Consider the following 41,578-nt stretch of genomic DNA (forward strand, 5'->3'; position numbering starts at 1 on the left):
TACGCAATTGCTGTCGCAGCATGATGAGCACACAAGCCGCGACAAGCCACAGGGCTCCTGCGCTCGCCGCCCAATAAAGCCATGGCCCAGGGCTGTCCGCCCAGGGGCTGAATGGAGCCCGGGACGCAAGCAGTCCACCGCCCAGCCCGACGCCCCACAACAGGCTGGTGTAGAGCACGAGGGGCCCGATGGTCACGCGAAAGCACCGCAGCACAAATACGCAAACCGTTTGTACCGCATCGGCCAGGTGGTATAGCGCGACCCATGACAGTAGGGCGGCGGCCAAAGCTGCCACAGCGGCATTGTGGGTGTACACGCTGGCGAGGGTGGAAGCGCCGACCCAGGCCAGAGCGGCAAGGCCCAGCCCTGCCGCCGTCGCCAGGCGAAGCCCTGCACCCGCCGCGTCACGCGCTGCGACGCCGTTCCCAGCACCCAGCCAATAAGACACCCTGGCGCTCGTGGCGATCGCCAGTGACAGCGGAACCATGTACAACACAGCGGCCACATTGGCCGCAATCTGGTGGGCCGCTGAGGCTGTGGCGCCCATGTTCGCGATGAACAGCGCCATCCAGGTGAAGGAACTGACTTCGACCAGGACAGCCAGCGCAGCGGGCCCACCCAGTTGCATGAATCTGCGCTGCGCTTGCCAGTTCGGTAGCGCCATTTTTCGCCACAACGCGAGATTCGCATGCGCCTGGCTGTTGCGAAGTGTCCAGATCGCTGCAGCGAGCATCGCGTGGTTCACAACCAGTGTGGCCCATGCGCATCCAACCACCCCAAAAGCCGGAATGGAGGCCACACCGAATGTGAGCGCCGCAGACAGCGGAACCTTGAGTATGAGCCCCCCGATCTGCAGCGATGTCACCCACCTTGGCATCGCCAAGGCCTGGTTCAACGTGCCGTAGATGCGAAACAGCAAAGCCGAGGGGAGCGCGAGGGCCAGCACCCTCAGATAGTCTTTGACCGCCGGTTGCATGGCTTGTGGAACATCCGCGAGCCGCAGGGCCCAGTCTGGCCACCAGAGCAGTGCCATGCCGGGCACGGACAACCCGATTGCCAGCCATACCGCCTGGTGTACGGAGGGGCCGATCTCCGAGAACCGGTGTGCCCCGCGGAGTTCAGCCCACACGGGCAGCAGTGCCTGGAACAGCCCCATGAGTGCCACGTACACGGTGATGTAGATGGCCGACCCTACGGACAAGGCAGCGAGGCTTGCTTCTGAATGGCGACCTGCGACCACGGTATCCGTGATGCCGAACGCCATAACGGCCAGTTGACCGACAAGGACCGTACCGGCGTGCCGCAGGATGGTGTGGCGGTCCTGTGTCACCGTGGTGAGACCCGGCGCAGCACGACGATGTGGTCGGTTTTGTCTGTGGGGCGGGGCACCACGGCGATCTGGGACCAGTTTGCGGCGACCGGTGTTCGATCTGTTTGGAGCATCTGCTGCCAGAGATTGCGGTCGGCCAAGGCCCAGGGGCAATCGGCGTCTGGTGTCGGAGTCATCACCGTACGGTCAAGGTGGTACTCGATGGCCGCGATCTGACTGCGGCTGAGTCCGATGGGGTGTACGCAGCCCGATTGCGGTGCCAGCAGGGCTCCGATCGCCTGCATTTGAGGCTGGTAACTGCGTGCAAAGTCGAGCAAAGGTAACCACAGGGTGAGCAGGAGCAGCCAGCCCAGGGTGGCTCCGCTGGCCGGGAGCACCAGACTCTTCCACAGAACCGCGCGGTCCCGGGCGGCCCGCCACCACACGAGCGCGCACCATGCCATGGTTGCCGCCAGTGCCACACCCAAAGCCACACCGGAAAACTGCGGTTCAAAGCCTGGCGCCAACTTGGCGACGTTGGCCGCGGGCTTGGCGGGCACTCCAGTTTGCATGGCAACCCATATCACCCATATGGTAATGGCCGACACGCTGAAAAAGAGGAGCGTGAACCAATCGATCAACGCAGCCACGCTGCGCCGCAGTGTCGGGAGTGCGAAAGCAGCCAGCGCCGCCATCGATGGCAGGCCCAGCAGCAAGGCCCTGTCGGCTGGCAGGGTGGTGAGAGTAGCCCCCAGGCCCACCAAGGTGAACCACAAAGGCAGTGCGATGTGGGGATACTGCGCCGGTGCACCAAGTTGTGTGCGCCAGCGCCACAGCGTCCACAGCGCCAATGGCCAGGCCGGCCAGCCGAACCAGACGAGCAGGCGCAGCAGGCTTTCCCAATCCTTGCCCTCCGAGCCACCCGGCAGCACGGTACGCCAGGCAAACAGTTGCCCTGACCATCCAAGTGCGGCGCATGCGATCAGCAGGCCCAGCATGCACGACATGACCGTCCAGCGCCGCGGGGCCAATGCAGCCATCCATAGCGCGCCCAGTCCGACCAGAAGGCCTACCGTTGGGGCTCCGGACAAAACGATACCGGGCAGACCAGCGCTCAGCGCAATCAGGCCTCGCAGAGCGCTCTGAGGCAGGACAGCGGCCCCATAAAACGCCAAAGCCACGAACGCCAACTGGGACAGGTAGCTTGTGGTTTCGTGGGACAACTGCGCAAGGCCCAGGCATGCGATGAGCGCCAGCAGGGCGCTGTCGGCCATTGTGCGGGCATAGTCGGTGGGGGGCGCCTCTCCGCCAAACGCGAAAGCCACCGGTTGTGCGCTGGGCGCGCGCGCGAGGTGGTAAACGCCATACCAGGTGGCGCACAGCGTCAGGGCCAGCAGCCCTAAAAATGGCCACCGCACCACCCACTCGGCGGACCAGGATTCGGGTGCGATCCGCAGGGCCCAGGCGCCCAGCCAGTACGGTAAAAGGCCTTCTGTCTCTGGAGGAAGCCCTGCAAGCGTCGGGGCCCACCACGACGTGCGGTTCTCGGCGATTGCCTGCATGTACCCGAAAGCCGCGATGTCGGCACTCTTCCAGGGTGCACGTCCCCAGAACCCGGGCAGCATGTACGCCGCACAAAGCAGGATAAGAGCCCAGCGCGGCAAGGGGCGAACCGCATGCTGGGCAACGATGGCAGGGGTGGGCAACGACACGGAGGGGCAGGGCGCTGGGTCAGCGATCAAGAATACGCTTAAATCTGGGGGCGGGCGACCAGGGTTCGCGCCAATAAAAAAGGCAGCCAGGTTGCCCTGCTGCCTTCTCGCAAAAGAAGCTGCGGATTACTTCGCGGTCGTCTTGCCGAAACGGTTGCGGAAGCGCTCGACGCGACCCCCCATGTTGTCCACAGACTTCTGGGTGCCTGTGTAGAAGGGGTGCGATTCCGACGAGGTATCCAGCTTGAACAGCGGGTATTCCTTGCCTTCGAAAGTTTCGCTTTCCTTCGTGGGCACGCACGAGCGCGTCACGAACTTGAAGCCGTTGGACAGGTCCACGAACAGCACTTCGCGGTAGTTGGGGTGGATGCCTTCTTTCATGATCGATCCTTGTTGGTTCGTTGCGGGAGCCGCGGCGGGCCCGGTGCGGCCACCGCACCGTCGAAAACCTGTCGTACTTTCCGCAAAAGCCCTCTATTGTAGCGCGGGCAAGTGGTGGGCCTCAAGCAGACGCCGAAAGCGCAGCGATCAGCCGCCGCGGCGCATCATGTCGAAGAAGTCCACGTTGGTCTTCGTGGCCTTCATGTTCTTGATCATCAACTCCATGGACTCGATCTCATCCATGTTGTAGAGGAATTGCCGGAGGATTCGTGTCTTTTGCAGGATTTCGGGCGGCAGGAGCAACTCTTCGCGGCGCGTTCCGCTCTTGTTGAGCTCAATCGCAGGGAACACCCGCTTCTCGTACAGGCGGCGATTGAGGTGAATCTCACAGTTGCCGGTGCCCTTGAACTCTTCGAAGATCACTTCGTCCATGCGACTGCCGGTGTCCACCAGCGCGGTGGCAATGATGGTGAGGGAGCCGCCTTCCTCCACTTTGCGCGCCGCGCCGAAGAACCGCTTGGGGCGCTGCAGCGCGTTGGAGTCCACGCCGCCCGACAGCACCTTGCCCGACGAAGGCACCACATTGTTGTAGGCGCGCGCAAGGCGCGTGATCGAATCCAGCAGGATGACCACGTCCTTTTTCAGTTCGACCAGGCGTTTGGCGCGTTCGATCACCATTTCCGCGACGTGCACGTGGCGTGCAGCAGGCTCGTCGAAGGTCGATGCGATGATTTCGCCCTTGACCGTGCGCTGCATCTCGGTCACTTCTTCGGGGCGTTCATCCACTAGCAGCACCATCAAGTGCACATCAGGATTGTTGGCCGTAATCGCGTGGGCGATGTGCTGCATCATCACCGTCTTGCCGCTTTTGGGCGGGGCTACGATCAGCGCACGCTGCCCGCGTCCGATGGGCGCGATGATGTCGATGATGCGGCCTGTGATGTTTTCTTCGCCCTTGATGTCGCGCTCAAGCCGCATCTGTTCCTTGGGGAACAGCGGCGTGAGGTTTTCGAACATCACCTTGTGCTTGTTTTGCTCGGGAGGCCCGCCATTGACCTTGTCGAGCTTGGTCAGCGCGAAATAGCGCTCACCATCCTTGGGCGTGCGTACTTCGCCTTCGATCATGTCCCCGGTATGCAGGTTGAACCGGCGCACCTGGCTGGGCGAGATGTAGATGTCGTCGGTACTTGCCGTGTAGCTCGTATCCGGGCTGCGCAAGAAGCCGAAGCCATCCGGAAGGATTTCGAGCACGCCATCTGCGAACACCTGCTCACCGGCCTTGGCGCGTTTCTTGATGATCGCAAACATCAGCTCCTGCTTGCGCATGCGGCCGGTGTTTTCGATCTCCAGCTCTTCGGCTTGTTTCAGGACTTCAGACACGTGCAGTGCCTTGAGTTCGTTCAGGTGCATGGATGGACTCCTGCGCGGAGTAGGGGACAAGACAAAACGGGGGGGAGGGGCGAGGCCAGGACCGATGCTCGTGGCGGCCTGGAGAGCCGGGGAGACCCGCGTGATGCCCGCCGATGAATGCGGGGCTGGGGGTCTGCCGCGATTATGACAGGAAAAGCTTGGGCTTCCTGCGGGCCCTGAGGTCACCGCCGTTGGGGCGGTGACCTGTGCGCTGCTTCAGGCCAGTTGCTGATCGATGAACGCAGTGAGCTGGGCCTTGCCCATCGCGCCCACTTTGGTGGCAGCCAACTCGCCGTTCTTGAAAAGCATCAAGGTGGGGATACCGCGAATGCCGAACTTGGCCGGGATCTCGCGGTTTTCGTCTACGTTCATCTTGGCGATGGTCAGCTTGCCCTGATAGGCGGTAGCGACCTCGTCCAGAATCGGGGCGATCATCTTGCAGGGGCCGCACCACTCGGCCCAGTAGTCCACCAGCACCGGGGTGCCGGCTTGGAGCACGTCCGCTTCGAAGCTTGCGTCGGAGAGATGTTTGATGAGTTCGCTGGCCATGGCTGGTTCCTTGGGTCGGGGCGTTCAGGGTCCGCTGTACGGTTAAAGTCTCAGGATTGTGACAGAAACCCATTCCACGTTCACTGGTGTGCCCGGTGGTTGTGACGCTATGACTGTCATAGCGAAAGCCGATGCCTGTCCTGCTCTTTGGCAGTCCCTGCTGAACCACGTGATCGGCCATCTTCGCGATGTGGGGCAGCATCCCTCGCAGACGGTGGTGGTGCTGCCGTATGCGCAGTTGCTTCCGTTGGCACAGCGCTATTGGGGCCAGTGCGTGCCCCATGGCTTCGTTCCCCACTTTGAAACCACCCGCAGTTGGGCGGGGCGATTGCGCCCGGTTGTACAGGTCCCGGACGACTGGACGGGCGACAGTGCACGCGATCTGATGACGGCGCGCTCCTTGCTCGGGCAAGCTGGGCTGGGGCGCCATCTGCCGCTCCTGCTGCCGCTGGTGCTGGAGGCGGCTGCCCAGCTTGCGCCTGCAGCCGCGGCGCAGGCGCCATCGCTGCGGGCCGCGTGGCTCGCGCGTGGCCGCGCGCTGCTGGACACCGAAAACCACCACTGGCTTGAGCTGGAGTGGACCGCCTGCCGCCTGGCGCTGGAATGGGTGGCGGCCACGACCTTCGAGACCGACGTGCTGTGGGCCGATGCTGCACCGGCGGCCACCGCCGCGCTGGTGGTGGTACGCGGCGCGCGCCCGGACCCATTGGCCCAGGCCTTGCTGGCGCACTGGGGCCCCCTTGCGCTGGAGCTGCCGCTGCTGCCGCCTGCTGGCCCTGATCAGGCCGCTCCATTTGCGCTGCGCGGCCATGCGGCGCTGGATGCCGAAGACGAGGCCCTGCGGGCTGCCGCCTGCGTGCTGCAACATCTGCAGGACGGGCGCAGCCCGGTGGCGCTGGTGGACAACGACCGGGCCCTGACCCGGCGTGTGACAGCCTTGCTGGAGACCGCTGGTGTGGCCGTGTGCGATGAGACCGGCTGGACTTTGTCCACCACGCGCTCGGCGGCGGCGCTTGTGGCCTTTTTGCGGGCTGCGGAATGGGATGCGGGCGCTGATGCCGTGCTGGATTGGCTCAAACACTGCCCGGCGCTGCCGCCGGGTTGTGTGGATGCACTGGAACGCTGGCTGCGTCGCCGCGGCGGGGCGCGGTGGGTGCCCGCGTCTGCCAACGCGGCCGAGACGCCACCGGCCGTCAAGGACGTCGTCGCGCGCGCCGAGGCATGGCGCGCTGCGTTGCAGGCTTCACGGCCGTTGGCGCAGTGGCTGGCGTCGCTGCGCTCGCTGCTGCGCGACTGCGGGCTGTGGCCGGTGCTGCAGGCAGATGCCGCGGGCGCGGAACTGCTGCGGGTGTTGCGCCTGGAAGACGATGCAGACACCGAGGTGCAACAGTGGGCCGGTGCCGGTCGCGCCCTGGCATTGGCCGATTTCGTGGCATGGACGCGCGATGTGCTGGAAGCGCAGCGCTTCATTCCGGCCCACGACGCAACAGCATCGGTGGTGGTGCTACCCCTGGCGCAGACACTGGGACGGCCGTTTGCTGCAGCTGTGGTGCCAGGGTGCGATGAACGCCGCCTGCAGGCCGCTCCCGAGCCAGCCGGCCCCTGGACTGCGGCTCAGCGTGCCGCGCTTGGCCTGCCCACTCGTGAGAGTCTGGCGGCTGCCTTGCGTTTGGCCTGGGACAGCCTGCGCGCACTGCCGCAGGTGGATGTGTTGTGGCGCGAGGCAGACGATGGAGGTGAACCTCTGATGCCCAGTGCCTTGGTGCAGCAATGGCGGCTCAGGGGATGGCTTGCGCTCGCTCACGATCCTCTGGCCCAGCGCGAGGTGGCACCTACGCCGGTGCTGCGGCCAGCACCGACGGCGCCAGGGCTGCTGCCCGAGCGGATTTCGGCCAGTGCCTATGCGGATCTGCGGCATTGCCCGTACCGGTTTTTTGCCTTGCGCCAGTTGGGTTTGCAAGAGCCCGAAGAGCTTGAAGACACGGTGGAAAAGCGCGATTTCGGCAGTTGGCTGCATGCGGTGCTGCAGCACTTTCATGAGGGGCGGCAGGCGCAGCCGCTGCCCCGTGCGGCCGAGGTCGAACGGGCTGCGCTCGATGCGTCTGCGCAGGCCGTGACGGCGGCCCTCGGGCTCGACCGAGCCGGTTTTGTGCCTTTTGCGGCTGCGTGGCCGCAACTGCGTGAGGGCTATCTGCGATGGCTGCTCGACCATGAAAGCGCCTGCGGCGGCCGTTTCGTGGCAGCCGAACAAAAGCGCCAGGTGGCATGGCAGCAGTGGCAGCTCAGCGGCACCCTCGACCGCATGGACGAGGCCACGCGCGACGGGCGCACGGTCGGTCTGCTGATCGACTACAAGACCGAATCCCTGAAAGCGACCCGTGATCGCGTGCGGCCTGGATCGGAAGACCTGCAACTCGCCTTCTATGCCGCGCTGGTGCAGGGCGATCCTGCGTTTGCCGACCGGCCTGTGGCGGCGGCCTATCTCAACGTGGGCGAGCGCGGCGACACCGAGTGGGTGGAGCAGGAAGACGTGGTGGCCTCGCGCGACCAGTTGCTGGCCGGTCTCGCGCACGATCTGCAGCGCATTCAAGACGGCCACGCCTTGCCCGCGCTGGGGGAGGGCCCGGTGTGCGACCACTGCGCCGCCCGTGGCCTGTGCCGAAAGGATGCCTGGGCATGAACGCAGCGAATTCGCCCGTGGTCGATCTGGGCATGGCAGCGCCCGCAGAACCCGCTTACGAGCGCAACGGCGCGCCCGTGTCGCGCGCTGCGTTTTATGCGGTGGCCTGCGATCCCCGGCGCAGTGTGGCTGTCGAGGCCTGCGCGGGTGCGGGCAAGACCTGGATGCTGGTGTCGCGCATGCTGCGCGCACTGCTTGGCGGTGCCCAGCCGCATGAGATCCTGGCCATCACCTTCACCAAGAAGGCGGCGGGCGAGATGCGCGAGCGTCTGCTGCAGTGGCTGGCCATCTTTGCCAATCAGCCGCTGGACGTGTTGGCGGCAGAACTGCGTGCGCGCGGGCTGGACGAAGCCCAGGCGCAGCTACAGGCCCCCCGGTTGGCCGCCTTGTACGCGCAGGTGCTGGAGTCGGGCCGTCCGGTGCAGATCCGCACCTTCCACAGCTGGTTTGCAGCCCTTTTGGGTGCGGCCCCGGCGGTGTTGCTGCAAGAGCAGGGCTTGCCGGTGCGTTTTGAGCTGCTGGAGGACGATGCGCAGGCTGTGCAGGAGGTGTGGGCACCCTTCTGGGACCGTCTGACGCAGTCTCCCGCGCTGCATGCCGACTACATGGCGGCGGTCGCGCGGCATGGCCGCAGCCAGACCCACAAGGCCCTGGAAGCCGCGCTGGCCAAGCGGGTGGAATTTGCGCTGGCCGATGCCGAGGGGGTGGTCGATGCGTCGCTGCCGCCGTTTCAGGCGCTGGATCCCCGGTGGCGCACGCTCGAACAGCCCAGCGACGCCCTGGACGGCCAGGCCGCCCATGACCGCTGGCACACCTGGTCGCGTGCACTTGGGCATGAACCCAACAAGACACCGCAGAAGGCCGCCCAGGCCATCGTCGATGCCTGGCTGGAACCTCGGGTGGAGCGGCGCATGGACGCCCTTCGGCGTGCCCTGTTCGTGGCCAAGGAAGACCGCCTGAGCAAGCACCTGGAGAAATACGATGCCGCGCAGGAGGCTGAGGCCGAGCTGCAAGCCCTGTGCGAGGCCGAGCGCCACCACCAGGCCTGGCAACACCAGCAGCGCATGGCCCGGTTGACGCGCGCGCTGATCGAGGAATACGCGAGCCTCAAGCGACGCCGCGGTTGGATCGACATGAACGATGTGGAGCGCACTGCGCTCGTGATGCTGTCCGACCCGGTGCTCAGCGGCTGGGTGCAGGAGCGGCTGGATGCGCGCATCCGGCATCTGTTGATCGACGAGTTCCAGGACACCAACCCGCTGCAGTGGCAGGCGCTGCACGCTTGGCTGTCGTCGTATGCGGGCAGTGGGGGCGGTGCGCAAGCGCCCAGCGTCTTCATCGTCGGAGACCCCAAGCAGAGCATTTACCGCTTTCGCCGCGCCGAGCCCCAGGTCTTTGTTGCGGCCCAGGCCTTTGTGCGCCAGGGGCTGGGCGGTGACCTGCTCAGTTGCGACCACACGCGGCGCAATGCGCGCACCGTGATCGGCGCGGTGAACCAGGCCATGCTGCAGGCACTGGCCCAGGGGGAGGTGGCCGCCTACCGCGCCCACACCACCGAATCGCCACGGCCTGGGGTGCTGTGCAAGCTGCCGCTGCTGACTGCGGCGCCTGAGGGGCCTGCGGCCGACGCCCCTTGGACCGATGCCCCAGAGGCCGCTCAGGCCCAATCGACGCAGACGGCCCAGGACGCATGGCGCGACAGCCTCACGCAGCCCCGCCACGAAGCCGAGACCACGCTGCGCATGCGCGAATGCGAGCAGGCCGCACGCTGGGTGGCAGCCCAGTGCGCGGCGGGTGTGGCACCGGGTGACATCATGGTGCTGGCGCGCAAGCGCGACCGCCTGGTCTCCATGGAGGAGGCTCTGCGCGCCCTGCACATTCCCTGCGTGCAGCCCGAGAAAACCCGCCTGTACGACACGCCCGAGGTGCAGGATGTGGTGGCACTCCTCGATGTGCTGGTCTCGCCGCGGCACGACCTGTCGCTCGCGCGCGCGCTGCGGTCCCCGCTGTTCGGCTGCAGCGACGCAGACCTTGTGGACTTGGCCGAGCGCCGCCGTGCTGCAGGCAGTGGCGTAGATGGCTGGTGGGATTTGCTACAAAAAGAGGAGCTGCTCAGTGAGCATTGGAAAGCACGAGCAAGCATTTTGAGGCTGTATCAGCAATGGCTTGCGCAGTGGCCGCCCCACGATGCGCTGCATGCCATCTATGCGCACGGCGACGTGCTGGCGCGCTACGCAGCCACCACGCCCGCCGCCCGCCGCCCCACCGTGCTGGCGCATTTGCGCGCCCTGCTAGCCGCTGCGCTGGGGCACGAAGGCGGGCGCTATCTCACGCCCTATGCGTTCGTGCGGGCCATGAAGCAGGGCCGGGTGCGCGCGCCCGTCACCGCCTCGGCCCAGGCTGTGCAACTGCTCACCGTGCACGGGGCCAAGGGGCTGGAGGCCCACAGCGTGCTGCTGCTGGACACCGACGCCAAGGCGCAGCGGCCTGACACCATGGGCGTGCTGGTGGACTGGCCGGGCGAACGCGTCGCACCCGCGCACTTCCTCTTCCTGACCAGCGAATCGCAGCCGCCGCGCCATGTGGCAGGGCTGGTCGCAGCCGAGCAGCTCGCACGCCAGCGCGAAGAGCTGCACATGCTCTACGTGGCCATGACCCGGGCGCGTGAATGCCTGGCCGTGTCGGCCACTGAAGGAGCGAGTGCCGCTGGCGCAGTGAGCTGGTGGACGCGCCTGTCACCGTGGATGGCTGACGCCGTGCCGGATGCGGCAGACGCGCCTTCGCTGGTGCTGTCCGCCGATGCGCTCGCGCCTGCCGCCTGGTTGCCGCAACTGCCGGTGTTGCCCGACTCCCTGCGCCGGGCCCCGACCGACTTGCGCCCCGAGCCAGCCGACGACCGCCAGGCCCGCATTGGCGAAGCCATGCACGAGTTGCTGGAGCAGACGCCCCTTAGCACCGGCGGGCCTGCCGGCGCTGAATGGCCTGCCGCGCGGCTGCAGCGCCTGGCGCGCGACCATCGCCTAAGCCTGGCTGAGTCGCGCGCTGCAGCCAGCCTGGCTACGGCCGTGCTGAACGGGGAGGGCGGCTGGGCCTGGGATGCGGCGCAGATCGCGCAGGCCTTCAACGAAGTGCCTCTGCGCCACCAGGGGCAAAGCCTGCGCATCGACCGGCTGGTGCAGCGCACCCACCCGGCCGCGCTGGCGGGCTGGTGGGTGCTGGACTACAAGAGCGCCGCCGAGCCCATGCGCCAGCCTGACCTGGTGGCCCAGCTGGAGCGCTACCGCAGCGCGGTGCAGGCGCTGATGCCGTCGGCTGCCGTACACGCCGCTTTTCTGACCGGCGACGGGCGTCTGCAGACGCTGCCTGCGCAGGGCATCCCGGCCGCAGCCTCGCTGCAAGGCGGCGCTGCGCTCGGGCATACTCCGGCCCCCGCTGCGCCGCTTGCGACCGATGCACCGAAGCCGCCGCCGCAAGGCGCGGCCGCCGCAGTACCCCCGGTGCAGTCCTCGTTGTTTTGAGGCAGGCACGCTCCCTGCCCGCATCCTTCCTGTGTGAGCCTTGATGTCTTCTCCCTTGCCTGCTGAAACCACCCCGTTGCACGTGGACGCCGCCATCGTCGGGGCCGGGCCTGCAGGCTTGATGGCGGCCGAATCCCTGCTGCGCCATCGGCCTGGCACCCGCGTGGCGGTGTTCGACGCCATGCCGTCGGCGGGGCGCAAGTTCCTGCTCGCAGGCAAGGGCGGGCTCAACCTCACGCATTCCGAGCCACACGCCACGTTCGTGCAGCGCTACGGCACGCGCAGCGCGACTTTGCAGCCTTTGCTCGATGCATTCGGAAGCCAGGCCGTGCGCGACTGGGCGGCGCAGCGGGGTGTCGAGACGTTTGTAGGCACTTCGGGGCGAGTATTCCCGACCGACATGAAGGCCGCGCCGCTGCTGCGCGCATGGCTGCACGATCTGCGCGGCCAGGGTGTGCAGTTCTGCATGCGCCACCGCTGGCTGGGCGCGCTGGATCCGGCGCAGCTGGCGTTTGCCACACCGGCCGGCCAGCGGCAAGTGTGCGCCCGGGCGCTCGTGCTGGCCTTGGGCGGGGGCAGTTGGGCGCGCCTGGGCTCAGACGGTGCTTGGGTGGCGCCGCTGGCAGCGCGGGGCGTGCCCATCGCACCGCTGCGGCCAGCCAACTGCGGCTTCGATGTGCGCAGCCCGCGCGCAGCGCAAAGCGGCTGGTCGCCCCATTTTGCCGAGCGCTTTGCAGGCCAGCCCTTCAAGTCGGTGGCCATCCGCTTTGCGCCCGGGGGCGCGGCACCGTTTGCCCGGCGTGGAGAGTTCGTGGCCACGGCCACGGGGGTGGAGGGCAGCCTTGTGTACGCCATGTCCGACCGCCTGCGCGACACCATTGAACGCGAGGGGCGGGCCACATTCGAGCTTGATCTGCTGCCCGACTGGACGGCCGAGCGCGTCCGCGAAGCGGTGCAGCATCCGCGTGGTGCGCGCTCCTTGAGCAGCCACCTCAAGAGCCGGTTGGGCATCGACGGTATCAAGATGGCGCTGCTGCACGAACAATTGCCTGCAGAGGCGCTGAGCCGCCCCGAGGCGTTGTCGGCCGCTCTCAAATCGCTGCCGATCACCGTGGTAGCCCCGCGTCCACTCGACGAGGCCATCAGCACCGCAGGGGGCGTGCAGTGGGAGGCGCTGGACGAACGCTTGATGCTCACCAGCCATCCGGGCGCTTTTGTCGCCGGCGAGATGCTGGACTGGGAGGCGCCCACTGGCGGCTACCTGCTCACGGCCTGCCTGGCGACCGGCGCACAGGCAGGCGCTGGCGCGGCCCACCGGCTGGGTACCGCCGACGCGTCGTAGCCGACCCTGGCGCCGCAAGAAAAAAGCCGCAGGGCCCGAAGGCCTGCGGCTTTTGCGTATGGGGTTGACGAGCCTTACCCCCGGCACTGACTCCACAGTTAGGGCTGCTTGGTTCCCCACCTGACCCGGTTGGCCGCTTCACCATGCGAGGAGGCCCGTCAGCGCGCATTCTAACCTCCGAGGCGCCCGGCTTTTCCTCTTGCGTGCAAAGGCAGGGCCTTGCGCAGGGGGCGTGCGGTTGGCAAGCCGTTGCCGGCCCACCTCGGCTGGCCGATCGGGTTCGGGGTACGGACCGTGGGCCCTAGAATCCCCCTCCTATGTCCTACCTCGTGCTCGCCCGCAAATACCGCCCCCGGAACTTCACCGAAATGGTGGGGCAGGAGCATGTGGTGCAGGCCCTGGGCAACGCGCTGACGCAGCAGCGCCTGCACCATGCCTACCTGTTCACGGGCACGCGGGGCGTGGGCAAGACCACGGTGTCGCGCATTCTGGCCAAGTCGCTCAACTGCCAGGGGCCCGACGGCCAGGGCGGCATCACTGCCGAGCCCTGTGGCGTGTGCCAGGCCTGCCGCGACATCGACAGCGGCCGCTTTGTCGACTACACCGAGCTAGACGCCGCATCCAACCGCGGGGTGGACGAGGTGCAGGGCCTGCTGGAGCAGGCGGTGTACAAGCCGGTGCAAGGGCGCTTCAAGGTCTTCATGATCGACGAAGTGCACATGCTGACGAACACCGCGTTCAACGCGATGCTCAAGACGCTGGAAGAGCCGCCCGAGTACATCAAGTTCGTGCTGGCCACCACCGATCCGCAGAAGGTGCCTGTGACCGTGCTCAGCCGCTGCCTGCAGTTCAACCTGCGGCCCATGGCCCCGGCCACGGTGCTGGAGCATCTCACCCGCGTGCTGGCCGCCGAGCAGATCGAGGCCGAACCCTCGGCGCTGCGCTGGCTGTCGCGGGCCGCGCGGGGCTCGATGCGCGATGCGCTGTCCCTGACCGACCAGGCGATTGCCTTTGGGGGCGGCACGCTGCGCGAAGACGCCGTGCGCCAGATGCTGGGCGCGGTGGACCGCAGCTATGTGTTCCAGCTGATCGACGCCCTGGCCGCGGCCGATGGCCGCCGGGTGGTCGAGACCTGCGAGGCCCTGCGGGTGCATGGTCTGTCGGCTGCGTCCACGCTGGAGGACATGGCGGCTGTGTTGCAGCGCATGGCGGTACTGCAGGCGGTGCCGTCCATGGCCGCCGAGCCCGATGCGGCCGACGCTGAGGCGGCCGAGACCACGCGCCTGGCGGCTGCATTGCCGCCCGACGAAACCCAGTTGCTCTACAGCCTGTGCCTGCATGGCCGTACCGAGCTGGGCCTGGCCCCCGACGAGTACGCGGGGCTGACCATGGTCCTGCTGCGCCTGCTGGCCTTCAAGCCTGCTGCGGGCGCCGCAGAAAAAAAAACTCCAGCGCTGAGCGCTGAAGCGTCCCACCCGGCGCGATCGGCGGCCCCGGTGCAGGGCACCGCCGTGCAGGCCGCGCCGGCGCTGGCGGCATCTGCGCCAGGGGTTCCGCCGTCGCAGCCTGCTGCGGTACCGCCACCAGCGGCCGAACCAGCACCTCCACCGATGGCCGTCCCATCCCCGGCCGAGCCGTCTGCCCCGGGGCGTGCGCCAGCGGTCGCCACCGCCGAGCAGAACCCGCCGCAACGGCCAGACCGTTCATCTGCATCCACACCCGCGCTGGCAACGCCTGCTGTGCGGCCGCAGGCGGCGCCTGCTGCCATGCCCGAGCCGCCGCCCTGGGAGGACATTCCGGACAACGCTGTGGCAGCCGATGCGGGCCCGCAGGGCGGTGCCGAGGCGGCATGGTCCGCTGCGCCGGTGCAGCCCGTGGTCAGCCTGCCGGTGCGCGTGGCCTCCGAACCCAGCGCCCGCATGCAGCCGCGTCCGCATTCAACGCCTGCTTCTCCTGACGATCCGGTGCGCCTGGTGCCCACGGAAGAGGGTGATCACTGGCATTCGGTGGTTCAGCAACTGGTGGCAACTGAGGCGGTGACAGCGCTGGTGCGTGAGTTGGCGTTGCAATCGCAGTTGGTGGCGCGTGACGACGGGCACTGGCTGCTGCGCGTCGAGCGCGAATCGCTGAATCAGCCCACTGCGCGCGAGCGCCTGCGTGCGGCACTCGAAGCCGCGGGCCAGGCCCGCGAGCTGAGTGTGGAGATGGGCCCGGTGACCGACTGCCCAGCGCGGCGCAATGCGGCCGCGGCCCAGGCCCGCCAGAAGCGCGCGCAGGAGGTCGTCATGAACGACGCCTATGTCCAGACCCTGATGCGCGAGCACGGCGCGCGCATCGTTCCCGGCAGTATTCAACCGCTGTAGGCTTGCAGTTTTCACTCTCCGCCGCACCGCTGTGCGGCATCTCCCCAACCATCAAGGATTAGCCCATGTTCAACAAAGGACAGCTCGCCGGCCTCATGAAACAGGCACAGGCCATGCAAGACAACCTCAAGAAGGCCCAGGACGAGCTTGCGTTCATCGAAGTCGAGGCCGAGTCGGGTGCGGGCCTCGTCAAAGTGGTGATGACCTGCAAGCACGAAGTCAAGCGCGTGACCATCGACCCGAGCCTGCTGGCCGACGACAAGGACATGCTCGAAGACCTGGTGGCTGCGGCCTTCAACGCGGCTGTGCGCAAGGCCGAAGAGACGTCGGCCGAAAAGATGTCCAAGCTCACGGCTGGTATGCCGGGCCTTCCGCCTGGCATGAAGTTCCCGTTCTGAGCGGATCGAGCGTCATGCGGTTGGCGTGGGTCGCGTCGTGGGCCGGGGTGCTGGATACGCCGGCGCAAGGGGTTGCGGCATGAGCGCGCCGCGCTCGCTGGAGGCTCTCATCGACGCGCTGCGCAAGCTGCCCGGTGTGGGCACGCGTTCGGCCTCGCGCATGGCGATGCACCTGCTGCAGCATGATCGTTCGGGTGCGGAAGTCCTCGCGCGGGCCTTGCAGCAGGCGGCGGCGTCGGTGCGGCACTGCAGCCGCTGCTACACCTTCACCGAGCAAGAGGTGTGCGACACCTGTCTCGATACCACTCGGGACGCGACCCGGCTGTGCGTGGTCGAGACACCGGCCGACCAGTTGGCCATGGAGCGCACCGGTGCGTTCCAGGGCCTGTATTTCGTGCTCATGGGGCGGCTGAGCCCGCTCGACGGCATCGGCCCGCGCGAAATCGGGCTGCACAAGCTCATGGACCGCGCGTGCGACGGCATTGTCCAGGAAGTCATTCTGGCCACGAGCTTCACGGCCGAAGGGGAGGCCACAGCCCATGTGCTCAGTGAGGCGCTGAAGACCCGCGGCCTGCGCGTGACCCGGCTGGCGCGGGGTGTTCCCGTGGGCAGCGAAATCGAATACGTGGACCTGGGCACCATCGCCCATGCGCTGGCCGACCGGCGCTGAGTCTGCGGGCAAGGCAAACGGCGCTCAGCCGTCGCACGCGGCACACCCGCCCGCCTTCAAGGCCGCTTAAAATACTATCTTTTTCATAGCTGCTCGTGCTTGATTTCGCTGGGCTGAACAGCAGAAAGGCTTTCAATGAACTCCATGCACGTGGCACGCTTCACCGTGGCGTACTGGTGCGTGCTGATGGCGGTGCTGTTGCCCATCGGCTGCGCCTGGCTGGCCAAGAGCGGCAGTTTCGGCAAACCGCGTCGGGACGGCGGTTTTGACAACCACAACCCCCGGGAGTGGCTGGCCCGCCAGAGCGACTGGCGCGCACGGGCCAATGCGGCCCAGGCCAATAGCTTTGAAGCGCTGCCGTTCTTCATCGGCGCAGTGATCATTGCCCACAGCCTCGGGGCGGGGCAGACCCGGCTGGACCTTCTGGCGATGCTGTGGGTCTTTCTGCGGCTGTTCTACATCCTCATGTACGTGGGCGACATGCCCCGCGCCCGCAGCGCCGTCTGGTCCGCGGCCTTTCTCGTGAACATTGCGATCCTGCTGATCGGCTACCGCTGAATCGGTGGGAACCCGTTCCGCCTTGGAGCATCCAAAGCGGGGTGTCGCAAGAGCCGTTGTGCCTGTACTGCGATGCTGTTCGCGGTCGCTCTGCTGTTGACCGGCCTTTCTTACGTAGTCTTCCTCAGGGTTCGACCCTGATGCCGCCGCCTTCTGTGCGCGGCACGATTGTTGCGGTGCAGCATTGCGGGCACCATTTCCATGTCTTTTATGTTGTTCTCCCGTCGTCGCGTGCTGCTTAGCGGTCTGGTTGCGGGCGCTGCCGGCACGTGGCCTCGGGCGCGCGCGGTGGAGCCCGATGCAGGCTTGCCGGCGGTCCGGATTGCGGCTGGGGGTCTGGGCATGCTGCAGCATTTGCCGCTGGTGCTGGCAGATGCCTTGGGCTACTTCCGGGCCGAAGGGGTACAGGTCATGTTGCAGGAGCACGCGGCCGATACCGAAGCCCTTGCGGCGGTGTACCAGGGGCAAGCCGATCTGTGCAGCGCGCCGTTCGAGGCCCTTTTGCGCCAGCAGGCCCGTGGCCGCGCCCTGCGGGCGTTTGTGTTGCAGACTCGCTCGCCGCAGGTTGCGCTGGCTGTTGCGGTGCGACAGTTTCCGTCCTACCGCGATCTGGTTGATCTCAAGGGGCGGCGCATTGGTGTGCCAGCGCTCGATTCTGGTGCACAGTGGCTGGCAGCCATGCTGATCGCGCGCGTCGGGTTGGCCGAACGCGACGTGCAGTTCGTACCCGTGGGCAGCGGGGCCGACGCCTTGCAGGCCTTTCGTTCTGGCCGTGTGCACGCCCTGTGCCACGGTGAGCCCGTGATGTCCCAACTGGAGGCGCGCAACGATGCGCGGGTTGTGGCCGATCTGAGAGGCCTCAAGGCCATGGGCGATCTGCTGGGCAGCGCGCTGCCCGACGCCTGCCTGATGGCTCCGCCAGCCTTCCTGCAACGCCAGCCGGCGGTCGCGCAGTCGATCACGCACGCGATGGTGCACGCGCTAAAGTGGCTGCAGACAGCTGCACCGGCCGATCTGGTGCGGGTGCTACCTGCGGCCTATCTGCTGGGAGATCGCAGCAGCTATCTCGCTGCACTCGGACGCGTGCGTGACACCTTTTCGCCCAACGGCTTGCTGCCCGAAGACGGCCCACAGGCCGCCCTCAAGCTGCTGCAGCGTGTGCAGCCAGCCGCTTGGACCGACACCCGGGTGGATCTTTCGCGCACCTACACCAACGAGTGGGTGCGCAAGGCGCGCCAGAAGTTCAATGCCTGAGCGCCAGAGGGTGCTGGCGTAGAGCGCTGCAGGCCCGAAGTCGGCCGGGGGGGCGTGTGGCCCGCCGAACGGAATCAGACCTGCGGGCGCTCTCTTGGGGCGGCCGTGTCGAAAACCTGACCGTAGGTCTCAGCGCTTGGCTGTTTTGGATGGAGTCCCGCCGCGCTTTGACGGCGCTGGTGCCGCCTTGCGGTTGCTTGCGGCAGGGGCACTGGCGCGGGTGCTGCGCGCACGGCCCGCATTGGCATTGCGCACCGGCAGGTACACGGTCACCATCTGCCCGGGCTTGAAGCTTGCGCCGAGCTTCACGTCGTTCCAGTCGGCCAGTTGTGCGGCCGATACGCGCAGGCGCCGGGCCATGCTGGCCACAGTGTCGCCCTTGCCGGCGCGCACCTGCGTGCGGCGTGTCACGACCTCGGGGGTCAGCGCAATCTGCGCATGATCGGCCACATGCGAGGGCACATTGCCCTGCATCGAGTCGGAGCGCGGCACCATCAGCGCAGAGCCCGCCCGGATGAGCATGCGTGGCGGAATGTTGTTCGCGCTGCGCAGCTCGGCCTCGCTCATGCCGGTGCGCCGCGCGGCCTCGGCCACGCTCATGGTGCTGGGGGCGGTCCATACGGTCCAGCTGGCGAACTGGCCCTGCTTCTGCGCTTCCAGGTTGCGCTCGAACACCTTGGCGTTGTCCCAGGGCAGCAGGATCTGAGGGGTTCCTTCGGCCAGGATCACCGGGCGGTTGAACGACGGGTTGAGCGCCCGGAAATCGGCTTCGCGGATGCCCGCCAGTTGCGCCACCAGCGCCACGTCGATGTCGTGCGTGATGTCCACCGTCTGGAAGTAGGGGTGGTTCTCGATCAGCGGCAGCTCGGTGCGGAACGCCTCGGGGTTGGCCACGATGTTCTTCACTGCCTGCAGCTTGGGCACATACATGCGCGTTTCGGCGGGCATGGTCAGCTCGGTGTAGCTGGTGCCCAGGCCCGCACGCTGGTTGCGGGCAATGGCGCGGCCCACGCTGCCTTCGCCCCAGTTGTAGGCCGCGAGCGCCAGGTGCCAGTCGCCGAACATGCCGTAGAGCTTTTGCAGGTAGTCCAGCGCCGCGCGGGTCGAGGCCAGCACGTCCCGTCGGTCGTCACGAAATGCGTTTTGCTTCAGGTCGAAATACGTGCCCGTGGCAGGCATGAATTGCCACATGCCGGCGGCCTTGGCGCTCGACACCGCCTGTGGGTTGAACGAGCTTTCGATGTAGGGGAGCAGCGCCAGCTCGGTCGGCATGCCGCGGCGCTCCAATTCCTCGACGATGTGGAACAGGTACTTGCGCGAGCGCTCGCTCATGCGCTGCATGTATTCGGGGCGTGCGGCATACCACTGCTCGCGGTCGCGCACCAGATCATGCTCCAGATCGGGCATGGCGAAGCCACGGCGGATGCGCTCCCAGAGGTCTGCGGGGGGTGCCAGGGGCGCCACCTCAGGTGCAGCGACCTGCGCTGCCGTAATGGGCTGCAGCGGGCCTTTGGGAATGACGGGGATATGGGCCGCCGGGCGCGCGGGTGGGCTCTCGGCAGACGCCGGTGCCTGACCAGACGCCTCGTTGGGGCTCTGTGTGGTGGCGCAGCCCGTCAGCCACAAAGAGGCCGCGAGAAGAGCGCAGTGCAGCAGTTTCATCGAAATCCGTTCTTCCATTCGCGCAATGCGGCCAGCACGGCCACCGGGTCGTCAGGCGATGTGCCCGGTGCATGGCCGGCCGCAGCGGCGGCCACAGCCGGCACCTGCACGCGCAGAAAAGGGTTGATCAGGCGTTCCTGCCCGATGGTGGAGGGCAGGGTGGGGCGCGCTTGGGCCCGCAAGGCCGTGCACGCCTGGTGGTAGTCGATCAACGCCGTGTTGCCGGGTTCCACGGCCAGCGCAAAACGCAGGTTCGACAGGGTGTACTCGTGGGCACAGCACACGCGGGTATCGGCCGGCAGTGCGGCCAGCGCCTGCAGCGATGCCAGCATTTGTGCGGGCGTGCCTTCAAACAGCCGACCGCAGCCTCCCGAAAACAGGGTGTCGCCGCACAGCAGGATGCCGGGGCTGCCCAGCGGGCTCAGCCAGTAGGCAATGTGGCCCGCCGTGTGCCCGGGCACGTCGATCACCGTGCAGGGGGTGTCAAGCAGTGTCAGCCGGTCTCCGCCCTGGCAGCGCTGCCAGGGCTGCCCTGGCAGCTCGCGTGCCGGTGCGTACACCTGGGCGCCGGTGGCCGCCTGCAGCGCCCCTACGCCGCCCACGTGATCTCCGTGGTGGTGGGTGACTAGAATGGTCCGCAGCGTGAGGCGCAGGGCCTCAAGCGCCTGCAGGACCGGGGTGTCTTCCCCCGGGTCCACCACCACCGCCTCGCTGGCGTTGTGCAGCAACCAGATGTAGTTGTCCGACAGGGCAGGCAGCGGCAGCAAGTTCATGAGCAGCGAAATTATAGGTTTGGCCCAGTGGCTGGACTCCCCTCCGGGGCGTTACCTGCTGGGGTGGGAGCAAGCCTGCGTGGACGAGGCCGTGGCCGACCTGTTTGGCTACCACGCCCTGCAACTGGGGCTGCCGCAGCTGCAGGGGCTGCGAGCCAACCGCATGCCCCACCGCTGGCTGGCGCTGGGTGCCGACGAATCCGCGGACTGGACGGCTGGCCAGGCAGCCGAGGGTGCATTGGCCGCGGCCTGGATGCCCGCCCACCTGCTGGCCGAACCGGCAGCCCTGCCGTTTGCGCAAGGCAGCCTGGACCTGGTGGTGCTGCCCCACACGCTGGAATTGAGTCCCGATCCGCACACCACCCTGCGGGAGGTGGAGCGCGTGCTCGTACCCGAGGGGCGTCTGGTGATTGCCGGGCTGAACCCCGCCAGCCTTTGGGGCCTGCGCCAGCAACGCGCACGCCTGAGCCGGCGCTGGGGCGGCGGATCGCTGTTTCTGCCCGAAGGCGGCGATTTCATTGGCTACTGGCGGCTGCGCGACTGGCTGCGGCTGCTGAGCTTCGAGGTGGAGTCTGCGCAGTTCGGCTGCTATCGACCCGCCGTGCGCAGCCAGCGCTGGCTTGAACGCTTCGGCTTCATGGACAGCTGGGGCGAGCGCTGGTGGCCCATTCTGGGTGCGGCGTATTTCATCGTGGCGGTCAAGCGGGTGCCGGGCATGCGCCTGCTGGAGCCAGCCTGGCGCACCTCGCGCAAGACGGCCGCCACCTCGGTGCCGGTGGCCCGCCACGGTGCGCGGTCGCACGCCGGTCCTGATGCTGGCACCATACGCCCCTTTGCCAACGAACAGGATTGCGTTTGAACCAAATCGAGATGTACACCGACGGGGCCTGCAAGGGCAACCCGGGCCCTGGCGGATGGGGCGTGCTGCTGCGGGCCGGCACGCTGGAAAAGGAGTTGTGCGGCGGTGAACTGGGCACCACCAACAACCGCATGGAACTGCGCGCCGTGATTGAGGGCCTGTCGGCCCTCAAGCGCCCGTGTGCCGTGGCGCTGTACCTGGACAGCGAGTACGTGCGCAAAGGCATCACCGAATGGATCCACGGCTGGAAAGCCAAGGGCTGGGTCACCGCCTCGCGCCAGCCGGTCAAGAACGTGGAGCTTTGGCAACAGTTGGATGCGCTGGTGTCGCAAGGCGGACACCGCATCGAATGGCATTGGGTGCGCGGGCACTCGGGGCATCCGGGCAACGAGCGCGCCGATGCGCTGGCCAACCGTGGCGTGCAAATGGCACTGGGCAGGGCCTGAGGGCACTGGGGTGGGCCTGAGCCCGGCGGCCCACGCGCCAGCGGGTTTGTGTAAAGCGGCGGTAAAGCCCGGGTAAACCGCGCGTGAAACAGCAGGGCGCCGCAGGCGGGTTTTGCAGCCCCCGGGGTGTTGGCGCAAACAGGGCTGATACATTGCATCGGCTGGCCGCATCCCCGGCCAGTCTGTTTTTTGGCGACTGTTTTTTCCACGCTCCATGGCCACCCGCAAGACCACCCTCGCCATCGCCCTGTCCGGGCTCGCCGTTGCCGCCCTGCTGGGCTGGTGGTGGCAGCGCCCCAAGTCCAACCCCGCACCGGCCGATGCCGCTGCGGCTGCCACGGCGGCGCGGCCCGGGGCCAGCGTGCCGGGCGGCGCGGGTGGACGCCCGGGCGGCCCGGCAGGCAACCGGCCCGCATCGGTCGAAGTGGCGGCGGTGCGCACCATGGCGCTGCGCGACGAGGCCGAGGCCGTGGGCAGCCTGCGTTCGCGCCAGAGCGTGGTGGTGCGGCCCGAGGTCAGCGGCCGTGTCACGCAGCTCAACTTCCGCGATGGCGAGCGCGTGCGCAAGGGGCAGACGCTGCTGCAGCTGGACGACCAGTTGCCCCGTGCCCAGGTGCAGCAGGCGCAAGCCGAGCTGTCGATTGCCCAGGCCAACCACAAGCGCAACCAGGAACTGGTGGCTCAGGGCTTCATCAGCCAGCGCTCGGTCGATGAAAGCGCAGCCAACCTCGAAGTCGCCCAGGCCAAGCTGGCGCTTGCGCAGGCCACGGCCGCGCGGCTGCGCATCGTCGCGCCCTTCGATGGCGTGGCAGGCATTCGCAACATCAACGTGGGCGACTACCTCAAGGACGGCACCGACATCGTCAACATTGAGGACATCGAGGCCATGTACGTGGACTTTCGCCTGCCCGAGCGCCTCCAGACCCGGGTGGCGCGCGGGCAGACGGCGCGTGTGACTTTCGATGCCCTGCCTGGAGCCCGCTACGAGGCCACGGTGCTGGCCATCAACCCGCAGATCGACGCCGACGGCCGCTCGGTGGCGGTGCGCGCCTGCATCGACAACCGCCGGGCGGAACTGCGCCCGGGGATGTTTGCCCGTGTCACCGCGGTGTTTGGGGAGCGCAACAACGCCCTGGTGGTGCCTGAGGAAGCCGTGGTGCCCGATGCCAAACAGCCCTTTGTGTGGCGCGTGGTGGAAGGGAACGAGCCTGGCAGCCGTGTGGCCCGCAAGGTGCCCGTGGTGCTGGGCGCGCGCGTGCCGGGTTCGGTGGAGGTGTTGCAAGGCCTGGAAGCGGGCCAGCAGGTGGTCACCGCCGGGCAGCAGCGCCTGAGTCGCGACGGTGCGCCGGTGCGGGTGGTGGAACTGGGCCAGAGCCCGGGTGGGGCCGGCATGGAGGCCGCACCGGGCAAGCGCCTGGCAGGTCCGGCCGCTGCACCGGCAGCCCCAGCCCCTGCGGCCTCGGCCCCGCGCGCTGAAGCCGGCGGCACGCAGCCGCCTGCGCCCGCAGCCCAGGCGCCCGCGGCTCCGGCCCCCTTGCGGGTGGCCGACAGTGGCCGTGCAGTGGCCGCGCCGCTGGGGACACATCCGTGCCGCCTGCCGGTGTCGGCCGCGCGCAGCGCGCTCTGAACGGAGGTTTGCCATGCAACTGGCCGAAGTCTCCATCCGCCGCCCGGTGTTTGCCACCGTGCTCTCGCTGCTGGTGCTGCTCATCGGTGCGGTGAGCTTCACGCGCCTGACGGTGCGCGAATATCCCAAGATCGACGAGCCGGTGGTCACCGTGAGCGTACGTTACGCAGGTGCCTCGGCCGAGGTGATCGAATCGCAGGTCACCAAGCCGCTCGAAGACTCCATTGCCGGCATCGACGCGGTAGACGTGATCACCTCCATCAGCCGCGCAGAGCAGAGCCAGATCACGGTGCGATTCCGCCTCGAAAAAGACGCCGACAACGCCGCGGCCGAGGTGCGCGACCGCACGGCCCGGGTGCGCAACCGCCTGCCCGATGCGGTGGACGAGCCCGTGATCGCCAAGGTCGAGGCCGATGCGTCGCCCGTGCTGTGGCTCGCGTTCAGCAGTGAAACGCGCTCGCCGCTCGAGATCAACGAACTGCTCAACCGTGTGGTCAAACCGCGCCTGCAGACGGTGACCGGCGTGGCCGATGTGCCGATCTTCGGCGAGCGCAAGTACGCCATGCGCATCTGGCTCGACACCGAGCGCCTGGCCGCCTACCGGCTCACCACACAGGACGTGGAAGACGCGATCCGGCGCAACAACCTTGAACTGCCTGCGGGCCGCATCGAGTCGCAGCAGCGCGAATTCAGCGTGACCTCGCAGACCAGCCTGGCGTCGGCGGCGCAGTTTTCCGACATCGTGATCCGCACCGTCAACGGCTTTCCGGTCAAGCTGCGCGATGTGGCCCGCGTCGAAGAAGCCGCGGCCAGCGACCGCAGCCGCGTGCGGCTCAATGGCCGCGACGCGATCTCGATGGGCGTGATCCGCCAGGCCACGGCCAACCCGCTGGAGCTGTCGGCCGGGGTGCGCGCCGTGCTGCCCCAGCTGAGGGCCGACCTGCCGCCCGACGTGGCGGTGGACATTGCCAACGACAACTCGCTGTTCATCGACCGCTCGGTCAAGAGCGTGTACCAGACCATCCTGGAAGCCGTGGTGCTGGTGGCGTTGGTCATATTCGTGTTCCTGCGCACGCTGCGCGCGTCCATCATCCCCATCGTCACCATTCCGGTGAGCCTGATCGGCAGTTTTGCGCTGATGGCGTTGGCGGGTTTCTCCATCAACACGCTCACGCTGCTGGCGCTGGTGCTCGCGATTGGCCTGGTGGTGGACGACGCCATCGTGATGCTAGAGAACATCTACCGCCACATCGAGGAAGGGCTTGATCCGTTCTCGGCGGCCATCAAGGGTGCGCGCGAGATCGGCTTTGCCGTGGTGGCCATGACGCTCACGCTCGTGGCCGTGTATGCGCCGCTGGCCTTCACGCCGGGGCGCACGGGCCGGCTGTTCATGGAGTTTGCGCTGGCCCTGGCCGGTGCGGTGCTGGTTTCGGGCTTCGTGGCGCTCACGCTGTCGCCCATGATGTGTTCGCTGCTGCTCAAGCACAACCCCAAGCCCAACCGCTTTGACCGCACCATGGAGCGCTGGCTCACGGCGCTGTCCGACGGCTATGGCCGGCTGATCCGCTGGGTGATCACGGCGCGGGCGGGCACTGGCTGGGGCGGGGCGCTGCTGCAGGCGCGCTGGATCGTCGTCGGCGTGATGCTGGCCAGCGGCGCGGCGATTGCGCTGGTGTACCCGTCGATGCGGCAGGAGCTGTCGCCGCTGGAAGACCGCGGCACCATCATCACCAACATCACCGCGCCCGACGGTTCCACGCTCGACTACACCGACCGCTATGCCCAGGAGCTTGAGCGCATCGGCCGCGCCTTCCCCGAGTTCGACCGCGTCTTTGCCAACATCGGCAACCCCACGGTGGGGCAGGGCAGCGTGATCTACCGCACCGTGGACTGGGAACAGCGCGAGCGCACCACGCTCGACCTCGCGCGTGAACTGCAGCCGCGGCTGGCCGCGCTGCCGGGCGTGAATGCCTTCCCGATCACGCCACCCTCGCTGGGCCAGGGCTTTCGCTCGCGGCCGCTGACCTACGTGATCCAGACCTCGGACAGCTACGAGAACCTCAACACCGTGGTCAACCAGTTCCTGGCCGAAATGGCGCGCAACCCGGGCATCGTCGCGCCCGACGTGGACCTGCGCCTGAACAAGCCCGAGCTGCGCGTGGAGGTGAACCGCGCGCGTGCGGCCGATCTGGGCGTGAACGTGGACGTGGTGGCCCGCGCCATCGAAACCCTGCTGGGGGGCCGCACCGTGACGCGCTACAAGCGCGACGCCGAGCAGTACGACGTGATCGTGCAACTGCAGCCCAGTGGCCGCACCACCCCCGAGAACATCGACACCATCTACGTGCGCGGCCGGGGCGACGCGATGATCCCGTTGACCAGCCTGGTCACGGTGACCGAAAGCGTGAGCCCGCGCGAGCTGAACCACTTTGGCCAGCGCCGTTCGGCCACCATCACGGCCAACCTCACGCCCGAATACTCGCTGGGCGAGGCGCTGGCCTTCATGGACCAGACGGCCGCCAAGGTGCTCAAGCCGGGTTACACCACCGACCTCAACGGCATCTCGCGCGAGTTCAAGAGCTCGCAGGGCGCGTTGGGCGTGGTGTTCGTGCTGGCGCTGGTGTTCATCTTCCTGGTGCTGGCCGCACAGTTTGAAAGCTTCATCGACCCGCTGGTGATCATGCTGTCGGTGCCGCTGTCCATGATCGGTGCGCTGCTGGCGCTCAAGTGGAGCGGCGGCTCGCTCAACGTGTATTCGCAGATCGGGCTCATCACGCTGGTCGGCCTGATCACCAAGCACGGCATCCTGATCGTGGAGTTCACCAACCAGTTGCGCGAGCGCGGCATGTCCATGGTCGATGCGCTGGTGCAGGCATCGTCGCAGCGCTTGCGGCCGATTTTGATGACCACCGGCGCCATGGTGCTGGGGGCGGTGCCGCTGGCGCTGGCCACCGGGGCTGGGGCGGAAACCCGCAGCCAGATCGGCTGGGTGATTGTGGGTGGCATGTCGCTGGGCACGCTGCTCACCATCTTCGTGGTGCCGGTGATGTATTCGCTGTTTGCACGCACCAAGGTGCCGGGTGCCAACCATGCGGTGGCCAACGAGTCGCCGCTGGCGGGCGCAGCGGGCGGGCACGAGGTGGTGGCCAAGTAGGGCGTTGCGCGGCCCAGCCATCCCAAGGGGCCCGGGGGCCCCTTTTTTGTGGCGGCGGTCCCGCCGCGCGGGGCTCAGCCTGCTGCGGGCGCGCTGTCCAGCGCCTGCATGGCGGGCGCAAAAGCCGCGGCGTCGGCAGGCCGCACCAGGCGCGTCACCTCGCGGCCCTGGCGCAGAAACACCAGCGTGGGCCAGAGCTTCACGCCAAAGCTTCGGCCCAGGGGGCGGCCCGGGCCGTCTTCGACCTTGATGTGGGCCACGTCGCCGCGGGGCCCGAGCGCTTGCTCGATCAGCGGCTGCGCGCGCTGGCAGTGGCCGCACCAGCCGGTGCCGAACTCCAGCACGGCCAGGCCGTCCAGGGCGTCGATCTGTTCGCGCGTGGGCGCTTCGCTGCGGTGGGTGGCGGTGTAGGGCATGGGGCGATTGTGGCGCAGCTGCGTGGCGGGCGGCGTGCGCGGGCGTCAGATCACGCCGTCGAACATCATCACGTCCACCACGTCGCCCGGGGCCACGTTGCCTTGCGCGTGGTGCAGCACGATCAGCCCATTGGCCTGCACCATGGAGCTGAGCACGCCCGAGCCCTGGTTGCCCGTGGTGCAGACCTGCACCGTGCCGTCGGCCGCGGTGGTGACCAGGCCGCGCTGGTACTCGGTGCGGCCGGGTTTCTTGCGCAAGGCCTCGGTGCAGGTGGCGCGCAGCAGGGGCGGTGTGTTGGCGCTGGCGCCCATCATGCGCAGCAGCGCCGGGCGCACAAAGGCCAGAAAGGTCACCATCACCGCCACCGGGTTGCCCGGCAGGCCGAACAGCACCGCACCTCCGGGTTGCAAGGTGCTATTGATTTGATAGCTTGTCGTGCTTGACTTTGCTGGTTCAGAGGCCGATTGGGCTTGAAGCCCCGTTTGGGCCGCGGCGGCCATTGCAGACGCCGCGATGCGCCCCACGGCCATGGGACGGCCGGGCCGCATGGCAATGCGCCAGAACGCCACGTCGCCGAGCGCACGCATCATGGTGCGGGTGTGGTCGGCCTCGCCCACGCTCACACCGCCGCTGGTGATGATGGCGTCGGCCTGCGCCGCCGCTTGGCGGAACGCGGCTTCAAGTTGCGCGGGTTCGTCGCGCACCACGCCCAGGTCGATCACCTGCACGCCCAGGCGCGTGAGCAGGCCGAACACCGTGTAGCGGTTGCTGTCGTACACCGCGCCTTCGCGCGGCGGCTCGCCCAGGCTCAGGATTTCGTCGCCGGTCGAGAAGTAGGCCACCCGCAGCCGCCGCCACACGCGCACCTGCGCCAGCCCCAGGCTGGCCAGCAGGCCCAGCGCGGCCGGGCCCAGTAGCGTGCCGCGGGCCAGGGCCACACTGCCTTGCATCAGGTCTTCGCCGCACAGGCGGCGGTTGTCGCCTGCGCGCAGCACATCGGCCGGGATGTGCACCTGCGTGTGCCCGTCCACGGTGTCGGTACGCGTGAACTCCTGCGGCACCACGGTGTCGAGCCCCGCGGGCATGATCGCGCCCGTCATGATCTTCACGCAGTCGCCCGGGCCCACCGTGCCCTGCCAGGCGCGGCCCGCGTAGGCCGTGCCCACAAGGCGCAGCACGAGCGGCTGGCCGGGCTGCAGCGCTGCACCGTCGAACGCAAAGCCGTCCATGGCCGAGTTGTCGTGCGGCGGCACCGAGAGCGGCGAGACCACGTCTTCGGCCAGCACGCGGCCCAGCGCGTCGAAGATGCCCACCGTTTCGGATTCGGTCACGGGCTCGACCAGGTGATGCAGGAACTCGCCCACCTGCGCGGCGCTCAGGGCCTGCGGGTCGTAGCCCTGCAGGCGGGCGGCGATATCGGCAATGCTCAGGCTCATGCGCGCTGCTCCAGCGTCTGCAACTCGGCCAGGGTGTTGGCGTTGAAGAAGGCCTGCGGGTCGTCGCCCGGACGGTCAAAGGCTTCGAGGGCGCAGCGGTGCTGGGCCGTCCAGGTGTCGATCTTGCGGCCGCCGCCTTGTGTGAAGCGGACCAGGCTTTCCATCAGTTCCACCCGCAGCAGGCAGAACACCGGCTGCGGGCGCACCTGCACGCGGCCCTCGGCGTCGGCCTCGGGCGCGGCGGCCATGGCCATGTCGGCGTTCTCGCGCACGGCCGCCTGCACCAGCCGTGCGGCCAGATCGTCCGGAAAGCGCGGCGTGTCGCAGGGCACCGTCAGCAGCCAGGGCGTTTCGCAGTGCTCCAGCCCTGTGAGAAATCCCGCGAGCGGCCCGGCGTAGTCGGGCAGGCTGTCGGGCCACACGGGCACGCCGAACGACTCATACGCCGCGAGGTTGCGGTTGGCGTTGATCATGGTGTGGCCCACCTGCCACTGCAGGCGCAGCAGCGTGTGCAGCGCCAGCGGCGAGCCGCGGTAGTTCTGCAGGCCCTTGTCGGCCCCGCCCATGCGGGAGCCGCGGCCGCCGGCCAGTACGAGGCCGGTGATGTCTTGGGTATCGATCATGGCAATGTAAGGGGTGTACGCAGCCCGGTGCGCAAGGCAGCGGGCGTGGCATGGAGGGCGACGGGGCCGCGCACAGCGTGGGCAGGCGGGCTCATCCGCCGATGTAGCTCATCTCCACGCGGCGCGCGCCCATGCCCGAGGTGTCGGCGGGCAGCGCGCTGCGCAGTTCGGAATAGCGGTCGCTGCGCCCCTGCCAGATGCTGGCGATGGACGCGGCGATCTGGGTGTCGTCGGCACCGCCGCGCAGCAGGTGGCGCAGGTCCCAGCCCTGGTGGGCAAACAGGCACAAAAACACCTGGCCTTCGGTCGACAGGCGTGCGCGGTTGCAGTCGCGGCAAAAGGCCTGCGTCACGCTGCTGATCACGCCGACTTCGCCCAGCGCCGGGTTGTGGCGGCCGCTGGCATCGGCATAGCCCCAGCGCTCGGCGGTCTCGCCCGGGGCGCTGGCGGCCAGCGGCACCAGGGGCAGCTCGGCCTGCAGGCGCGCGATCAGCTCAGCCGAGGGCAGCACCTCGTCCATGCGCCAGCCGTTGGTGGCACCCACGTCCATGTATTCAATGAAACGCAGCGTCACGCCCGTGCCGCGAAAGTGCCGCGCCATGGGCAGGATCTCGTGGTCGTTGGTGCCGCGCTTGACCACCATGTTGACCTTGAGGTTCTCAAAGCCGGCTTGCTGCGCTGCTGCGATGCCCTCCAGCACGTCGGCCACCGGAAAGTCCACGTCGTTCATGCGGCGAAAGATCGTGTCGTCCAGCGCATCCAGGCTCACCGTCACGCGCTGCAGCCCGGCGTCGCGCAGCGCACGGGCCTTGCGCGCAAGCAGCGAGCCGTTGGTGGTGAGCGTGAGGTCGGGCGGCGTGCCGTCCACGGTGCGCAGCGCGGCGAGTTGCGCCACCAGCAATTCGAGGTTCTTGCGCAGCAGCGGTTCGCCGCCGGTCAGGCGGATCTTGCGCACGCCGTGCGCCAGAAACAGCCGCGCCAGGCGCGTGATTTCTTCAAAGGTGAGCAGCGACTGCTGCGGCAGGTAGGCGTAGTCCTTGTCGAAGACTTCCTTGGGCATGCAGTACGCGCAGCGGAAGTTGCAGCGGTCCGTCACGCTGATGCGCAGATCGCGCAGCGGGCGCTGCAGCCGGTCGGTCAGCAGGCCGCTCGGGGCGGGGGTGTCGGCCGCGGGCTGCGCGCGCAGCGCACCCACGCGCTGGTCGACAAGGGGAATCACGCGTTCAGCCATGTGCGGATTGTGCCGCAAGGGGCTGCAGCGCGCGGGGCCGAACCCCTGAGGCCGTGCGGGGTGCGCGGGACTGGCCGGAGGCCGGTGTCAGACGCAGCGCGCGCCGTCCACTTCGATGCACACGCCGCTGATGAACGCGGCCTCGTCGCTGGCCAGGTAGAGCGCTGCGTTGGCCACGTCGAGCGCGGTGGAAAAGCGCCCGAGCGGAATGGTGGCCAGGAACTTCGCGCGCCGCGCGTCGTCGATGGGCCCGCCCGCAAACTCGGCCGCCAGCCCGGTGTCGGGGTTGAACACCGGGTTGATGCAGTTCACGCGGATGTTGTCCGGGCCCAGCTCGGCCGCCATCGACTTGCTGGTGGTAATGACCGCGCCCTTGGAGCCGTTGTACCAAGTGAGGCCCGGGCGGGGCCGCACCCCGGCCGTGGAGGCGATGTTGATGAAGCTGCCACCCCCGCCCGCGCGCATGGCGGGTACGCCGTGGATGGCCGTGAGGTAGATGCTCTTGACGTTGATCGCGTACACGCGGTCGAACTCTTCTTCGCTCACTTCGAGCATGGGGCGGTTGCGGTGTGTCCAGCCCGCGTTGTTCACGACCACGTCGAGCCGTCCATGGCGATCAAGTGCCGCCTGCACCAGCGCCTGCACCTGGTCGGAGCGCGTCACGTCGGCCTGAAAGAAGGTCGCCTGACCGCCCGCAGCCGTGATCTCGGCCACCACGCGTTCGCCCGCGCTGGCCTGGATGTCGTTGACGATGACGCGCGCGCCCTCGGCCGCAAGGCGCTTGGCAATGCCTTCGCCGATGCCGCCGCCGGCGCCGGTCACGATGATGGATTTGTGCTGGACTCGCATGGGTTTCCTTGAATGTGCAGGCCGCACGGGCATCCAGCGCCCTGCGGCATCGGAACGGGCTCAGCCGTGGCGCACGGCCACGGTCTTGAGGGTGGTGAAGCCGTAGAGCGCTTCCATGCCCTTTTCACGGCCATAGCCGGACGATTTCACGCCGCCAAAGGGCAGCTCCACGCCGCCGGCCGCGCCGTAGTTGTTGATGAACACCTGGCCGCACTGCAGGCGGCGGGCCATGCGGAACTGGCGCGCGCCGTCGCGCGTCCAGACGCCGGCCACCAAGCCGAACTGCGTGGCGTTGGCCAGTTCGATGGCGTGGTCTTCGTCGTCGAACGACATGGCAGCGAGCACCGGGCCGAAGACTTCTTCCTGCGCCAGCCGGTGCTGTACGGGCACGTCGCGCAGCAGGGTGGGGGCCTGGTAGTAACCGGTGTCGGGGGCTTCGTCCACCACGCTGCCCTGGGCCACCAGCGGGATGCCCGCCACCTGCGCGTCGGACAAAAAGTCCCACACGCGCTGCTGCTGGGTCTGGCGGATCAGCGGGCCCAGGTCCAGGTCCATCGCCGCCGGGCCCACGCGCAGGGCGCTGAAGGCCTGGCCGAGGCGTTCGAGCAGGGGTTCGTAGATCAGCGAATCGATGAGCACACGCGAGCCGGCCGAGCAGGTCTGGCCAGCGTTTTGCACGATGGCGTTGATCAGCACCGGCACGGCCGCGTCCAGGTCGGCGTCGGCAAACACGATCTGCGGGCTTTTGCCCCCCAGCTCCAGCGTCACGGGGCAGTGCCGCTCGGCCGCGGCCTGCTGAATGAGCGTGCCCACGCGCGGGCTGCCGGTGAAGCTGATGTGGTCGATGCCCGGGTGGCGCGCAAGCGCGTCGCCCACTTCGTGGCCATAGCCGGTGACGATATTGAGCGCACCGGCCGGAAAGCCGACCTCGGCCGCAAGCTGGGCCACGCGGATCAGGCTCAGGCAGGCGTCTTCGGCCGGCTTGACGACGCACACGTTGCCCGCCGCCAGCGCCCCGCCCACGCTGCGGCCAAAAATCTGCATGGGGTAGTTCCAGGGGATCACATGGCCCGTGACGCCATGCGGTTCGCGCCAGGTGAAGACGCTGTAGCCGTCGAGGTACGGAATGGTCTCGCCGTGCAGCTTGTCGCAGGCCCCGGCGTAGAACTCGAAGTAGCGCGCCAGCGCCAGCGCGTCGGCCCGGGCCTGTTTGGTGGGCTTGCCGCAGTCGCGCTGCTCCAGCGCAGTGAGTTCGTCGGCGTGCTCCAGCACCTTGTGCGACAGGCGCATGAGCAGGCGGCCACGGTCGGCCGCGCTGGTCTTGTGCCACACCGCCCGCCAGCATTGGCGGGCCGCATGCACCGCGGCGTCGATGTCTTCGGCGGTGCCGCGCGGGATCTCGTCGAAGGGCTGGCCGTCCGACGGATCGATCACCGCAATCGTGCGGCCGGAGGTGGACGGAACCGAGGCGTTGGCGATGAAGTGGTGTTGCATGGCCCCATTGTGCTCCAAAAGCAACGTGTTCTTACTATTTGCTGAAATATGCTGCTCGTGCTTGTTTAACAAGCACGAGCAGCTATCAAAACAATAGCGTTACCCAGCGCTGCAGGCGCGCAGGCCCGGCAGGTCGAGGATTTCGATCACGCCGCGCTGCACGCGCAGCAGGCCGCGCGCTTCCAGGTCTTTGAGGATCTGGTTCGTGGTCTGGCGCGAAATGGCCAGCATCAGCGCCAGTTGCTCCTGCGACAGCGAGAGTTGCCGCCGCGAGAGCCCGGCGTCGTTCCATTGGCCGTAGCCCTCGGCCATCCACACCAGGCGGCGGGCCAGGCGCTGCGGGGCGGGCAGCAGGGCGAGTTCTTCCATGGCCACAAAGGCGGTGCGCAGCTTGTCGGTGAGCAGCAGCGCCAGCGCATGCCAGTGCTCGGGGTGTGCGGCCAGCCAGTCGCGCAGGCGGTCTTGCGGCACGTGCAGCAGCGTGGTGGGCTCATCGGCGTGGGCGTCGTGCGTGCGGGCTGCGTGGTCGAACACGGCAATTTCGCCAAACCAGCTCGGCGGCTCCAGCCGGATCAGCAGCGACGAGCGCGCCTGCTCGGCCGTGCCGCCCGTGCCCGAGATGCGCACGCCGCCGCGCAGCACCGCGTACAGGCCGCAAGGCGCATCGCCCCGCAGAAACAGCACCTCGCCCGCGGCCAGCGTGCGCACGCGCGCCATGCCCATCAGCGCCTGCGCCAGCGCATCGGGCAGGCCAGCAAACCAGCGCCCGGTGCGCAGCAGGGCCAGGGTGGAGGGGAGGGTGTCGTCAGAAAGCATGCGGTGCAAGCGTAACGGCCCGCGCTGGCTGAGGTGCGCGTGTGCGGGGCTGCGGTCTCAGGGCTTCTACCAAGGTGCCGGGTCTGTGTCGTGCAGCCGACAGACCCGCAAGCGGTGTGGGCACGAGCATCCATGCTCAAGACAACACCGCCCCGGAGACATCGATGAAAACCCTGATCGACCACCTCTCGCAGTACGCCGACTACCACCGCGATCCGCGCAACATCCTCACGCATTTCTTCGGGGTGCCCATGATCATGTTGGCCGTGGTCGTGCTGCTGTCGCGTCCGGGGTTTGACATAGGCGGTCTGCTGGTCAGCCCTGCGCTGGCGGGGGCGCTGGCGGCCTGTGTGTTCTATGCACGGCTCGATGCGCGCTATGGCCTCACCATGGCGCTGTTGCTGGCCGCTATGCTGGCAGGCGGCCAGTGGCTGGCCGCACAGGGCACGGCGCTGTGGCTGGGCGCTGGCGTGGGCCTGTTCGTGGTGGGCTGGGTGATTCAGTTCGTCGGCCACCACTACGAGGGCCGTAAGCCCGCGTTTGTGGACGACCTGGTGGGCCTGATCGTGGGGCCGCTGTTCGTGGTGGCCGAATGGGGCTTTGCGCTGGGCCTGCGCAAAGAGGTGCAGGCTGCCATTGAGCAGCGCAGCGGCCCGGTGCGCCTGCGCACGGAACGCGCCACCGCCTGATCCTGCCGCTGCCAGACGGCGTGCGCCGCTCTGGCGCCATCCCCGGGCCCCTCGGGCCGGGCGACTCTTCACCTGCCTTTTGTTCCACCCGCGCCGTACAGCGCGGCCGTCAGGCCGCGTGTCCATCCCATGAGCTTTGCTTCTTTGCTGCCCACCCTGCTGTTCATCGCACTCGGCCTGGTCATGTTCGGCCTGGGCCTTTCGCTGACGGTGGCCGACTTCACACGTCTGCTGCGCCACCCGCGTGCCGTGGTGCTGGCGCTGGTGTTGCAGGTGGGGGTGCTTCCGGCGGCCTGCTACGCCCTCATCGTGCTGCTGGGGGTGGCGCCGCTGTATGCGGTGGGCCTGATGCTGCTGGCGGCCTCCCCCGGAGGCGTGTCGGCCAATCTGTTCAGCCACCTGTTCGGGGGCAACGTGGCCATGAACATTTCGCTCACGGCGATCAACACGGTGCTGTCCATTGTGTCGCTGCCGCTCATCACCAACTGGGCCATCCGCACCTTTGCCGACACCGGGCAGGTGGTCCCGCTGCAGTTTGGCAAGGTGGTCGAGGTGATCGCCATCGTGCTGGTGCCGGTGGTGCTGGGGATGGCCGTGCACCGGCGCTGGCCCGGCTTCAGCGCGCGCACAGAGCGCCCCATGAAAGCCTTCAGCGCCCTGGTGCTGGCGGCGTTTGCGCTGATCGCCATCGTCAAGGAGTGGTCGGCGCTGGTGGAGTCGTTCGGCGGCATTGGCCCGGCGGTGCTGCTCTTCAACGCCCTGAGCCTGGGGGCTGGCTATTACCTGTCACGGGCCGCAGGGCTCGACACGTCGATGGCCACGGCCATCAGCTTCGAGATCGGCATCCACAACTCCACGCTGGCGATCTTCATTGCGCTGTCCGTGCTTGAGAACTTCCAGCTTGCGCTGCCTGCAGCCATCTACTCGGTGAGCATGTACCTCATGGCGACGCTGTTTGGCTGGCTGGTGCTTCGGTGGCCTGCGGCAAGGGCAGCAGCCCGGGGTTGACCTGGCCGGGCACGCCGCATGGCCAAGGGGGCGTGACGCCCGATCAGTGCCCGCCCACCGGCTGGTACTGGTCTCGGTTAGCAGCCAGCCACTGGTCCGAGCGGTCGCTAGGTTGCTGGCTCGGATGGAAGTCGCGCCGCAGATAGTCGCGCCACGGCCGCCAGCTCTCGCGCACCAGGCCGCCGCGGCCCAGCAGGGTGCGGGCGGCGCTCTTCCAGGTGGCCCAGCGCCACAGCGTGCCGTCGCGCCGCAGGTTGAGGACGGTCTGGCGCAGAACATCGGCCACAAACAGCACGGAAATGCGGCGGAACCATGTGATGCGCCACGCATGGTTGCCGCCGAGCGCCTGGTACAGGTCGAGGGCGGTGGATTTGTGCTCGGCCTCTTCGGCGCAATGCCACTGCCACATCATGGCCAAGCGGGCTTCCGCGCCTGCCAGCACCTCGGGATGCCCCAGCACCCATTCGGCCAGCAAGGCCGTGAAATGCTCGTTGGCCGCCGTCACGGCCAGCGCGTGGCGCGGGTCGGTGCCTTCAAACAGCCGCACACGCGCCGCCGCCCGGGGCCCCCAGTCATTGACCAGGCCCTGGCGCTCCAGCTGGTGGTTGAACAGGCTGTGGATGCGGCGGTGCGTGGCTTCCTGCCCCACAAAGCCTTTGACTTCGTCGGCAAAGCGGGCCTGTGCTTCGGGCGGCAGCGCCTGGTAGCCGTTGCGCACCGCGTCCATGAAAAACTGTTCTCCGACCGGAAAGCTCATGGACAATGCATTGAACAGTGCGGTGCGGAAGGCGTCGTTTCCGCACCAGTGGCGGTCAAACGGTGCTTCCAGGTCGATCAGCAGGCGGCGAACGGTCAGGTGGGTCATGGTGCTTGTCTCGGGCGGGTCGGTACTTTTGCGTACCGCTTTGGTGTCTGCGCATGATCGGGCTTGGCAGCCATCTGTCAAGTGCTCGGTGTGCAGGGCGCTGTCAGCAGGGGGTACGGTACAAGCGGCGGCCCTGGGCGCACCACGGCACAATGCGCAGCATTGCCATGAACCCGACCGACACCGCCACCCCGCCCACCGACATGCTGGTGCCCGAGCACCGCAGGCGCCTGCTCGAAGGCATGGCCCGCGCGGTGGCGGCCCACGGCTACCCGGACACCACCATTGCCGACATCGTGCGCGAGGCGGGGGTGTCGCGCCGCACGTTCTACGAGCATTTCGGCAGCAAGGCCGATTGCCTGATTGCGCTGTACGAAGCCGCCAGCCGCAACGCGCTGCAGGAGCTGCGCGCCGTGATCGAGCCGCAACTGGACTGGCAAACCCAGGTGGAGCGCGCGATGCGCACCTACTTTGCCGTGCTCTCGCGCAACCCGGTGCTGCTGCGCACGCTGTTCATCGAGATCCTGGGCCTGGGTCCCCACGGGTTGTCGGTGCGCCGCCGGGTCAACCAGCAACTGGCCGACTTGCTGCTGGAGGCCGTGAACGAGCGGCCCGGCCCGCGTCTGCGCAAGTCGCCGCTGATGCCGACCATGGCCACGGCCGTGGTGGGCGGCATCAACGAACTGGTGCTGCAGGCCATCGAGCAGGACCGCGTGGACGCCCTGCACACCCTGGTGGAGCCTGCCTCGGCCCTGTTGCGCGCGGCCATTGCGGCCGACTTCTGAGCCACATCCCTGGCCGTGCGGCCAGGGCAGGGCGGCGTCAGCCTGCGTGGAAGCGCACCACCAGCGGCACGATCAGCAGGGCGACGATGTTGATGATCTTGATCAGCGGATTGATGGCGGGGCCTGCCGTGTCCTTGTAAGGGTCGCCCACGGTGTCGCCCGTCACGGCGGCCTTGTGGGCGTCCGACCCCTTGCCGCCATGGTGGCCGTCTTCGATGTACTTTTTGGCGTTGTCCCACGCACCGCCGCCGGTGCACATGCTGATGGCCACGAACAGCCCGGTGACGATGGTGCCCATGAGCAGCCCGCCCAGCGCCTTGGGGCCCAACAGCAGGCCCACCACGATGGGCACAGCCACGGGCAGCAGGCTGGGGATGATCATCTCCTTGATGGCGGCCGTGGTCAGCATGTCCACGGCCTTGCCGTACTCGGGCTGGGCCGTGCCGTCCATGATGCCGCGGATGGTCTGGAACTGGCGGCGCACCTCCACCACCACGGCACCGGCCGCGCGGCCCACGGCCTCCATGGCCATCGCGCCAAACAGGTAGGGGATCAGCCCGCCGATGAACAGGCCAATGATGACCATGGGGTCCGACAGATCAAAGCGCACGGCCAGGCCGTAGCTTTCGAGCTTGTGCGTGTAGTCGGCAAACAGCACCAGCGCGGCCAGCCCGGCCGAGCCGATGGCGTAGCCCTTGGTCACGGCCTTGGTGGTGTTGCCCACGGCGTCCAGCGGGTCGGTGATGTCGCGCACGCTGCTGGGCATCTCGCTCATCTCGGCAATGCCGCCCGCGTTGTCGGTGATCGGGCCGTAGGCGTCGAGCGCCACCACGATACCCGCCATGCTGAGCATGGCCATGGCCGCCACTGCCACACCGTACAGGCCAGCCAGGCCATAGGCCACCAAAATGGCGATGCACACGAACACCACCGGCCAAGCGGTGGAGCGCATCGACACCCCCAGCCCCGCAATGATGTTGGTGCCATGCCCGGTGGTAGAAGCCTGGGCGATGTGGCGCACCGGGCTGTACTGCGTGCCGGTGTAGAACTCGGTGATCCACACCAGCGCGGCCGTGAGCAGCAGCCCGGTGGTGCAGGCGCCCATCAGCCGCCACTGGCTGCCGCTGGCCGTGATGGCGTTGTCCGGCACGATCCACAACGTCACGCCCCAGAACAGCACCAGCGACAGCACACCGGCGATGGCCAGCCCCTTGTAGAGCGCGGGCATCACGTTCTTCATGCCCGGCGTGGCCTTGACAAAAAAGCAGCCGATGATGGACGCGAGGATGGACACCCCGCCCAAGGCCAGCGGGTACGCCACGGCCGCCATGGGCGCAGCCGACACCAGCAGCGCGCCCAGCACCATGGTGGCAATCAGCGTGACGGCGTAGGTCTCGAACAGGTCGGCCGCCATGCCCGCGCAGTCGCCCACGTTGTCGCCCACGTTGTCGGCAATCACGGCCGGGTTGCGGGGGTCGTCTTCGGGAATGCCCGCCTCGACCTTGCCCACCAGATCGGCGCCCACGTCGGCCCCTTTGGTGAAGATGCCGCCGCCCAGGCGCGCAAAGATCGAGATCAGCGACGAGCCAAACGCAAAACCGATCAGCGGATTGAGCAGCGTGGCCAGCGAGCGGTCGGGCGTGAGCTGCCCGTTGCCCAGCAGAAACCAGGCAAATCCGGCGACGCCCAGCAGCCCCAGGCCCACCACCAGCATCCCGGTGATGGCCCCACCGCGAAACGCCACCTGCAGGGCCGCCTCGATGCCCTCGGTGGCCGCCTGTGCGGTGCGCACGTTGGCCCGCACCGACACGTTCATGCCGATGAAGCCGCAGGCGCCGGACAGCACCGCCCCCACCACAAAGCCCACGGCGGTGGTCGTGTCCAGGAATACGCCGATCAGCAGCGCGAGCACCACGCCCACGATGGCAATTGTTTTGTATTGGCGGGCCAGATAGGCTGCGGCCCCGGCCTGGATGGCCGCCGCAATGGCCTGCATGCGCGGGTTGCCCGCGTCGCGGGCCAAGATCCAGCTGCGGGCCCAGAGCCCGTAGGCCACGGCGGCGAAGGCACACACCACGGCCAGCAGGAGGGGAGTTGTCAGCGCTGACGTTCCAGTCATTCGATTCTCCTCGTATCGTTCTGCACGGAAGGAAACACGCGCATCTGAGAACCCACACCACACGTGTTCCCGCGGCGTTGCTTCCTCGTGCCCGACCAGGGGACGCGATTGGCCAACGCCCCCAATTTACTGCAAACCGGCGGTCTGCAAGCCCCCCGCAAGGGCCGTGCGCCTAAAATCGCCCGCGTTCCGGCACCACGCGTGGTGCGCAGGGCCTCTTTGACAACACTGAAACCGACCGTTATGTCCCTCAACTCCGTCACCCCCGGCAAGAACATTCCCGACCAATTCAACGTCGTCATCGAGATCCCGATGAACGCCGATCCGATCAAGTACGAAGTGGACAAGGAATCGGGCGCGATCTTCGTGGACCGCTTCATGACCACGGCCATGCACTACCCCACCAACTACGGCTATGTGCCCCAGACGCTGTCGGGCGACGGCGATCCGGTGGATGTGCTGGTCATCACGCCGTACCCGCTGTTCCCCGGCGTGGTCGTGCCCTGCCGCCCGCTCGGCATCCTGATGATGGAAGACGAGGCCGGTGTGGACGGCAAGGTGATTGCCGTGCCCACCAGCAAGATCCTGCCGATGTACGACCACTGGAAGGACATCGAAGACGTGAACGCCATGCGCCGCAACGCCATCGCCCATTTCTTCGAGCACTACAAGGACCTCGAGAAGGGCAAGTGGGTGAAGGTTGTGGGCTGGGAAGGCATTGAGTCCGCCAAGAAGGAAGTGCTGGACGGCGTGCAGAACTACCAGAAGTCGCAAGCCGCTTGAGCCCTGCCTCGACCTGACGGCACCCCAGATGGATTTGCCTGAAAATCGATGGTTGTGCTTGTCGGGTAATGTTCTATAGCTATTAAATTGATAGCATTTATGAAGGCGCCGATGCTTGTCATCGGCGTCTTTTTTTGTTCTGGATACGCGGCTCCTCAAAAGACAGCGCATCCCTGCGCTGATACAGTGTGCAGGTACTTGTTCAATTGGTTACATACAGTGCTGCGGCGGTTTCGATGCCACTCTGCGAGCTGTTGAACTGGAGGCGACTTTCTTATGTATCTGTCCAATCTGCGTATTGGTGCCAAGTTGGGATTCGGGTTTCTGGCCGTGGTGCTGCTGACGTTCGTCGTCGGTATCGCCGCTTTGCTGCAGATGGATCGCATGCAAGGCGAAAGCGAGAACATCACGCAGAACCTGCTGCCAAGTGTGGGTTTGACAGCCGAGCTCCGGATTGATGCCAACCGCATCCGGCGTGCCGAGGCGGGCCTGATCGCAGCCCGCAGCAAGCCAGAGGTCAAGGCCTTTGCAGAGCAGATTGCTGCGCGGGTCAAGGATCTGGAGAAGGTGGAGGCTGCCTATGCCCCGTTGGTGAATGAAGGCGATGAGCGAAAGGCCTTCGAGCTGTACCAAAAAAGAAAGGCCGACTACCTCAAGGTCCAGGCCAATCTGCTGGAGGTGGCGAACAACGTGGACTTCACCACCACAGAAACGATGGAGCTGACAGGCAGCGCACTGACCACGATGTATGCGGGCGAGTCTGAAAGCGCTTTCAACCAGGTGGTCGATTCCCTCACAGAGCTGATGCGCATCAACTCCGAGGAGTCGAAGGTTGCCAAGGTGCGTACCGACAACATCTTTGGACAGGCCCGTCTGGTGGTCATTGCGGCCCTGTTGCTGAGTGCGGCGCTTGCCGCAGCCCTGGGGGTGGCGATCACGCGTGCCGTGACCAAGCCTGCTGCGCACGCGGTTCAGGCCGCCCGTGGCATCGCACAGGGTGACCTGACCGTCACGATTCCCACGGGTGGCAAGGATGAAATGGGCGAGCTGTTGAACGCCCTGTCCGACATGCGCGACAACCTGGCCCGCGTGGTGGCTGGCGTGCGCGGCAACGCCGAAGGTGTGGCCATGGCCAGCGCCGAAATTGCCTCGGGCAACCAGGATCTCTCGGCCCGCACCGAAAGCCAGGCCAGTGCGCTGGAAGAAACCGCCGCCTCCATGGAAGAGCTGGGCTCCACCGTGCGCCAGAACGCCGACAACGCCCGCACGGCCAACCAGCTGGCCATGAGCGCCTCCACCGTCGCCCAGCAAGGCGGCGACGTGGTGGCCGAAGTCGTCGAAACCATGAAGGGCATCAACGCCAGCAGCACCAAGATTGCCGACATCATCAGCGTGATCGACGGCATTGCCTTCCAGACCAACATCCTGGCGCTGAACGCCGCGGTGGAAGCCGCGCGGGCCGGCGAGCAGGGCCGCGGCTTTGCCGTGGTGGCCGGCGAGGTGCGCAGCCTCGCGCAGCGCAGCGCCGAGGCGGCCAAGGAAATCAAGAGCCTGATCACCGCCAGTGTGGAGCGCGTGGAGCAAGGCACGCTGCTGGTGGACAAGGCGGGCAGCACCATGACGGAAGTGGTCACGGCGATCCGGCGCGTGACGGACATCATGGGCGAGATCAGCGCGGCCAGCAGCGAGCAAAGCTCAGGCGTGGCGCAGGTGGGCGAGGCCGTGACGCAGATGGACCAGGCCACGCAGCAGAACGCGGCGCTGGTCGAGGAGATGGCAGCGGCCGCGGCCAGCCTCA

33 protein-coding genes and 1 other RNA gene are annotated in these 41,578 nt (G+C 67.6%); 17 read left to right on the forward strand and 17 right to left on the reverse strand.

The features are described 5' to 3' along the window. The 5 genes from ABD866_RS04160 to trxA form a co-directional block, all read right to left on the reverse strand. On the reverse strand, nt 1-1,330 hold a 1,330-nt coding region (locus ABD866_RS04160; protein WP_345061435.1), incomplete at its 3' end, for an MATE family efflux transporter. Continuing rightward, nucleotides 1,327-3,021: a hypothetical protein gene (locus ABD866_RS04165; protein WP_345061437.1), complete on the reverse strand. Its 1,695-nt coding sequence runs from the start codon at nt 3,019-3,021 to the stop codon at nt 1,327-1,329. The genes ABD866_RS04165 and ABD866_RS04160, both read right to left, overlap by 4 nt. A gap of 126 nt (nt 3,022-3,147) precedes the next feature. Then, on the reverse strand, nt 3,148-3,402 hold the full coding sequence (locus tag ABD866_RS04170) for a type B 50S ribosomal protein L31 (protein WP_345061440.1): 255 nt from the start codon (nt 3,400-3,402) through the stop codon (nt 3,148-3,150). Between the two features lie 147 nt (nt 3,403-3,549). Continuing rightward, nucleotides 3,550-4,812 (reverse strand): transcription termination factor Rho, encoded by a 1,263-nt coding sequence (rho, locus tag ABD866_RS04175; RefSeq protein ID WP_345061442.1) that lies wholly within the window; start codon nt 4,810-4,812, stop codon nt 3,550-3,552. Nucleotides 4,813-5,028: 216 nt separating this feature from the next. Beyond that, nucleotides 5,029-5,361, reverse strand: a complete 333-nt coding sequence (gene trxA / locus ABD866_RS04180) for a thioredoxin TrxA (RefSeq protein WP_345061444.1) — start codon at nt 5,359-5,361, stop codon at nt 5,029-5,031. A gap of 109 nt (nt 5,362-5,470) precedes the next feature. On the opposite strand from trxA, the gene ABD866_RS04185 reads away from it, so the two are divergent. From ABD866_RS04185 to ABD866_RS04195, 3 genes are read left to right on the forward strand one after another with little or no spacing between them, the layout of a single operon-like run. Further along, a complete protein-coding gene (locus ABD866_RS04185; protein WP_345061446.1) occupies nt 5,471-8,041 on the forward strand; it encodes a PD-(D/E)XK nuclease family protein in 2,571 nt (856 codons plus the stop codon). Beyond that, nucleotides 8,038-11,559 carry a UvrD-helicase domain-containing protein gene (locus ABD866_RS04190; RefSeq protein ID WP_345061448.1) on the forward strand — a complete coding sequence of 1,174 codons (3,522 nt, stop codon included), beginning with the start codon at nt 8,038-8,040 and terminating at the stop codon, nt 11,557-11,559. Before ABD866_RS04185 ends, ABD866_RS04190 begins: the two co-directional genes overlap by 4 nt. A 43-nt stretch (nt 11,560-11,602) precedes the next feature. After that, entirely contained in the window at nt 11,603-12,901 is a 1,299-nt protein-coding gene (locus ABD866_RS04195) for a TIGR03862 family flavoprotein (RefSeq protein WP_345061450.1), read from the forward strand. A 63-nt stretch (nt 12,902-12,964) separates the two neighbouring features. Here ABD866_RS04195 and ffs read toward each other — a convergent pair. Next, nucleotides 12,965-13,061, reverse strand: an RNA gene (gene ffs / locus ABD866_RS04200) — signal recognition particle sRNA small type. 157 nt (nt 13,062-13,218) lie between these two features. Here ffs and dnaX point away from each other — a divergent pair. The 5 genes from dnaX (at nt 13,219) to ABD866_RS04225 (ending at nt 18,144) form a co-directional block, all read left to right on the forward strand. Then, nucleotides 13,219-15,264, forward strand: coding sequence for a DNA polymerase III subunit gamma/tau (gene dnaX, locus ABD866_RS04205; protein WP_345061452.1), 2,046 nt, complete (start codon nt 13,219-13,221; stop codon nt 15,262-15,264). Between the two features lie 65 nt (nt 15,265-15,329). Beyond that, nucleotides 15,330-15,662 (forward strand): YbaB/EbfC family nucleoid-associated protein, encoded by a 333-nt coding sequence (locus ABD866_RS04210; protein WP_345061454.1) that lies wholly within the window; start codon nt 15,330-15,332, stop codon nt 15,660-15,662. Nucleotides 15,663-15,741: 79 nt separating this feature from the next. Further along, on the forward strand, nt 15,742-16,332 hold the full coding sequence (gene recR, locus ABD866_RS04215; protein ID WP_345061456.1) for a recombination mediator RecR: 591 nt from the start codon (nt 15,742-15,744) through the stop codon (nt 16,330-16,332). Nucleotides 16,333-16,467: 135 nt separating this feature from the next. Next, nucleotides 16,468-16,890, forward strand: a complete 423-nt coding sequence (locus tag ABD866_RS04220) for an MAPEG family protein (RefSeq protein ID WP_345061458.1) — start codon at nt 16,468-16,470, stop codon at nt 16,888-16,890. A 342-nt stretch (nt 16,891-17,232) separates the two neighbouring features. Then, a complete protein-coding gene (locus tag ABD866_RS04225; RefSeq protein WP_345061460.1) occupies nt 17,233-18,144 on the forward strand; it encodes an ABC transporter substrate-binding protein in 912 nt (303 codons plus the stop codon). 129 nt (nt 18,145-18,273) lie between these two features. Here ABD866_RS04225 and ABD866_RS04230 read toward each other — a convergent pair whose 3' ends face one another. Then, nucleotides 18,274-19,806 (reverse strand): transglycosylase SLT domain-containing protein, encoded by a 1,533-nt coding sequence (locus ABD866_RS04230; RefSeq protein ID WP_345061462.1) that lies wholly within the window; start codon nt 19,804-19,806, stop codon nt 18,274-18,276. Then, the gene (gene gloB, locus ABD866_RS04235; protein WP_345061464.1) at nt 19,803-20,579 is read right to left on the reverse strand and encodes a hydroxyacylglutathione hydrolase; all 777 of its coding nucleotides are present in this window, start codon (nt 20,577-20,579) and stop codon (nt 19,803-19,805) included. Before gloB ends, ABD866_RS04230 begins: the two co-directional genes overlap by 4 nt. On the opposite strand from gloB, the gene ABD866_RS04240 reads away from it, so the two are divergent. From ABD866_RS04240 to ABD866_RS04255, 4 genes are all read left to right on the forward strand, one after another. Continuing rightward, nucleotides 20,578-21,438 carry a class I SAM-dependent methyltransferase gene (locus ABD866_RS04240; RefSeq protein WP_345061466.1) on the forward strand — a complete coding sequence of 287 codons (861 nt, stop codon included), beginning with the start codon at nt 20,578-20,580 and terminating at the stop codon, nt 21,436-21,438. The genes gloB and ABD866_RS04240 overlap by 2 nt on opposite strands. Then, entirely contained in the window at nt 21,435-21,884 is a 450-nt protein-coding gene (rnhA, locus tag ABD866_RS04245; protein WP_345061468.1) for a ribonuclease HI, read from the forward strand. Before ABD866_RS04240 ends, rnhA begins: the two co-directional genes overlap by 4 nt. Nucleotides 21,885-22,098: 214 nt before the next feature. After that, nucleotides 22,099-23,511: an efflux RND transporter periplasmic adaptor subunit gene (locus ABD866_RS04250; RefSeq protein WP_345061470.1), complete on the forward strand. Its 1,413-nt coding sequence runs from the start codon at nt 22,099-22,101 to the stop codon at nt 23,509-23,511. A 13-nt stretch (nt 23,512-23,524) separates the two neighbouring features. Beyond that, nucleotides 23,525-26,665, forward strand: coding sequence for an efflux RND transporter permease subunit (locus tag ABD866_RS04255; RefSeq protein ID WP_345061472.1), 3,141 nt, complete (start codon nt 23,525-23,527; stop codon nt 26,663-26,665). A gap of 74 nt (nt 26,666-26,739) precedes the next feature. Here the strand turns inward: ABD866_RS04255 and ABD866_RS04260 are convergent, their stop codons facing one another. From ABD866_RS04260 to ABD866_RS04290, 7 genes are all read right to left on the reverse strand, one after another. Beyond that, the gene (locus ABD866_RS04260; RefSeq protein WP_345061474.1) at nt 26,740-27,081 is read right to left on the reverse strand and encodes a thioredoxin family protein; all 342 of its coding nucleotides are present in this window, start codon (nt 27,079-27,081) and stop codon (nt 26,740-26,742) included. A gap of 45 nt (nt 27,082-27,126) precedes the next feature. Further along, the gene (moeA, locus tag ABD866_RS04265) at nt 27,127-28,518 is read right to left on the reverse strand and encodes a molybdopterin molybdotransferase MoeA (RefSeq protein ID WP_345061476.1); all 1,392 of its coding nucleotides are present in this window, start codon (nt 28,516-28,518) and stop codon (nt 27,127-27,129) included. Then, complete coding sequence (gene mobA / locus ABD866_RS04270; protein ID WP_345061478.1) at nt 28,515-29,141, reverse strand: molybdenum cofactor guanylyltransferase MobA; 627 nt, start codon at nt 29,139-29,141, stop codon at nt 28,515-28,517. The genes moeA and mobA overlap by 4 nt, the downstream gene beginning before the upstream one ends. A gap of 91 nt (nt 29,142-29,232) precedes the next feature. Continuing rightward, the gene (gene moaA, locus ABD866_RS04275; protein ID WP_345061480.1) at nt 29,233-30,372 is read right to left on the reverse strand and encodes a GTP 3',8-cyclase MoaA; all 1,140 of its coding nucleotides are present in this window, start codon (nt 30,370-30,372) and stop codon (nt 29,233-29,235) included. Nucleotides 30,373-30,459: 87 nt separating this feature from the next. Beyond that, nucleotides 30,460-31,221 (reverse strand): SDR family oxidoreductase, encoded by a 762-nt coding sequence (locus ABD866_RS04280; protein WP_345061482.1) that lies wholly within the window; start codon nt 31,219-31,221, stop codon nt 30,460-30,462. 60 nt (nt 31,222-31,281) lie between these two features. Further along, nucleotides 31,282-32,715, reverse strand: coding sequence for an aldehyde dehydrogenase family protein (locus ABD866_RS04285; protein ID WP_345061484.1), 1,434 nt, complete (start codon nt 32,713-32,715; stop codon nt 31,282-31,284). 99 nt (nt 32,716-32,814) lie between these two features. Further along, nucleotides 32,815-33,531 carry a Crp/Fnr family transcriptional regulator gene (locus tag ABD866_RS04290; RefSeq protein ID WP_345061486.1) on the reverse strand — a complete coding sequence of 239 codons (717 nt, stop codon included), beginning with the start codon at nt 33,529-33,531 and terminating at the stop codon, nt 32,815-32,817. Nucleotides 33,532-33,695: 164 nt separating this feature from the next. Between ABD866_RS04290 and ABD866_RS04295 the strand changes: the two genes are divergently transcribed. Both ABD866_RS04295 and ABD866_RS04300 read left to right on the forward strand, forming a co-directional pair. After that, nucleotides 33,696-34,220 carry an Mpo1 family 2-hydroxy fatty acid dioxygenase gene (locus ABD866_RS04295; RefSeq protein WP_345061488.1) on the forward strand — a complete coding sequence of 175 codons (525 nt, stop codon included), beginning with the start codon at nt 33,696-33,698 and terminating at the stop codon, nt 34,218-34,220. A 129-nt stretch (nt 34,221-34,349) separates the two neighbouring features. Continuing rightward, nucleotides 34,350-35,228 (forward strand): bile acid:sodium symporter family protein, encoded by an 879-nt coding sequence (locus tag ABD866_RS04300; RefSeq protein WP_345061490.1) that lies wholly within the window; start codon nt 34,350-34,352, stop codon nt 35,226-35,228. 43 nt (nt 35,229-35,271) lie between these two features. Here ABD866_RS04300 and ABD866_RS04305 read toward each other — a convergent pair whose 3' ends face one another. Beyond that, a complete protein-coding gene (locus ABD866_RS04305) occupies nt 35,272-36,093 on the reverse strand; it encodes a metal-dependent hydrolase (RefSeq protein WP_345061493.1) in 822 nt (273 codons plus the stop codon). 167 nt (nt 36,094-36,260) lie between these two features. On the opposite strand from ABD866_RS04305, the gene ABD866_RS04310 reads away from it, so the two are divergent. After that, complete coding sequence (locus ABD866_RS04310) at nt 36,261-36,878, forward strand: TetR/AcrR family transcriptional regulator (RefSeq protein WP_345061495.1); 618 nt, start codon at nt 36,261-36,263, stop codon at nt 36,876-36,878. A gap of 37 nt (nt 36,879-36,915) precedes the next feature. Here the strand turns inward: ABD866_RS04310 and ABD866_RS04315 are convergent, their stop codons facing one another. Next, nucleotides 36,916-38,997, reverse strand: coding sequence for a sodium-translocating pyrophosphatase (locus ABD866_RS04315; RefSeq protein WP_345061498.1), 2,082 nt, complete (start codon nt 38,995-38,997; stop codon nt 36,916-36,918). Between the two features lie 243 nt (nt 38,998-39,240). Here ABD866_RS04315 and ppa point away from each other — a divergent pair, with 243 nt between their 5' ends. Together ppa and ABD866_RS04325 are read left to right on the forward strand one after the other, a co-directional pair. After that, nucleotides 39,241-39,780, forward strand: coding sequence for an inorganic diphosphatase (gene ppa, locus ABD866_RS04320; protein WP_345061500.1), 540 nt, complete (start codon nt 39,241-39,243; stop codon nt 39,778-39,780). A gap of 276 nt (nt 39,781-40,056) precedes the next feature. Then, nucleotides 40,057-41,578: methyl-accepting chemotaxis protein (locus tag ABD866_RS04325; RefSeq protein WP_345061502.1), on the forward strand; the 1,522-nt coding region annotated here is incomplete at its 3' end.

The organism is Acidovorax lacteus (assembly GCF_039540375.1).
In the GTDB taxonomy this organism is placed as follows: domain Bacteria; phylum Pseudomonadota; class Gammaproteobacteria; order Burkholderiales; family Burkholderiaceae_C; genus Acidovorax_G; species Acidovorax_G lacteus.

What these genes read in the sequence shown, in the direction of transcription:
- ABD866_RS04285 (WP_345061484.1), bottom strand. Translation starts at nt 32,715, where the DNA reads ATGCAACACCACTTCATCGCCAACGCCTCGGTTCCGTCCACCTCCGGC.
- ABD866_RS04230 (WP_345061462.1), bottom strand. Translation starts at nt 19,806, where the DNA reads ATGAAACTGCTGCACTGCGCTCTTCTCGCGGCCTCTTTGTGGCTGACG.
- dnaX (WP_345061452.1), top strand. Translation starts at nt 13,219, where the DNA reads ATGTCCTACCTCGTGCTCGCCCGCAAATACCGCCCCCGGAACTTCACC.
- ppa (WP_345061500.1), top strand. Translation starts at nt 39,241, where the DNA reads ATGTCCCTCAACTCCGTCACCCCCGGCAAGAACATTCCCGACCAATTC.
- ABD866_RS04225 (WP_345061460.1), top strand. Translation starts at nt 17,233, where the DNA reads ATGCTGCAGCATTTGCCGCTGGTGCTGGCAGATGCCTTGGGCTACTTC.
- ABD866_RS04220 (WP_345061458.1), top strand. Translation starts at nt 16,468, where the DNA reads ATGAACTCCATGCACGTGGCACGCTTCACCGTGGCGTACTGGTGCGTG.
- moeA (WP_345061476.1), bottom strand. Translation starts at nt 28,518, where the DNA reads ATGAGCCTGAGCATTGCCGATATCGCCGCCCGCCTGCAGGGCTACGAC.
- trxA (WP_345061444.1), bottom strand. Translation starts at nt 5,361, where the DNA reads ATGGCCAGCGAACTCATCAAACATCTCTCCGACGCAAGCTTCGAAGCG.
- mobA (WP_345061478.1), bottom strand. Translation starts at nt 29,141, where the DNA reads ATGATCGATACCCAAGACATCACCGGCCTCGTACTGGCCGGCGGCCGC.
- rho (WP_345061442.1), bottom strand. Translation starts at nt 4,812, where the DNA reads ATGCACCTGAACGAACTCAAGGCACTGCACGTGTCTGAAGTCCTGAAA.
- ABD866_RS04290 (WP_345061486.1), bottom strand. Translation starts at nt 33,531, where the DNA reads ATGCTTTCTGACGACACCCTCCCCTCCACCCTGGCCCTGCTGCGCACC.
- gloB (WP_345061464.1), bottom strand. Translation starts at nt 20,579, where the DNA reads ATGAACTTGCTGCCGCTGCCTGCCCTGTCGGACAACTACATCTGGTTG.
- ABD866_RS04170 (WP_345061440.1), bottom strand. Translation starts at nt 3,402, where the DNA reads ATGAAAGAAGGCATCCACCCCAACTACCGCGAAGTGCTGTTCGTGGAC.
- ABD866_RS04295 (WP_345061488.1), top strand. Translation starts at nt 33,696, where the DNA reads ATGAAAACCCTGATCGACCACCTCTCGCAGTACGCCGACTACCACCGC.
- recR (WP_345061456.1), top strand. Translation starts at nt 15,742, where the DNA reads ATGAGCGCGCCGCGCTCGCTGGAGGCTCTCATCGACGCGCTGCGCAAG.
- ABD866_RS04185 (WP_345061446.1), top strand. Translation starts at nt 5,471, where the DNA reads ATGACTGTCATAGCGAAAGCCGATGCCTGTCCTGCTCTTTGGCAGTCC.
- ABD866_RS04310 (WP_345061495.1), top strand. Translation starts at nt 36,261, where the DNA reads ATGAACCCGACCGACACCGCCACCCCGCCCACCGACATGCTGGTGCCC.
- ABD866_RS04240 (WP_345061466.1), top strand. Translation starts at nt 20,578, where the DNA reads ATGAGCAGCGAAATTATAGGTTTGGCCCAGTGGCTGGACTCCCCTCCG.
- ABD866_RS04195 (WP_345061450.1), top strand. Translation starts at nt 11,603, where the DNA reads ATGTCTTCTCCCTTGCCTGCTGAAACCACCCCGTTGCACGTGGACGCC.
- ABD866_RS04315 (WP_345061498.1), bottom strand. Translation starts at nt 38,997, where the DNA reads ATGACTGGAACGTCAGCGCTGACAACTCCCCTCCTGCTGGCCGTGGTG.
- ABD866_RS04190 (WP_345061448.1), top strand. Translation starts at nt 8,038, where the DNA reads ATGAACGCAGCGAATTCGCCCGTGGTCGATCTGGGCATGGCAGCGCCC.
- ABD866_RS04280 (WP_345061482.1), bottom strand. Translation starts at nt 31,221, where the DNA reads ATGCGAGTCCAGCACAAATCCATCATCGTGACCGGCGCCGGCGGCGGC.
- moaA (WP_345061480.1), bottom strand. Translation starts at nt 30,372, where the DNA reads ATGGCTGAACGCGTGATTCCCCTTGTCGACCAGCGCGTGGGTGCGCTG.
- ABD866_RS04305 (WP_345061493.1), bottom strand. Translation starts at nt 36,093, where the DNA reads ATGACCCACCTGACCGTTCGCCGCCTGCTGATCGACCTGGAAGCACCG.
- ABD866_RS04210 (WP_345061454.1), top strand. Translation starts at nt 15,330, where the DNA reads ATGTTCAACAAAGGACAGCTCGCCGGCCTCATGAAACAGGCACAGGCC.
- ABD866_RS04255 (WP_345061472.1), top strand. Translation starts at nt 23,525, where the DNA reads ATGCAACTGGCCGAAGTCTCCATCCGCCGCCCGGTGTTTGCCACCGTG.
- ABD866_RS04250 (WP_345061470.1), top strand. Translation starts at nt 22,099, where the DNA reads ATGGCCACCCGCAAGACCACCCTCGCCATCGCCCTGTCCGGGCTCGCC.
- ABD866_RS04260 (WP_345061474.1), bottom strand. Translation starts at nt 27,081, where the DNA reads ATGCCCTACACCGCCACCCACCGCAGCGAAGCGCCCACGCGCGAACAG.
- ABD866_RS04300 (WP_345061490.1), top strand. Translation starts at nt 34,350, where the DNA reads ATGAGCTTTGCTTCTTTGCTGCCCACCCTGCTGTTCATCGCACTCGGC.